Annotated in this window: 53 protein-coding genes (2 of these 53 cut by a window edge); 27 read left to right on the forward strand and 26 right to left on the reverse strand. The window is 53.1% G+C overall.

Annotated elements, in window-relative coordinates:
* From K3T83_RS28215 to K3T83_RS28240, 6 genes are all read right to left on the reverse strand, one after another.
* Positions 1–252 carry the beginning of an NAD-dependent epimerase/dehydratase family protein gene (locus tag K3T83_RS28215; protein WP_220206252.1) on the reverse strand. It extends 612 nt beyond the left edge of the window, so 252 of the gene's 864 nt are visible here — the first part of the coding sequence; the start codon lies at positions 250–252; its stop codon lies beyond the left edge, outside the window.
* A gap of 89 nt (positions 253–341) precedes the next feature.
* Positions 342–1595, reverse strand: a complete 1254-nt coding sequence (locus K3T83_RS28220; protein ID WP_220206253.1) for an adenosylhomocysteinase — start codon at positions 1593–1595, stop codon at positions 342–344.
* 50 nt (positions 1596–1645) lie between these two features.
* A complete protein-coding gene (locus tag K3T83_RS28225) occupies positions 1646–2416 on the reverse strand; it encodes a TrmB family transcriptional regulator (RefSeq protein ID WP_220206254.1) in 771 nt (256 codons plus the stop codon).
* Positions 2417–2557: 141 nt separating this feature from the next.
* Positions 2558–2992, reverse strand: a complete 435-nt coding sequence (locus K3T83_RS28230) for a hypothetical protein (RefSeq protein WP_220206255.1) — start codon at positions 2990–2992, stop codon at positions 2558–2560.
* 25 nt (positions 2993–3017) lie between these two features.
* Positions 3018–3374 carry a Rieske (2Fe-2S) protein gene (locus K3T83_RS28235; protein ID WP_220206256.1) on the reverse strand — a complete coding sequence of 119 codons (357 nt, stop codon included), beginning with the start codon at positions 3372–3374 and terminating at the stop codon, positions 3018–3020.
* The gene (locus K3T83_RS28240) at positions 3371–3973 is read right to left on the reverse strand and encodes an amidohydrolase family protein (RefSeq protein WP_220206257.1); all 603 of its coding nucleotides are present in this window, start codon (positions 3971–3973) and stop codon (positions 3371–3373) included. Before K3T83_RS28240 ends, K3T83_RS28235 begins: the two co-directional genes overlap by 4 nt.
* A 64-nt stretch (positions 3974–4037) precedes the next feature.
* Between K3T83_RS28240 and K3T83_RS28245 the strand changes: the two genes are divergently transcribed.
* Together K3T83_RS28245 and K3T83_RS28250 are read left to right on the forward strand one after the other, a co-directional pair.
* The gene (locus tag K3T83_RS28245) at positions 4038–4982 is read left to right on the forward strand and encodes a nucleotidyltransferase domain-containing protein (protein WP_220206258.1); all 945 of its coding nucleotides are present in this window, start codon (positions 4038–4040) and stop codon (positions 4980–4982) included.
* On the forward strand, positions 4979–5140 hold the full coding sequence (locus tag K3T83_RS28250; protein WP_220206259.1) for a hypothetical protein: 162 nt from the start codon (positions 4979–4981) through the stop codon (positions 5138–5140). Before K3T83_RS28245 ends, K3T83_RS28250 begins: the two co-directional genes overlap by 4 nt.
* Here K3T83_RS28250 and K3T83_RS28255 read toward each other — a convergent pair.
* Positions 5133–6446, reverse strand: a complete 1314-nt coding sequence (locus K3T83_RS28255; RefSeq protein ID WP_220206260.1) for a hemolysin family protein — start codon at positions 6444–6446, stop codon at positions 5133–5135. The genes K3T83_RS28250 and K3T83_RS28255 overlap by 8 nt on opposite strands.
* Positions 6447–6579: 133 nt before the next feature.
* Positions 6580–7083, reverse strand: coding sequence for a MarR family winged helix-turn-helix transcriptional regulator (locus K3T83_RS28260; RefSeq protein WP_220206261.1), 504 nt, complete (start codon positions 7081–7083; stop codon positions 6580–6582).
* Between the two features lie 111 nt (positions 7084–7194).
* Between K3T83_RS28260 and K3T83_RS28265 the strand changes: the two genes are divergently transcribed.
* A complete protein-coding gene (locus K3T83_RS28265; protein WP_220206262.1) occupies positions 7195–7800 on the forward strand; it encodes a class I SAM-dependent methyltransferase in 606 nt (201 codons plus the stop codon).
* A 333-nt stretch (positions 7801–8133) separates the two neighbouring features.
* Here the strand turns inward: K3T83_RS28265 and K3T83_RS28270 are convergent, their stop codons facing one another.
* The 5 genes from K3T83_RS28270 to K3T83_RS28290 form a co-directional block, all read right to left on the reverse strand.
* Positions 8134–8553 (reverse strand): (Fe-S)-binding protein, encoded by a 420-nt coding sequence (locus K3T83_RS28270; RefSeq protein ID WP_220206263.1) that lies wholly within the window; start codon positions 8551–8553, stop codon positions 8134–8136.
* On the reverse strand, positions 8517–10250 hold the full coding sequence (locus tag K3T83_RS28275) for a 4Fe-4S dicluster domain-containing protein (protein WP_220206264.1): 1734 nt from the start codon (positions 10248–10250) through the stop codon (positions 8517–8519). The genes K3T83_RS28270 and K3T83_RS28275 overlap by 37 nt, the downstream gene beginning before the upstream one ends.
* Positions 10251–10420: 170 nt before the next feature.
* Entirely contained in the window at positions 10421–11386 is a 966-nt protein-coding gene (locus K3T83_RS28280; protein ID WP_220206265.1) for an electron transfer flavoprotein subunit alpha/FixB family protein, read from the reverse strand.
* A gap of 17 nt (positions 11387–11403) precedes the next feature.
* On the reverse strand, positions 11404–12189 hold the full coding sequence (locus tag K3T83_RS28285; protein ID WP_220206266.1) for an electron transfer flavoprotein subunit beta/FixA family protein: 786 nt from the start codon (positions 12187–12189) through the stop codon (positions 11404–11406).
* Between the two features lie 210 nt (positions 12190–12399).
* Entirely contained in the window at positions 12400–13590 is a 1191-nt protein-coding gene (locus tag K3T83_RS28290; RefSeq protein WP_220206267.1) for a S53 family peptidase, read from the reverse strand.
* 426 nt (positions 13591–14016) lie between these two features.
* Between K3T83_RS28290 and K3T83_RS28295 the strand changes: the two genes are divergently transcribed.
* A complete protein-coding gene (locus tag K3T83_RS28295; RefSeq protein WP_220206268.1) occupies positions 14017–14973 on the forward strand; it encodes an aldo/keto reductase in 957 nt (318 codons plus the stop codon).
* 46 nt (positions 14974–15019) lie between these two features.
* Here the strand turns inward: K3T83_RS28295 and K3T83_RS28300 are convergent, their stop codons facing one another.
* Positions 15020–15691 (reverse strand): hypothetical protein, encoded by a 672-nt coding sequence (locus K3T83_RS28300; RefSeq protein WP_220206269.1) that lies wholly within the window; start codon positions 15689–15691, stop codon positions 15020–15022.
* Between the two features lie 146 nt (positions 15692–15837).
* Here K3T83_RS28300 and K3T83_RS28305 point away from each other — a divergent pair, with 146 nt between their 5' ends.
* Positions 15838–16257, forward strand: coding sequence for a YidH family protein (locus K3T83_RS28305; protein WP_220206270.1), 420 nt, complete (start codon positions 15838–15840; stop codon positions 16255–16257).
* A gap of 29 nt (positions 16258–16286) precedes the next feature.
* Here K3T83_RS28305 and K3T83_RS28310 read toward each other — a convergent pair whose 3' ends face one another.
* Both K3T83_RS28310 and K3T83_RS28315 read right to left on the reverse strand, forming a co-directional pair.
* Complete coding sequence (locus tag K3T83_RS28310; RefSeq protein ID WP_220206271.1) at positions 16287–16808, reverse strand: PRC-barrel domain-containing protein; 522 nt, start codon at positions 16806–16808, stop codon at positions 16287–16289.
* 88 nt (positions 16809–16896) lie between these two features.
* Positions 16897–17133, reverse strand: coding sequence for a hypothetical protein (locus K3T83_RS28315; protein WP_220206272.1), 237 nt, complete (start codon positions 17131–17133; stop codon positions 16897–16899).
* 230 nt (positions 17134–17363) lie between these two features.
* On the opposite strand from K3T83_RS28315, the gene menA reads away from it, so the two are divergent.
* From menA to K3T83_RS28385, 14 genes are all read left to right on the forward strand, one after another.
* Positions 17364–18284: a 1,4-dihydroxy-2-naphthoate octaprenyltransferase gene (gene menA / locus K3T83_RS28320; RefSeq protein WP_220206273.1), complete on the forward strand. Its 921-nt coding sequence runs from the start codon at positions 17364–17366 to the stop codon at positions 18282–18284.
* Between the two features lie 349 nt (positions 18285–18633).
* A complete protein-coding gene (locus tag K3T83_RS28325; protein ID WP_220206274.1) occupies positions 18634–19713 on the forward strand; it encodes an ABC transporter substrate-binding protein in 1080 nt (359 codons plus the stop codon).
* Between the two features lie 45 nt (positions 19714–19758).
* Positions 19759–20913, forward strand: a complete 1155-nt coding sequence (locus K3T83_RS28330) for an ABC transporter permease (RefSeq protein WP_220206275.1) — start codon at positions 19759–19761, stop codon at positions 20911–20913.
* Between the two features lie 24 nt (positions 20914–20937).
* Complete coding sequence (locus tag K3T83_RS28335) at positions 20938–21690, forward strand: ATP-binding cassette domain-containing protein (protein WP_220206276.1); 753 nt, start codon at positions 20938–20940, stop codon at positions 21688–21690.
* A gap of 203 nt (positions 21691–21893) precedes the next feature.
* A complete protein-coding gene (locus tag K3T83_RS28340; protein WP_220206277.1) occupies positions 21894–23051 on the forward strand; it encodes an aminotransferase class I/II-fold pyridoxal phosphate-dependent enzyme in 1158 nt (385 codons plus the stop codon).
* 153 nt (positions 23052–23204) lie between these two features.
* Positions 23205–24065 (forward strand): ABC transporter substrate-binding protein, encoded by an 861-nt coding sequence (locus K3T83_RS28345; RefSeq protein ID WP_220206278.1) that lies wholly within the window; start codon positions 23205–23207, stop codon positions 24063–24065.
* Positions 24066–24200: 135 nt separating this feature from the next.
* Entirely contained in the window at positions 24201–24884 is a 684-nt protein-coding gene (locus tag K3T83_RS28350) for a helix-turn-helix transcriptional regulator (RefSeq protein ID WP_220206279.1), read from the forward strand.
* A gap of 264 nt (positions 24885–25148) precedes the next feature.
* Positions 25149–26045, forward strand: a complete 897-nt coding sequence (locus K3T83_RS28355) for a hypothetical protein (RefSeq protein ID WP_220206280.1) — start codon at positions 25149–25151, stop codon at positions 26043–26045.
* A gap of 186 nt (positions 26046–26231) precedes the next feature.
* Entirely contained in the window at positions 26232–27041 is an 810-nt protein-coding gene (gene otsB, locus K3T83_RS28360; protein WP_220206281.1) for a trehalose-phosphatase, read from the forward strand.
* Positions 27042–27071: 30 nt separating this feature from the next.
* On the forward strand, positions 27072–28532 hold the full coding sequence (locus K3T83_RS28365; RefSeq protein WP_220206282.1) for an aldehyde dehydrogenase family protein: 1461 nt from the start codon (positions 27072–27074) through the stop codon (positions 28530–28532).
* Between the two features lie 277 nt (positions 28533–28809).
* A complete protein-coding gene (locus K3T83_RS28370) occupies positions 28810–29544 on the forward strand; it encodes a hypothetical protein (protein ID WP_220206283.1) in 735 nt (244 codons plus the stop codon).
* A 59-nt stretch (positions 29545–29603) separates the two neighbouring features.
* Entirely contained in the window at positions 29604–30125 is a 522-nt protein-coding gene (locus tag K3T83_RS28375) for a hypothetical protein (protein WP_220206284.1), read from the forward strand.
* Positions 30126–30290: 165 nt separating this feature from the next.
* Positions 30291–31223: a U32 family peptidase gene (locus K3T83_RS28380; protein ID WP_220206285.1), complete on the forward strand. Its 933-nt coding sequence runs from the start codon at positions 30291–30293 to the stop codon at positions 31221–31223.
* Positions 31224–31247: 24 nt separating this feature from the next.
* Complete coding sequence (locus K3T83_RS28385; RefSeq protein WP_220206286.1) at positions 31248–32417, forward strand: mandelate racemase/muconate lactonizing enzyme family protein; 1170 nt, start codon at positions 31248–31250, stop codon at positions 32415–32417.
* Between the two features lie 114 nt (positions 32418–32531).
* On the opposite strand, the gene K3T83_RS28390 is transcribed toward K3T83_RS28385, so the two are convergent.
* Positions 32532–33392: a helix-turn-helix transcriptional regulator gene (locus K3T83_RS28390; RefSeq protein ID WP_220206287.1), complete on the reverse strand. Its 861-nt coding sequence runs from the start codon at positions 33390–33392 to the stop codon at positions 32532–32534.
* A 142-nt stretch (positions 33393–33534) separates the two neighbouring features.
* Between K3T83_RS28390 and K3T83_RS28395 the strand changes: the two genes are divergently transcribed.
* Positions 33535–34422 carry an oxidoreductase gene (locus K3T83_RS28395; protein ID WP_220206288.1) on the forward strand — a complete coding sequence of 296 codons (888 nt, stop codon included), beginning with the start codon at positions 33535–33537 and terminating at the stop codon, positions 34420–34422.
* Positions 34423–34431: 9 nt separating this feature from the next.
* Here K3T83_RS28395 and K3T83_RS28400 read toward each other — a convergent pair whose 3' ends face one another.
* Positions 34432–35286 carry a helix-turn-helix transcriptional regulator gene (locus tag K3T83_RS28400; RefSeq protein ID WP_220206289.1) on the reverse strand — a complete coding sequence of 285 codons (855 nt, stop codon included), beginning with the start codon at positions 35284–35286 and terminating at the stop codon, positions 34432–34434.
* A gap of 90 nt (positions 35287–35376) precedes the next feature.
* On the opposite strand from K3T83_RS28400, the gene K3T83_RS28405 reads away from it, so the two are divergent.
* Positions 35377–37203 carry a beta-L-arabinofuranosidase domain-containing protein gene (locus tag K3T83_RS28405; RefSeq protein ID WP_220206290.1) on the forward strand — a complete coding sequence of 609 codons (1827 nt, stop codon included), beginning with the start codon at positions 35377–35379 and terminating at the stop codon, positions 37201–37203.
* A 13-nt stretch (positions 37204–37216) separates the two neighbouring features.
* Here the strand turns inward: K3T83_RS28405 and K3T83_RS28410 are convergent, their stop codons facing one another.
* The gene (locus tag K3T83_RS28410; protein WP_220206291.1) at positions 37217–37873 is read right to left on the reverse strand and encodes a class II aldolase/adducin family protein; all 657 of its coding nucleotides are present in this window, start codon (positions 37871–37873) and stop codon (positions 37217–37219) included.
* Between the two features lie 207 nt (positions 37874–38080).
* The gene (gene pdxR / locus K3T83_RS28415) at positions 38081–39493 is read right to left on the reverse strand and encodes a MocR-like pyridoxine biosynthesis transcription factor PdxR (protein WP_220206292.1); all 1413 of its coding nucleotides are present in this window, start codon (positions 39491–39493) and stop codon (positions 38081–38083) included.
* A gap of 106 nt (positions 39494–39599) precedes the next feature.
* Here pdxR and K3T83_RS28420 point away from each other — a divergent pair, with 106 nt between their 5' ends.
* The 3 genes from K3T83_RS28420 to K3T83_RS28430 all read left to right on the forward strand — a co-directional run bounded on the left by K3T83_RS28420 (position 39600) and on the right by K3T83_RS28430 (position 44919).
* Positions 39600–40544: a DMT family transporter gene (locus K3T83_RS28420; protein WP_220206293.1), complete on the forward strand. Its 945-nt coding sequence runs from the start codon at positions 39600–39602 to the stop codon at positions 40542–40544.
* 121 nt (positions 40545–40665) lie between these two features.
* Complete coding sequence (locus tag K3T83_RS28425) at positions 40666–43860, forward strand: winged helix-turn-helix domain-containing protein (RefSeq protein ID WP_220206294.1); 3195 nt, start codon at positions 40666–40668, stop codon at positions 43858–43860.
* A gap of 198 nt (positions 43861–44058) precedes the next feature.
* Positions 44059–44919 carry an oxidoreductase gene (locus K3T83_RS28430; protein WP_220206295.1) on the forward strand — a complete coding sequence of 287 codons (861 nt, stop codon included), beginning with the start codon at positions 44059–44061 and terminating at the stop codon, positions 44917–44919.
* 465 nt (positions 44920–45384) lie between these two features.
* Here K3T83_RS28430 and chrA read toward each other — a convergent pair whose 3' ends face one another.
* Positions 45385–46659: a chromate efflux transporter gene (gene chrA, locus K3T83_RS28435; RefSeq protein WP_220206296.1), complete on the reverse strand. Its 1275-nt coding sequence runs from the start codon at positions 46657–46659 to the stop codon at positions 45385–45387.
* A 193-nt stretch (positions 46660–46852) separates the two neighbouring features.
* Here chrA and K3T83_RS28440 point away from each other — a divergent pair, with 193 nt between their 5' ends.
* Positions 46853–47710 (forward strand): helix-turn-helix domain-containing protein, encoded by an 858-nt coding sequence (locus K3T83_RS28440; protein ID WP_220206297.1) that lies wholly within the window; start codon positions 46853–46855, stop codon positions 47708–47710.
* A 230-nt stretch (positions 47711–47940) separates the two neighbouring features.
* On the opposite strand, the gene K3T83_RS28445 is transcribed toward K3T83_RS28440, so the two are convergent.
* On the reverse strand, positions 47941–48915 hold the full coding sequence (locus K3T83_RS28445; RefSeq protein WP_220206298.1) for an alpha/beta fold hydrolase: 975 nt from the start codon (positions 48913–48915) through the stop codon (positions 47941–47943).
* 390 nt (positions 48916–49305) lie between these two features.
* Between K3T83_RS28445 and K3T83_RS28450 the strand changes: the two genes are divergently transcribed.
* Both K3T83_RS28450 and K3T83_RS28455 read left to right on the forward strand, forming a co-directional pair.
* Positions 49306–50103 carry an arsenate reductase/protein-tyrosine-phosphatase family protein gene (locus K3T83_RS28450; protein ID WP_220206299.1) on the forward strand — a complete coding sequence of 266 codons (798 nt, stop codon included), beginning with the start codon at positions 49306–49308 and terminating at the stop codon, positions 50101–50103.
* 144 nt (positions 50104–50247) lie between these two features.
* Positions 50248–50634, forward strand: a complete 387-nt coding sequence (locus K3T83_RS28455) for a VOC family protein (protein WP_220206300.1) — start codon at positions 50248–50250, stop codon at positions 50632–50634.
* A gap of 97 nt (positions 50635–50731) precedes the next feature.
* On the opposite strand, the gene K3T83_RS28460 is transcribed toward K3T83_RS28455, so the two are convergent.
* The 4 genes from K3T83_RS28460 to K3T83_RS28475 all read right to left on the reverse strand — a co-directional run.
* On the reverse strand, positions 50732–53620 hold the full coding sequence (locus K3T83_RS28460; protein WP_220206301.1) for a glutamine amidotransferase: 2889 nt from the start codon (positions 53618–53620) through the stop codon (positions 50732–50734).
* Entirely contained in the window at positions 53607–55661 is a 2055-nt protein-coding gene (locus K3T83_RS28465) for a vWA domain-containing protein (protein ID WP_220206302.1), read from the reverse strand. The genes K3T83_RS28460 and K3T83_RS28465 overlap by 14 nt, the downstream gene beginning before the upstream one ends.
* 14 nt (positions 55662–55675) lie before the next feature.
* Positions 55676–56575, reverse strand: a complete 900-nt coding sequence (locus tag K3T83_RS28470) for a DUF58 domain-containing protein (protein WP_220206303.1) — start codon at positions 56573–56575, stop codon at positions 55676–55678.
* A 185-nt stretch (positions 56576–56760) separates the two neighbouring features.
* Positions 56761–57671 carry the 3' portion of an AAA family ATPase gene (locus tag K3T83_RS28475; protein WP_373324619.1) on the reverse strand. It continues 64 nt past the right edge of the window, so the window shows 911 of its 975 coding nt (coding positions 65–975); its start codon lies off the right edge, out of view — the gene reads right to left on this strand; it ends in the stop codon at positions 56761–56763.

The raw sequence follows: 57671 nt of genomic DNA on the forward strand, positions 1-57671 counted from the left end.
AGTCACGTTGGTTTCGATGAAGGATTGTTGAGAATGTGTGGCGATATGAGGATGGTGCAGTGAGGCGATATGAATGATGGCGTCCATGCCTTTTGCAAGGTAAAACAACGTTGTTCGATTGCTGATATCGACAATATGCTGCGTCCATTTCCCGGGTATCCTATCGATGCCAACCGGTTCATGCTTGACCGCAAGCTGTTCAGCGATAGTCGCTCCAAGTTGTCCCGAACTACCCGTAATCAGAACTCGCATGATCTCTATCCTTCCTGTGTCGCCGATCGATTTATCGCGCAAAAGCAGAAATGCGCGATAAATCGATCGACGACGATGCGAAAAGCGTGTTATCCTTCCGTTCCATACTGCCAGGAATGTTGATACGCTACCTGTTCCGGGCTAAGCGTATCGAGCTTGATGTCAAGCGCCTGCAATTTCAATTGAGCAACGCGCTCGTCGATATCTGAGGGCACATCATAGACGCCCGGCGCAAGCTGATGTTGTGCGTTCAGCAGGTAGTGCGTACAGAGCGCCTGATCGGCAAAACTGAGATCCATGACGGCGGCTGGGCTGGCTTCGGCTGCGACCTGTCCAACTAAGCGGCCCTGAGCTAGCAGGTAGACCGCGCGACCATTGGGAAGCTGATACTCGCTGAGATGCTCGCGAACCTCCTGCTCTCCGGTGGCAATCTGGCGCAATCCTGCCACGTCAATCTCAACGTCGAAATGGCCGGAGTTGGCAAGCAATGCACCGTCTTTCATTGCCAGGAAATGTTCGGGGCGAATCACGCCAGCCATGCCGGTAGCAGTCACAAAGATATCGCCAAGCGGGGCGGCCTCGGCCATCGATAAGACTTGCAGGCCGTCCATCACCGCTTCAAGCGCCCTGATTGCATTGATCTCACACACAATCACGCGGGCCCCCATGCCACGAGCACGCATAGCGATGCCTCGTCCACACCAGCCATAACCTGCAACGACCAGGGTTGCACCTGCCAGGAAGGTGTTTGTCGCTCGGAGGATGCCATCGATGGTATTCTGCCCGGTCCCGTAGCGATTATCAAAGTAGTGCTTGGTCGGCGTATCGTTCACGGCGATCACGGGGAAGCGCAATAATTTATCGGCCGCGAGCGCTCTGGCGCGTACAACTCCACTGGTTGTCTCCTCGATACCAGCAACCACGCTTCCTCCTGCCGGGCTGTTGTGCAGCGCAATGATAAGATCAGCGCCATCATCCATCACCAGATGCGGATCGATGGCGAGCGCTTGTTTGATGTGGCACTGATAGGTCGGCAGATCCTCGCCATATTGAGCATAGACATGGATGCCATCTTCCACCAGTGCTGCACAGACATCATCTTTTGTGGACAACGGATTAGAAGCACTGAGCGCTATCTCTGCTCCTCCTGCCTGAAGAGCGGAGAGCAGCACGGCTGTCTCGGTGGTGATATGGAGCGAGGCGGCAATGCGCTTGCCGCGAAAAGCCTGCTCGGTGGCAAACTCTTCCTTGAGTTGATTGAGAACTGGCATATGACGAGATGCCCATTGGATGCGCTGATGGCCGCGTTGGGCCAGCGCGAGATCACGAATATCGTAACTCACGAATTATCCCTTTCATTTGCTATTGTCGGGCCACTATTAAGTTTGGAGAGTTAGGCGACGCGATGGCCGCCGTTGGTCTTCCACAGTCGACGCTGTTTGCGCTCCTCCCAGGCCAGCCAATCATCTTGATGTGATGGCATGGCAGAGGGAAGCGCTGGCAACGGCGTAGCAAAACCCATGAGGCGTTGATGCGCGAAATAACCGCCAAACACAGCGAGTAGTGCTGTGTTAGAACTCACCACTGCCTGAGATGATGTCGCCAGCATTCCTGCCAGCGCTTCCTGTTCATCGCGGAGGAGCAGAATCGTCTCCGCTGCCTGCATGCTCTGTTCGACGCGCGTATATTGATGGATGACGCAACCACGCTCCTGCGCTGCAATGAGCAGATGAGCGAGTTCCGCTTGAATATGCGCCGGCGCCGCCAGAGTTATGGAAGTATGAGCCTGCTCGATCATGTTTTGCACCCTTGCCAGCACATGCTGCGGGCCACGCACGACCCAGAACTCGCCACTGCTATCAGTTCTGCTCAGGGCGGCAATTGAGGTGGTGAGCGCGTTGAGCGTTGCCTCCATCGTCGAGCGAACGTGAGAGAGGAATTGTTGTGGCTCCTGTGCGCTATAGCGTGGCGGATCGCCAGGCTGCACAAGCGCCAGTCCCTTCTCCGTCAATCGCTCCATAATTTCGTAGCTGCGCGAGAGAGGCACCTGCGAGTATTTTCCCACTTCATAGCCTGTGAGTGGTCCCCGCGAGAGCAGGGTATAATACGCCTCGGCCTCGTATTTGTTTAATCCGAGTTGTTGTAACAGTTCAACTGTCGTCATTGCTATCTCCAAATTAGTAACCCCTGTGATGGTTACTAGTGTACACGGAAACTCTGGAAATTGCAAGCAAACGGTTGGGGATTGTCAACAGGCGGGAAAAAGTGGATGATTGCTATCAGAGGGCTATGCCCACCGAACATGCTATCTATGAGCGGTGGGCACAGTGTGAGTCAGGTCGGGGCGGAGCACTCCTAACACTTCGCGTTTGAGGGCGAGAAATTCTTCGCTCAACACGAGATGATCCCAGGTGCGCGGTCGGGGCAGCGTAATGGGAAATTCTGCCGCGATTCTGCCAGGGCGAGCGCTCATGACGATAACGCGGTCGGCAAGCAGAATCGCCTCTTCGACATCATGTGTGATGAAAAAGACGGTCGATTGCATCGTTTGCCAGAGATCGAGCAGAAAGCTTTGCATATCGTTGCGCGTCTGAGCATCCAATGCGCCGAACGGTTCGTCCATCAGGAGGATTTTGGGCGAGACAATCAGGGCGCGGGCAATTGCATTAGCGAGTTCATCAGCGCCCGTTTCTGCCGTTTGAGCTGGGTGAGAGTATGTCTCGTTGTCTTGCGTTGTCATGTTTTACCTCGCAAAAAGAAGGGCGCTATACTTCAAGAAAAAGCTCCTGATTATCGACCGTCAAGGCATAGGTTTTGACGCGTAGACGCTCCGGGGCCGCTACGCAGGTGCCATTGGTGACATCGAAGCTAAAGCCATGCCAGGGACAGCGTAGAAGCTCACCCTCTCGTTCATAGTGAAACGCCTCTCCGGGCTGGCTGGCCCTCGTCTCGCCGACCAGTGCACCATCGCCGAGCGCCGCATGCTGGTGGGGGCAACGACCATAGATCGCGTGAAATTCACCTTGCTTGCTATGCACGACCACAATGGGGAGATTTTTGATGGTATAGCTCCGTTTCTCCCCGCGTGGGATATCTTCTATGTGGCAGACGCGATATCTCATAAGTCCGCTCCTAGCTTGCGCGCATAGAGATCTCGGGCGTTTTCGTAGAGGATGCGGCGGCGCAAATCGGCGGGCAATTCTGCCGGGATGGACTCTTCGGGTGCGTCGAAGTCCCAATGGGGATAATCGGTTGAAAAGACAAAGAGCCGGTCCGTGCCGAGCATATCGATCAGCCGCAGCCAGTTAGCGGCGCTAAAATCCTCTGTTGGTTGCGTCGAGAATTTCACGCGCTCAAGGATATGTTTGGAGGGAAGTTGCTTCACCCAGGGAATTTCCAGATGCAGCGATCGATAGTTCTGATCAAAGCGCCAGAGCAGGTGGGGGAGCCAGCTAAAGCCACTTTCGATAATGGCAAATTGTAGCTCCGGGAATTTGTCGAAAACGCCGTTGCAGACAAGGCTCGTCAGCATCGACATGGCTCCCTGTGAAACGTTAACGTGCCATTCGATATAATAGCGACCCTTCCCCAGCGTACTTTTGAGCGGATCTGAATGGTGGAAGGCTACTACCAAGTTGTGACGTTGGGCTGCTTCAAAAATGGGATGGTAAAAGGGATCGCCGTATGCATCGCGACCGATGGGCAAAAGCACCTGTATCACTGTGGAATTGATTGAGAGATTAGCATATTGAGAGCATAGTATAAAAAAGGTTTGAGGAGTAGTTTTGCAAGAAATTGTATTGTTACAATCAACGGAGAATGAGCGAACAAATATCGCCCTCCGAGCCACAATTGGCATTTTCGAGCAGGCCTTTCCGGGGCAGATACGGGCCTGTTATATCGAAGGCAGTTATGCCGATCAGAGCGCCGTCTTCACCAGTGATATTGATCTGGTTATCGTTTTGAAAGGGGAGGCAAGCGGAGGGCAAAAACGAGCCGATGCGCTGGCCCGGCATTGTTGCGCGCTGAGTGCCGTTGAGTTAGATATCGGCGTTGCGGATGAAAACACGTTGGCGGTTGGCGTGCCTCCCTATTTCAAAATGGGGAGCCTGCTCATCTATGGAGAAGACATTCGCGATGAGCTGCCGCTGGTCTCTTTGCCACAATGGACCCGCGATCGCATGCATAGCTCGCTCTGGCGCACCGTCCATCTATTCAATCGTCCGACAGTGATACAGTATCCGCTGGATTATCCTGATCCTCTCGACGAGTTCTACGGCTATGACCGTCGCAAACTCCGCCTGCCTGATGGTAAAGAGGTGAATTGTACCAGAGATCTCATCCGGCTAACAGGTTGGTCAGCGACGGCTCTGTTGGCATATCGAGCCGGGCGGTACGTGACGCGGAAAAGCGAGTGTTACAGGGCATATCAGGAGAGCTTTCAGGACGAGTGGGGGCAACTGTTGGAGGATATCTATATCTATTGTCGGGGTAAATGGCACTATCTCCTCCCAGCGGACCATGCCGAGCGCCGCAAACTGCGCGAGATTTGTGCAAGAACCCTGGCTTTTGAGAATTATTTCTTGCTTGTCTATAAAGAGTTTCTCCTGTCCGAATTACAGGCAGAGGATGTAGAGGGAAGGCGTATGGCGTTGTGGGTGTTAGATCGAATTGCATATCAAGATGAGGAGATAGAGCTTGCTGTGGCGTTGGCGAAAAGCGCTGGATGACCGCAAATATGGGAGAGGCGATGGCTGGTCCTCGCCCGGCTTCCCAGGGACGTGGGGACAGAAAACAGGCGAGGACCAGCCATCGCCTCTCCCATATTCGGGTAGCGCTCGCCGCTCCATTTATTGATGGCATCAATGAGCGAAAATCAGCTAACTAACCGGTTTGTTTTCTCGCACCAGCACCTTGTCGATGCGCCTGCCGTCCATATCGACGATCTCAAAAACGAAATTATCGATCACTACTTTATCGCCAACCACAGGGATCTTGCCGATGTGGGCCAGGATCATACCAGCCAGCGTGTGATAGTTGGGATGTTCATTCGCTGGGAGAGACGGCATGCCCAGCTTTTCACGAACCGTCTCCTGATCTGTCATGGCATCAACCAGCCAGCTACCATCGTCGCGCCGGACAAAGGCGTTGTTTTCAGGTTGATCGTATTCGTCTTGAATCTCTCCCACCAGTTCTTCCAGCACGTCTTCCAACGTGACGAGACCGATTACTTGACTGTATTCATCGATCACAATAGCCAGGTGAATGCCTTTGCGCCGGAAAGTGGTCAGCAGATCGTCTACATGCTGATATTCGGAGACAAAGAACGGGGGGCGAGCCAACTTGCGCAGATCCACGTCGCCGCCTTGCGCGCGGGTTTGCAACAGATCTTTGGCATATAGCACGCCAACGATGTTATCAAGCGAATCTTCGTAGAGGGGGAGGCGGCTATTGCCGGAACTGAGAAAGGTCTCGATCACGGCATCCAGCGGCGTGTCTACCTCAATCGCTGAAATTTCGGTGCGCGGCGTCATGATTGTGTTCACTGGGCGGTCCGTAAAGCGGAAGATGCGCTCAATAAACTCTTCCTCCCCTGCTTCGACGGCACCACTTGAGGTCGCCTCATGAGTAAGATAGACGATATCTTCTTCTGTGACCTCTTGCGAACGTTTGACATTTTGCCCAAGTAGCCGCAAAACCAGATTAGAAGAAAAGGTCAACATTGCTACAACCGGACTGGCAATCTTCGATAGCGTCACCATAAACGGCGCAACCAGCGTGGCGATGCGCTCGGCTGTTTGGAGCGCAAGGCGCTTGGGGACCAGTTCGCCAAGTATCAGCGAGAAATAGGTGATAAGGACAACCACACTGCCCAGCGCCAGTGTGTTTGCGTAAGGGGCAAGCGGCGGAATGGTTGTGAACCATTTTGCGAGGGGGCCGCTGATGCTGGCACCACCGAAAGCGGCGGCCAGCGTGCTGATGAGTGAAATGCCAATCTGGACGGTTGAGAGGAAGCGGTCGGGATTTTCTGCCAGATCAAGCGCCTGTTGTGCGCCTTTCTTGCCCAGATCTGCCTGCTGTTGCAGACGGCCACGACGCGCGGACACAATCGCAATCTCGGAGGCGGCAAAGAAACCATTGGCCAGGATCAGCACAAAGATGATGATGATTTCGACGCCCATAAAATCAGCCATAATGATATGAATATCCTTTGCAAAATGGTATGTGCATGCGAATGAAAGATTTCTTATCGCCGTTATATTCTAACATAGCAAGCGTCCCGCTGAAAAACTGTTCAATCGCGAAAATGTCAATATAAGGCGTATCTTAGAGGCCAGCGTGTCGCCTGCCACGCAAGCGGGCCCGGCTGGTATTTTGCTCCGTTTGTTGGGCCGTTGCGTGATTGGCGATAAGTGCAAGAGTAGCGAGAAAAACCTGCATTTCATCTGAACCCACAAGTTCGGCCCATTCTTTCTGTAATTGAAGGGTAGCTGAGCTTGCTACTTCGTATGTTAACCAGCCGCGCTCACTGAACTGGACAAGTGTGGCCCGACCATCATGAGCGTCGGGAACGCGCTCCACATACCCTCGCTCTTCTAGATAGTCTATCAGATAGATGGCCGAAGCTTTGGCAATGCCTGCACGATCTGCCAGTTCGCTAACATGAAGACCGTGCGGAACAAGGTTTCTAAAGATGGAGAGGTGGGCTGGGCGAATATCTTCAAATCCTGCCTGATGTAGAGAGGAAAGAATGCAATTAAGTATAGCCTGCAAGACGGTATTTATATGTAGCCCCATTAAAGAAACGTCTGGATGTTGATTGGAAGTCATGGTTTTTGTCTCCTGACCCTTGACAAACTAGGTAGATTTTCTTACTATTCTATCATAATAGATTTTGGTAGAAAATCTACCTAGTTTGTCAGGAGAGATAGGAGAAAATTGATGAGTACCGCATCATTTGATCAGACACAATATAAACTTGCGCAACGCCAGAGTTGGGATAGTGTAGCTTCTGGTTGGCTTACCTGGTGGGAGACATTTGAACAGGCAGGGCAGACTGTTAGCGATCATCTGATTGCCCTGGCTCGAATTGCACCCGGCCAGCAAGTGCTTGATATTGCCACTGGCATTGGAGAGCCTGCTATGACTGCTGCTCGTCAGGTCGGCCCGACAGGGGGTGTAACTGCTTTCGACCTATCTCCACAAATGGTGATGATAGCCCGGGAGCGAGCGGCTGCTCTTGACATACAGAATATCGTTTTTCATGCAGGTGATGCTGAACAGCTTGATCTACAGGAGGCCTCTTTTGATGCTATATTGTCTCGTTGGGGAATGATGTTTTTCTCCAATCTTGTCCCCACATTGGATAGTATGCGGCGGAGATTGAAAAGAGGTGGTCGATTGGCTGCGGCCGTCTGGAGTACGGCGGAGAGAGCACAAGTTGCCAGCCTACCTTTGATAGTTATAGGTCGGCATATTCAATTGCAACCACCAGCGCCAGGAACACCTGGTCCTTTTAGCCTGGCTGATATCGGACACATTGACTAATGCTTTTGTACAAGCTGGTTTCGCTGATGTGCAATGTGAACCAATGACCGTTTTATGGGAGTTCACCAGAGCTGAAGACTTTACATGCTTTCATCAGGACATAGCTCCTCCTATTAAAGCTATGATTGCTCATTTGAGTTCTGAACAACAAGCGAATATATGGCGTGAGATTACGGAAGCAGCTCGGCTTTATACCATAGCGGATGGAAGAGTCCGGGTGCCGGGAGAAATCATTTGTGTGGTCGGGCAACGCCAGCAGTAGGATGATCTAGAAGAAGGTATGGCATTATCAAGAGGAGTGATGCCATACCTTCATTTTGCGAAGTGCGTGTACTATTTCTTGTCAATCGCCTGAGCGATAATTTCCGAAATGTCCTCGATCTTGAGCTTTTCTTCCGCCTCTACGCCTTTGACTCCATCCTCAAACATCGTGATGCAGAAGGGACAGGCGGCAGCCAGCACTTCGGCATTGGTTGCTAGCGCCTCGTTCACGCGGGTCTGGTTGATGCGCTTGCCGATCTTCTCCTCCATCCAGGCACGACCGCCACCACCGCCACAACAGAAGCTCTTGTTACGGTTTCTGCCCATCTCTGTAACGCCGTTGCTATTAAGAACGGTCAGCACCCGGCGCGGCTCGTCGTAGACATCGTTGTAGCGTCCGATGTAGCAGGGATCGTGATACGTGAGCTTGCGTTTATCGAAGCCTTCGGGTAGGTTCAGCTTGCCATCGGAGAGCAGCTTATCAATAAACACAGTATGGTGTACAACATCATAGTTGCCGCCAAGCTGCGGATACTCATTTTTGATGGTATTGAAGCAATGGGGCAGGCCGTGATGATCGTGCGATGCTTCTCGACATGATCTTCAGTCTGTCCATTCTGCTCGTGACTGTCGGCAGCCGTGTTAAAGCCATAACCGTTGAGCGTCTCGATATTCATCTGTGCCTGCATCTGCCACAGATATTCGTTGCCGATGCGCCGCGCAGGATCGCCCGTGCAGGATTCCTCTGGACCCAGGATGGCGAAGTTCACGTTGGCGGCTTTCAGAACTTTGGCAACCGAGGTTGCAACCTGTTTGTTACGCTGATCGAACGATCCCATGCAACCGACCCAGTAGAGCACGTCGGCGTCGGGATTCTCACCCATCAGCGGAATATCCAGGCTGGCTGCCCAATCAGCGCGCGTATCGTTGCTGATCTCCCAGGGGTTGCCGTTGCGCTCAATGTTGTTAAACAGCGACGTAACCTCAGATGGAAAATCGCTCTCCTCCATCACCAGCGAGCGGCGCATATCGATGATCTTTGGCACATGCTCGATGGAGACGGGGCAGATCTCCATGCAGGCCATACAACTGGTGCAGGCCCACAGCGCATCTTTGGAGATGATCCCGCCAATCATTGGTTCGTGATGCGCTTCCTGCTCTTCCGCTGTTTTGTCGGCTTTGATGCCTGCAATTCCCAGCTTGCTATAGAGCGTATGCTCGCCGAGAATTGCATCGCTTTGCACAAAGAGCGCCTCTTTGACACCCAGAATGATCTCTTTCGGAAAGAGCGGCTTGCCCGTATTAGTGGCGGGGCAAACCGTGTTGCAGCGCCCGCACTCGGTACAGGCATAGCCATCGAGCAGTTGCTTCCAGGTGAATTGCTCGGCTTTGGAGACCCCGTAGTCCTCGCGCTCTTCGAGATCCTCCAATAGCGGCAACGCGCCCTTTGGCTGGTAGCTGCGGAAAAAGACGTTGAACGGAGTTGCCAGCAGATGCAGGTGCTTGGAGCGTGGCAGGTAGATCAGGAAGCCCAGCACCGTCAGCATATGCAGCCACCAGAAGCTACGATAGGCGATGGCACTCGTTTCTGTGCCGGCGTTTCTAATGACGGGAGAAAAAAACGCGCCCATTGGCGTCCAGGCCGCGCCATTGCTGGCGACGTACTCGAAGCTCTCGACAAGGGCCAGCGTCGCAATCACCAGAAAGATCAGGCCCAGGATGATATAGCCGTCCCAGGGACCGTGCAGGAAGCTCTTGAGCTGGGCCGGGTGAAACACCGCCCGGCGAATGGCGAAAAGGATCAGTGCGATCAGGACGAGGACGATAAAGGCATCCAGCAGGGCCGCGAAGACATGGTTGTCGCCCAGCAGCGGCAGGGAGCTATTGAATGCTCCCAGGATCAGATTGAGCAGACCGAACTGGATAATGATAAAGCCCCAGAAGGTGAAAAAGTGGGCAATACCAGGAAGAGGATCGCGGAGCACACCTCTCTGGCCCAGCACCATCAGGAAGAAATCACCGATACGCTCATCGATGTGGTCGTTGCGCTTCTCCTTTCGGGCCTTTGCCAGCAATGTGACCAGCTCACCAACGCGAAGGCCGAAGAGGATGAGCGCGGCCAGGAAGATGATGATAAAGATCGTTGTGCCGATCCATCCTCCGGTCGGCGAGATTGCAGGGGGCGTCATAATGCGAAACCTCCGTCTAGAAGCTGGACGGCGCGGTTGTTGTCGTGGCAGGCGATCATGCTTGTCTCTTCTTCATCATCGCCTGCACTGGATAACCGCTCACCTTTGAGCGAGGGCACCTAAAACAGGCACCCTGATAATTATATGCCTGACGCAAAAGCATTATAACACTATGCTTTGCGTTTCTTGATCTCCTCTATCAGAGTGGGCAGGATCGTCAACGCGTCGCCGACCACACCAAGATCCGCGATTTGTAGAATTGGCGCGTGTTCATCTTTATTGATGGCGACGATGTATTTAGAACCCTTCATGCCGGCGAGGTGCTGAATCGCGCCGCTGATGCCACAGGCAATATAGAGCGTGGGCTTGACGGTTTTGCCGGTTTGTCCGACCTGATAGCTATAGGGAAGCCAGCCAGCATCCACAATCGCACGTGTGGCACCCGGAGCGCCACCTAATGCGCTGGCAAGTTCTTCAACCAGACGATAATTTTCCGCTTTGCCCAATCCGCGTCCACCGCTAACAACGACGTTGGCATCTTCCAGAGCCGGGCCTTCGCTGGCAACCTCAACGGTATCAAGAACTTTGATGGCCTGTGCCTGAGTGCTGAAAGAGACGTTGAGCGTTTCGATTTCGGCCTGCCGACCTTCATAGCGTTCCAGCGAGAACGCTTTGGGGCGCACCAGAACAATACCAGTACCACCATGAGGATGCGTGGCCGTCACGACGTTTTCGCCACCCCAGGGAACCGTCACCTGCACGCTCTCGCCATCAAACGTCAGGTCCGTTGCATCGGTAATCAGGCCGAGGTTGTTGCGCACCATCAAGCGAGCCGCGATATCGCGCAATTCATACGTGGTAGCAAGCAGGAGCAGTGCGGGTTGATGTTGCTGTAGCAAGTTGCTCAGGGCTTCAACGGCAGGTAGCGTCAGATAGTTATCGTAGGTAGCTTCGGCGTGTACATATACCTTTTCAGCGCCATACTCGCCCAGCGTTGGCGCAACCTCAGTTGCAGCTGCACCCAGTACAATCGCCTCGGCGCGTCCAAGCTTTGCCGCCTTCCCCAATACTTCCAGTGATGAGCGCACCGGTTGACCGTTTTCTAGCTCTATCAACACCCAGATCATCTTTGACATGTTGTGCTTCTCCTCACTTAAAGTAACTGATAACGCTGTAAGAAATCGCCGATTTTCTGTGCCGCACTGCCATCGTCCTTAATGATCTGACCGGCTGCGCGTGCTTCCGCTTTCCCAACGGTCAGGATGCGCTCGCGGGCACCAGCATCGCCAACCTGCGAGGCGTCGATGCCCAGATCGGCAATCTTTAACTGGCTGAATGGCTTCTTTCTGGCTCCCATGATGCCTTTCATTGTGGGGTAAATAGCGTCAAACGAGCCGCTGGCAATCGTGACGAGCGCGGGCAATGTGGTCTCGACGGTTTTATAGCCGGTGGGGATGACGCGTTTGATCACCGCTTTTGTGCCCTCCACCTTGATTTCGCGGGCAAAGGTTAGCTGTGGGATGCCCAGAAACTCGGCGATGCCGCCGGGAACCATGCCGGTATAGCCATCGGTACTCTCGGTCGAGCAGAAGATCAGGTCTGCTCCTTCCTTTTTAATCACGCTTGCCAGTACGCGTGCAGTTGCCAAGGCATCGGAGCCAGCCAGCGCGGAATCAGTCACTAGAATAGCACGGTCGGCCCCCATCGCCAGGGCGCGGCGCATCCCCTCTTGAGCGCTGGTTGGACCCATGCTCAGGGCGATCAGTTCGCTATTGCCAAGTGTATCACGGAGCTTGATTGCGGCGGAGATCGTGCTTTCGTCTCCCGGATCAAGGATGAGCGAGACACCGGTGCGCACGAGATGTTTTGTATCTAGATCGAGCTTACTGACAGTGGTGTTCGGGTCAGGTACTTGTTTTATGCAGACAATAATCTTCATTGGTAATGTACCTCGTCTTTTGATGTTGTAGGACGTAGGAAGGCAGGAAACAACAGTGTTTCCCATTGTTTCCTTATTGTACCTGCCGCAAAAAGAGGGTGTCAATGTAACCAGCTAACAGCCAGCTGCCTTTCAGTTTACGCGAAATAGAAAGAAGAGAAGATCTTGCCATCTCGCACGCAAGATCCTCTCTCGTGACGGACGCCTTATCTAGAAGGCAGCGGTGCCGTTGGGTGTGCCAAGTCCGGTCGGACCATCGTAACCGGATTTGGCGGTACAGAGATAGGAGCCGCCGCAACTGCCATTGCTCCCGCTCGTCACGTCGTATAGATTGCCAGTGTGGCTATAGAGCGACGAGGCTGCATTGACGCTGCTGGCGTTTCCTGCCAGGGCATAGACGCTGGCAATGATGGGAGAGGAGACGCTGGTGCCGCCAAAGACCAGCCAGCCACCAACGCCGCCGTACGTATCGTAGACCGAAACGCCGGTGTTCGGATCGGCAATAGCTGATACGTCGGCCACTGTACGTCGGGTACAACCTGTGTCGGTTTGCCAGGTTGGTTTCGTGATATAGGCGCTACAGCCGCTACCAGCGCCACTCCAGGCCGTCTCGGTCCAGCCGCGTGTGGTGCTGCTCTTGCTCAGCGAGGTGCCGCCAACAGCTACGACCGTTTTGTACGCTGCCGGGACTTCGACGCCGTACCCGTCATCGCCGGAGCTGGCTGTAATAACAACTCCTGCGTGGTTGTAGTAGGATGAGTAACTGTTCTCGCTGCTGGACTCGCTCCCACCGTAGCTGTTGCTCACCGTGTTTGCTCCCAGCGATACAGCGGTGTTGACCGCCGTTCCCAGGCTGGTAAACGACGCTGAGGACGATTCGACTAATAAGATATGGCAATTGGGGCAGATGGCGCTTACCATATCCAGATCAAGCGAGATCTCTTCCGCCCAACCGGTGTTGCTGCTGGGATAGCTGGTGCCGCCGTTCTGATTGACCTTTTTGAAGCAGCCATTGGCCGCTGTACAGGCTGGCAGGCCAAATTGTGCGCGGTAAACGGCCAGGTCCGTTTCCGCATTAGGATCGTTGTATGCATCCACAATCGCGACCGTTTGCCCGTTCCCGCCAGTCGAGGTGGGCAGATTGTAAGCGGATTGCAGATCAGATGGATTTAAGCCGCCAGGAGCGCTTGCATTGGGCGTCACTTCCTGATTAGTGGCGTTGGTCATACTGTCGAGCTGAATTGCGAAACACTGTGCAAAATTGAGAACGGTGGCGCTACAAACACGATGAGAACGGAATACAGGCGTATGCTGCTGTGCTAACACCGGTGCGGAGGCGCTTAGCAGGCCAAAAGATATAAGGAATGCTAAGCAAAAAGCTGTGGAGAAAAAACGTCTCAAGTGTGTTTTCCCTTTCTTTTAAATCAACATGACAACTGCTCATACCTTCGACCTTAGGAGGCGGAATAATCTCATATGAGCTTGTTGTACTGCAAAAAAGAATACAAGGAAAGTGAGAAAACAGGCATAGAGGCGTATAGGAATGCGAGATGACATCCATGCCCAAAGAGTAATACATCCCTGTCAGCATAATCTAGAGCAAACACTGCATTGTCCCTGAGTCGTTATTCATCGTTTAAATCCGACTCTACAATATAGTGTGGCACCTTGCTCCTAAGAAGAATTATAAGCATAAACGCGTAAATGTCAATACTTACAGGTAAATTCGGTCAAGAGCAAAAGAATACGTTTGCTATCTACTTGAATCCTGAGATAAGATGAAAGAGACGAAAAAATCTTGTTCTGTTCAAGGAAGGAATAGTAGTCATGGAAACACGGCAGTTAGGCAATAGTGATTTGCAGATTACCCCGCTCGGTTTTGGGACGTTTGCACTGGGTGGCGTGGGCTGGGCAGCTTCCTGGGGACCACAGGATGACGATGCATCGGTTGCCAGCATTCAGCGCGCGCTTGATTTAGGCATGAACTGGATCGATACAGCGGCTATTTACGGCGTGGGCCATGCTGAAGAAGTGGTGGCGCGTGCTGTGAAGGGGCGTGCATCGCGGCCTTATATATTTACTAAATGCTCTCGTATCCCCAATCCTGATGGAACGATTCGCGGCGTCTTGAAGGCAGATTCGATCAGACGCGAGTTGGAAGATAGCTTGCGTCGCTTGCAGGTGGATGTGATCGATCTGTATCAAATTCACTGGCCCAATCCTGACGAGGATATTGAAGAGGGATGGACCACGCTGGCTCAGTTGAAGGCAGAGGGGAAGGTGCGTCATATTGGTGTCTCGAACTTCAATGCCGATCAGTTGCGGCGCGCACAGGCGATTGCTCCCATTACATCCTTGCAGCCACCCTATTCGCTGAATCGACGTGAGATTGAGAAGGATGTGCTGGATTTCTGCCTGAAGAACAATATTGGCGTCATTGTCTATTCTCCAATGGCTTCGGGCTTGCTCACTGGCAAGTGGACGACCGAGCGCGTGAAAAGCCTGCCCTCATCGGATTGGCGCTCCCGTAGCCCGGAGTTTCAGGAGCCGCGTTTCTCGCGCAACCTTGAACTGGCGAAGCTGTTGCAGAACATCGGTGAGCGGCACAATCAAAACGCTGGCGCAGTCGCGATTGCCTGGACGCTCCGCCATCCCGCTGTCACTGGCGCTATCGTTGGTGGCCGCCATCCTGAGCAGGTCGATGAGATCATCGGGGCCGGTGATTTCAGGCTCAATCAGGAGGAACTGGCAGAGATCGAGCGCTTTGTACAGGAGCATCCATAGGCCTATATTGAGAAGGGGAGAGCGTTCGCGAGGGCGTTCTCTCTTTCTATTGTTTGTCCTGCCGTGCCCGTTGCCGTCCAGTCCTGATTGCAAAGAAGACGGCCAGCAGACCGGCAAAACACAATGGGAGGCCCATAGCAGAACTACCTGTCCTCATCCACAGAATGGCACCTACCATTTCGAGGATAAGGCCACCCACAAACAGGACCGTAATGCCCAGCGGCGACGTTTCAAATTGGTTGTGCACTTCCTGCCGTTCATACACCAGTGCAGGGCTGCTCACCTGCTCTTCTGATGTGGCTTCCAGGGTCGGAGAGGGCACCTGTTCTTCTGATGTGGTCTCGATGGCCGAATGTAAGGCGCTATATAGCTCCTCGATCTTCTGGCGAGAGGCGCGAACATAGACTTTTCGCCGCCCCGAGTTGATCTGTAGCTCGCGAAACAATGGTTCAAAGCTTTTTTTGCGTAGGGAGACACCCGTAATAGAGGAGAGGGGAAGGGCATCGAGGAAGAGACGTTCGCGGGGAAAGCTCACGAAATAGTAGCCAAAGAGCCGTTGATTAGTCAGTACGATATCGCAGGCCGTACTCGCGTTCCCCTGTCCAGCATCCCATATGCCCGGAATCGTGGCGAGCGGCTGTTCATCCTCCTGTAAATGTTTGCGCAATCCTTTTAGATTCGCCAGTATTTTTTCGGCTACAGTGGCCTTGCCAGGCATAATATGATCTCCTCTCTTTGTCTGGAGGCATTATAGCACAGAGTCTCTCCAGAGAGCAGACGAATGGCGGCAGAAATTGGTAGAATGAAGGGGAAAGGATTTCGCCCGATGAGCTACGAGAAAACCTATGGAGATATGGAGTTAAGATGACACAACAACCAGAGAGCAGTGCCGATGTTGCAGCACAGAAGCGAAAAGGCTTGATCAGTAAGAGAGTTACTGATCATCTGGCGAATGAGCGCACGTTCCTGGCCTGGATGCGTACGGGATTGGCGACGATCACGTTTGGCTTTGTCGTTGAACGCTTTGGCCTGCTGCTACGCGAATTGGGCCTGAAGAATGCGCCGGTTCCTCTGACTACCGTTCATTATTCTTCCGTGCTTGGAATCGCTCTCACGATTCTTGGTGTGATTTTAATTGTGGTGGCGCTTGTTAACTTTTTGCATATTCGCAGCTCCATCGATAAGGAAGATTTTCATCCGCAAGTCGCGTTTGCCGTCCTGTTAACCATTCTGGCAAGCCTGATCGGGATCACGCTTGCCTTTTATCTGTTGACGACGGCATAGGTGCCAAGTGCAATGAGCAAGATTGCTGCTCATTGTTGCTCTTCTAGCGATCGGGCTACCGTATCAGAAATGACCACTACATCATGCCCATACTGTACGATCTTATCGGCTGCGAGTGTGGGATAGTGGCCGGTGAGACGTTCGCGCAGGTTACCCGTTAGCTCCAGGGCAGCGATCTGTATATTGCCCGGGGAACTGATCTCGATGAGGATGTTTCTGATGGTGCCAACCAGTGTCCCTCCCTGGCTCAGTACCCGGTAGTTCTGTATCTCCTTGCCAAATGGGAAGGTGGCCAATCCTTTATCGCTTTCCTTTAACAGCGCATCTTCATTTAAGAAGGTGACTGCATGCTCTCCCAACCCATTGACAGTACTTGTCGGAAGGAGATGATGACCAAAGAGACCAGTTTTTACCTGAAATGCATGTATGATGCCACTTTGAGGATCGAAAAGAAAATCGTCAACGGTGCCGACCTTTTTTCCTGTATCGATGGCGACGGCGGCCAGACCTGCAATGTCGCTCCATTTGTGGATAGTTGGACTGCTCTCCATATGCATGCTCCCTGCCCGGTGTATTCTTCGTTGAGGGCAGGCCCGTTGCTTGCTCTAGAACGGACCTGCTATGTGTTACACGCTATTACTAACGTGAGGGCTTCAATAGTTTATGATAGAGTCCCAAAAGCAGAAAAGTGGGAGGCCACTGCCCGACAAAGATGCTCCAGTCTTTCCTATCTGACAGGAACAGGATAGCAGATGTGATAATGGAGCCAAGCGCAGCCCAGTACCACACCTGTGCAGGAATCTGGTCGGTGAGAGTGAAGTACTGTTCCTGAGCGTCGGTTGCTCCTGTCGATGGAGGAATGTCAATTTTTGCCATGTCGTATTTTCCTTTCGTACTATTATTCGCATTCTTTTACCGAAAACACATATTTCTGGCGTCTCATAACCTACCCAACACACGTTTTTGCTAATAACAAGGATACAATCTTTAACCTTGAACAACCTGTGCCTTTGACTTTCTGCGAGAGACGTTTTACTATCTTTAGCGAAGATATATCATCTCTCACTTATCTCTGTTGGCGCTTGGAAGCCAGGAAAGAAGATCAAATGAAAGACGCTGCATCTCAGCCTGCATGGAAGGTGTGGGTGAAAACGAGCCGCCCCTTTACCTTGACGGCCTCGCTTAGCCCGGTGCTGGTGGGGACCGCTATTGCAGGGTATGAAGGAACATTTCACATCGTCACGTTTCTGGTGACGCTGTTGTCGTGCCTGTGTTTGCAAATTGGCACCAATTACTTTAATGAATACTTCGATTATCGCTATGGCCTAGATCACGAGGGATCATTGGGTGCATCGACCGTGATCTTTCGTCAGGAGATGACGGCGGCTCAGGTGCTTGGTGGCGGAATCGCATGCTTTGCCGTTGCAACCTTGTTGGGGATCGTCCTCATTTTTCTCGTGGGTCCGGCAATCATCCTTTTCGGCCTGGGTGGTATGCTGATTGCGTACTTCTATAGCGCCCGACCCTTCAAATTCGCCAGTCGCGGACTTGGCGATATTCTGGTCTATATCGCGATGGGCTTTTTGATGACCTGGGGATCGTACTATGTGCAGATTCATCAATGGTCTTGGAGAGCGTTTGCCGCTAGCGTGCCCGTTGGCCTGCTGATTACGGCTATTTTGAATATGAATAATGTGCGTGACTACCAGGATGATCGGGCCGTCAACAAGAAAACGCTGCCTGTGCGCTTCGGCCTGAGATTTGGGCAGCGCTACCATGCCGTCCTGTTGATCGGTAGCTATGTAGCCGCCACCATCTTTGCTCTGACCGGCATTCTCCCCCTCTATGCGTTAGCTGTCTGGCTGACCTTTCCATTGGCGTTTACCAACGTACGTTCTGTGCTGACTGCAACGGATCGCAGCGCTTTTATCATCGGCATCAAGCGCACATCTATGCTGCAATTCCAGTTTAGCATTGTCCTCTCGCTTGCCATCGTTGTTGCCACTGTGCTTTCAGCCAGAGTTTGATAACGACCCATATATCGTAGTCGAGATTTATCACAGAGCGCTTGTCATGTGGTCTCCCCCGCGATAAATCGCTCGACTACAACATAGAATATCCCCTTCTCAGCGCTGAGAAGGGGATATTCTATGTCAACCGTGACAACGTTTGGCCTGATGTGATAAGTTAGTAGGTTAGGAAGCTGAAATGCGAGTGCCGTAAGATGTCAGGGCATCTCAAGCCAGTTTGCGAGAAAGGAGAGACTTTACCGGTAAACGCTACGACGGAACTGTACAATGAAGTAATAGTAGTGTCGATATGAATGAGCATAGAGGTATCAGTGGCGTACTGAAGAACGAGGAAGCGAGAACGATCATGAATAGTATCAGGCGCAACATTGTTATCGATACCGGTACAGAGAGGCCGTTGAGTCGTCGCGAGTTTCTTGTAGCGACTGCGGCAACGACAGGGACGTTTATGCTGGCTGCTTGTGGTAATTCAGGCACAACTCCTGGCACATCTCAGACAGGAGGCTCATCGTCGGCCACCAAGAAATATACGCTGGCGCTGATTGTGGGGGTCAAAGGCGATCCTTTTTATGTGACGATGCAGAAGGGGGCGCAGGCACAGGCCGATAAACTGGGGGTTACGCTGGTTGTGGATGGACCGACACAATTTAAGGATACCTTGCAAGTGCCCATTGTGGATGCGCTGACTGCTAAAAAGGTGGATGTGATCATCATTGCAGCCTGCGATAAACAATCTCTGATTGCTCCATTGCAGCGGGCAAACGATCAGGGTATCAAGGTTATTTCAGTGGATACCTTTATCGGTGATGGCGATTACACCAACGGTCCGATCAAATTTCCTCTCTCCTATATTGGTTCCGATAATGTTCAGGGCGGGAATATTGCGGGTCAGGCCTTGATTAAAGCCATTGGCGGGAAAGGGAGCATCTATATCCAGAACGTCACGCCAGGCATCAGTACCACCGATCAACGCGAGCAGGGCTGCAAGGAAGCTATTACCGCGACCAACGGAGCCATAAAGCTGGTAGGCGTAGACTATAACAACGATAGCGCCGCCAAAGCGACCCAACAAACTGCCGCGATGCTGCAAAGAATCTCCAATCTCTCCGGCATTTTTGGTACGAACCTCTTCAGTGCTGAAGGTGCCGCGCAAGCCGTCAAAAATGCCAATAAGCAGGGTCAGATCAAGATTGCCAATTTCGATGCGCCGGAGCAGGCGATTGCCGATTTGCGCAGCGGGGTTGTTGACCTCGTGATTGCCCAGAAACCAGCCGATATGGGCAGTACAGCTGTTCAATATGCCTTTGATGCGCTTAATGGCAATATGAGCAACATCAAGAAGCGCGTACCGACTGGTTATGTGGTCATCGACAAAACCAATGTTGATACGCCTGATGCTCAAAGTGCAATCTATAAGAGCAGCTAGTTTCTGGAGCAACCCTCCTCATCGTCGTGCATGCAGTGCGGAGCGATGGGTTGGTGGTTTGTGATGATCGCTTGTTCTCTCCCGCATCGCTTCGCCTGCTTTATTTGGGAAGAAGTGACAAAGATGCAACTGGCAAAAACGTTCTCGCAATCGACGCGACGCCCACTGGAGTTGATAAGTAAACTGTGGTCCTGGCTGTTCTTGTTCTGCCTGATCGTCTTTTTCTCGCTGGCCGGACCAGGGTTTTTTGATCTCTTCAATTTTCAGAGCATCGGCGCAAATATGGCGATTGCTCTGATTATGGCGTTGGGGCAAACATTTGTTATCATTGCGGGCGGTATAGATCTTTCTACTGGCTTTGTCATGGGCCTGTCATCGGTCGTGGCTGCTTTGACCATTACGCGCCTCAATCCGGCTACCCCCTTGCCTTTGTTGGTACTAGGTGGCATTGGAGCCGGTCTCGCGGCTGGTCTGATACCTGGTCTGATTAATGGCTGGCTTATCGCTCGTTTGCGCGTCCCACCGTTTATCGTGACGCTGGGCATGCTTGGCATTGCCGAAGGGATCGGTTTCATTTTTTCTGGCGGTGGGCAACCTGTGAGCGTACAGGTGAACGGCATTGGGCAATTGGGCAATGGCTATCTTGCCTACTACGTGCCAAACGCCGGCCTGAGCTTCTTTCATCTGCCAACTCCGCTCCCTCCTGGTGTTCGGCCTCGCGATATTGTGAATATTTTGCCCTATCCACTGGTCGCGCTCGTGGTGCTGGTTATCATCTGTCACTGGTTGTTGAGCAGCACGCGCTTTGGACGCCATACTTATGCGGTGGGAGGCAGTTCCCAGGCCGCATTACGTGCAGGAATCCCTGTGGTACGTCATACAATTATGATTTACCTGCTCTCATCACTGCTGGCCGCTATTGCAGGTATCCTATATGTTTTTCGCTATACCAATGGTGAGGCCAGTTCGGGTGATCCGCTCTTGCTCGAATCGATTGCAGCGGTGGTCATTGGTGGAGCGTCACTCTATGGAGGCGAAGGCACGATCATTGGCACGTTGATTGGAGCGCTGATTATCGCTATCATTCAAAATGGGTTGGTGATCATTGCTGTTGATCCATACTGGCAGTATGTCGCAGTTGGCGCTGTGATTATTCTGGCGGTGCTGGTCGATCAGGCCAGACGGCGCGTTGAAGCATAGGACGAAGAGCAGGAGGTGGCAGCTATGGCGAAGCCTGTTTTGCAGGTGAGAAATCTCTACAAGCATTTCGGTGGTCTGGTAGCGGTGGATCAGGTGAGCATGGAGGTCTATCCAGGCGAGGTAGTAGGTCTGTTGGGAGATAATGGAGCGGGCAAATCAACTTTGATTAAGCTTATTTCTGGGGTGCATCGGCCTGATGGTGGGCAGGTGATCTTCGATCAGCGAGAAGTCACGCTTGCATCGCCGTTGGAGGCACGCAAGCTAGGTATAGAGACGATTTACCAGGATCTTGCGCTCTGTGAGAATCTGGATGCCAGCGCGAATATTTTCCTGGGCCGCGAGCCGCTGCGCCGTCACCTGGGGCTTTTCAAAGAGCTAGATTCGGCGTATATGCTCAGGGAATCGCATAAGATTCTGGAGCAGCTTGATATCCAGATCCCCGACTTGCGCCGCCCAATTCGTCAGCTATCGGGAGGACAGCGGCAGGCTGTCTCGATTGCCCGCGCGGTCTACTGGAATGCTCGCTTAATGATTATGGATGAACCAACCGCCGCTCTCGGGGTGCCGGAGCAACTCAAAGTGTTGCAGCTTATCCGTACGTTGCGAGAACAAGGCGTGCCTGTCATCGTAATTAGCCATAATTTGCAGGATGTATTTGCGACCGCTGATCGCATCGTGGTGATGCGGCGTGGCAAAAAAGTTGGAGAACGTGCGATTGCAGAGACGAATAACAACGAAATCGTCGGTTTAATGGTTGGTTCAGACGTGCAACTATAACTCATCTTTGCTTGACATTCCAGCAAAAGCTATGTATCCTTGTATCTAGATTTAGATGATCTGTCCAGATTTAGAAATATGGAAATAGTGTCGTAGTCGAGCAATGTATCGCGGGGGGCAACGCCACAGACGCTTCAAACCTCCGCGATACATTGCTCGACTACGACATAAGGTTTATTTAAAGAACAAGGAGGGGAGAGCGGGTGAAGATCGAACCGTTTGCGCTTGAACGCTGGATGTCTGGCTATGAAATGCTGGTGGAGTGCGACTTGAGCGTTGGTGGGATTACGTCATTGACCATGAATGATCTGCTGGCACTGGAACCGGCCGCGCAGCGTGAACAGATACTTGATGGTCTGTTGGGAGCACGTCTGGGCTATAGCGAGGCGCGGGGTTCGCTGGAATTGCGCTCGGCTATTGCAGCCACCTATCGCAACTGTGGCCCGGAAAATATCCTTGTTACGACGGGGGCCATTGAAGCTAACTTTCTTCTCCTCAACGTCCTGCTAAACGCCGGCGATAGTGTTGTCGCGCCCGACCCCGCCTATCAGCAGCTTGCCAGCGTGCCACGCGCGATTGGTTGTGACGTTGCCCTCTGGAAGACTCGCCCTGAGAACGGTTTCCGTTACGATCTGCGCGAACTTGAACAACTGGTAACGCCACGAACGCGTCTGATCGTCGTCAACATTCCCCACAATCCGACTGGTGCTATTCTGCTCGAAGAAGAATTGAGGCATGTTTATGCTCTTGCCGAGTCGGTGGGGGCGCTCGTTCTCTGCGATGAGACCTATCGCTGGCTTGCTCTTGAAGGGAGCGATCCCTGCGCACCTCCCGTGTTCGATCTTGGTCCAGCTGGTATCAGCGTTGGTACACTCTCCAAGACGTTTGGCCTGCCCGGACTACGCATAGGTTGGATCGTCGCTCCTGAGCCGATTGTGCAAGCATGCTGGGCGATGCGCGATTATATTTCGCTCTGCCCCGGCACATTGAGCGATGCGCTGGCCTGTATCGCGTTTCGCCACCGTGAGCGCATTATGGCGCGCAATCAGGCGATCATTCAACAGAATCTTCAGATTGTGCAGGACTGGCTACAACAACAGCGTGGCGTCTTCTCCTGGCAACCGCCGCGTGGTGGGTTGCTCTCGATGATCCACTGCAACCTCGCTATGCCGTCGCTTGAGTTTGCAAACAGGCTGGCCGAGGAGTATAAAGTAATGTTTGTGCCGGGGATCAAATTTGGCTTTGAACATTATTTCCGCCTGGGACTCGGGCAACGTTCTGCGGTCTTCACCGAAGGACTGCAACGCACGAGTGCTTTTGTTGCTCAGTTACAGGCATCTGGCGTATCATCCATCGCGTGATGCAACATTTATTGCGAAATTAGATGATTTATCGGTAAAAATAAGGTCGGCGTCATTGGACCTGTTGTACGTAATGTTGCGTAGCTGTCGTTGCTCTTACTCTACATTTTTAAGGTTCTACCACATTCTATTTTTCAAAGGAGGCAACCTGTTATGCACTTATCTTCCTTCTTTTCTCGTAAGCGATCATACGTGATGCTGGCGAGCATGCTTCTTATGCTGCTCCTGACGGCCTGTGGCAATACGAATACTCAGCCCGCATCGCCTCCAAAGACCAGCGTTGCACCTCCGAGCAACCTGATGGTTCCGGGAACATTGAGCGTAGGCAGCGAGTTGACCTATCCGCCAAAGGAGTTTGTGGATACCGCGACCGGCAAACCGACTGGTTTTGATATCGACCTGATTACGGCAATGGCGGACCGTATGGGCCTCAAGACCAATATCGTCTCGACTCGTTTCGATACCATCATCGATGATCTCAACAACAAGCGTTTTGATGTGATCATTTCTGGTATGCATGTTACCCCGGCGCGCGAGCAGAAAGTGGATTTCATCAAGTATGTGCGCTCTGGTGAGTCCTTACTGGTATCAAAGGGAAATCCTGAGAATATCAAGTCATATACCGATCTGTGCGGGAAGAGAGTTGGTGTGCAGGGCGGCACAATTCAGCAAGATCATTTGAATGCGACCAGCACGCAATGCACGAAGAGCGGAAAGGCTCCCCTTGAAATCACCGTGTTGACTAGCCAGAACGAGGTGATCAATCTGCTGGTGAACAAACGTGTGGATGCGACACTCCAGGTCGATGCTGTCTCCTCCTACTACTTGAAGCAAAATTCTGGCACGCTCGAAGTCGCTGGCGAGATCGTCAATGCCGATCCTGAAGGCATTGCGGTACGAAAGGGCGATACATCGATGAATATAGCCATGCAGAAGGCGTTGGATGCCGTGAAAGCCGATGGCACATATAAAAAGCTGCTCGATAAGTGGGGATTGTCGAACGAGGCGATCTGATCGTTGTTTCGTCGAATGATGCGCTTCTGAAGGGATAATCGGGAGCGCATCATCTTTGTGTGTTGTAACAAATGCGGTGAGGGAGCGTAAAGAAATAGAGTAAAGCAGTGAAGCTATCTGTATTGGGAGTTGCCGATGTTTGAAGAGCAGCAGTTGCCGCAGGTGTATGCGTTGCTGGCCCGTATTGCCAGAGCTATCGTTGCGACGGTGGGGTCGCAATGCGAGGTGGTTGTGCATGATTTACGTACCCCTGAGCAGAGCGTCGTGGCAATGAGTGGCAATTTGACCGGGCGAGCTGTTGGTGCCCCAGTCCCGGACCCTGAAATGCTCCCCGGCAATCTCGGCATGTTTCAGGACGATATTCTCCGCGAGCATACCCGTACCTCCTCTGGTAGGCAACTAGTTTCCTCCACCGTCTGGGTGCGCAACGCAAAGGGGCAGATCGTGGGGGCCATCTGCATCAATATGGACTTTAGCGATTTGCGGCGGGCGCGCGACCTGCTGAATCAGGTGCTAGCTGAGCAAACGACGGAAACAACGACGAATGCAAGTTTTGAAACATTTGCAACCTCGCCCCAAGAGTTTGTGGCGATTGCCCTGCGCGGTGCTGTACAAAAGGTTGGAAAGGCCGTTCATCATCTGAATCGGCAGGACAAAATCGAGATTATTCGCGAACTGGAACTGGCTGGCGTCTTCCGTTTTCAGCATGCAATGGATATCGTTATGCAGGAACTCGGGGTGTCGCGGGCGAGTATTTACGCGTATTTGAAAGATATCAGGCAAGAAGAGGGAGAATCATATAACGAGAAACAAGCTTGAAAGCTTAATAATAAATGTATCATATGTAATTATGCTCAGAAATACGCTGATATAGAGAACGGCATAACCTGTGCAAAAACACGTTTTCTGCTAGGATTATTTTCTCCACTGTTCGGTGCTGCTACTCTGCTATGTTATACTGGCTCCACTGCGTACAGGCGCTTTACTGGCGGGAGGAGTCCTGCCGCCGAGAGAGGAACCATTGCGCCTGTGCTATTTTTGTTCCTCTCTTGCAACATATCTCCGTTGAGAAAGGAATTCTCAGTGAGTACGGTACCGCAAAACAATAACGATAGTATTTTGCTTCGGTTGTGGCCCTGGGTGGCGACGTTTTGTTTGCTTGTAACGCTGGTGAGCGCCGTTGCTACTGCGATCATGTATATTACCCACGCATCCAGTAGCCAGACCACAACGAAGCAGGTAACGTATGGATCACCAATCACTATTACGAAAGGGGGAACATATAGCGGGAACTGGCAGAGTACGAAGCCAGATATGCCCGCTGTCAAAATCGCGACCGGCGAACCAGTTCTTATCATCAATTCGCATATAAAGGGACCGGGCGATCTTATCCAGGCACTTGATACGACAGGCTCTAACATCACAGTGCGTAACAGTGTTGGCCTCGGCATCAATCCAGGAGTGGTAGGGAAAACGAAGGGTGTATTCTTGCATGTAAATGCTGTGGCAAAAATTGTGGTGGAAAATTGTGACATGCAGGAGATCAGTGGTGGAATTATGCTGGATAGCTCTGCTGGCAATAAGACCAGCGATCAAACAGTGGTTATTCGCTACAATCGCAGCCTGAATCTGGATGCGCGGCGTAGCGATGGTAAGGGCGGATATCTGCCATACCAGCAAGGACAGCCCGGAGCATATTTTCTTCAGATACAGCATCTCGATGCTGTGCCCGGCGTCAATATTGGCTGGAACGAAATGATCAACGGACCATCCAACGGGACTGTCGAAAGCGCGATCACGCTCAATCAGAGTAGTGGCACGGCGGATAGCCCGTTGCTGATCCACGACAATTACGTTCAGGGGTTTGTATTAATTTCGCCGCAATCCGACGACCATGTACAAATTGCTGATACGGTGACTCAACGTTCTGCGTGGCAGCAGAAGATTGCCAAAGCCAGAGTGATTATTGGTTCGCACTGATTTATCTACAGCGTGTACTTTATTGTATTTGCGCGATTTATCGCGCAAATACGAATTTGTGTAGGAACCTATCAGGAGGCCTCTCTTGATAGGTTCCTTTTTTCGTTGGGAAGAGAGCCGGCGCGTCAGACTATAATGTAGGAGACAATGAATAGTTCTTGTTTGTTTGAAGGAGCATAATCGTTCATGCACACCTTAGAAGCGCAAGTGCAAAGCCTCTGCAAACGCAGTCCGCTCGGATTGCTTTTTGATATTGATGGTGTCCTTAGCCCGATAGCACCAACCCCGGCTGAGGCGTATCTGCATCCAGCGGTGCGCCCTTTGTTGGAGGAGGCGAGAAAGTGGGCGCATATCGCCATTGTGACCGGGCGAGCCATCGAAAGTGGTGCAGCGATGGTCAATGTGGAAGGTTTGACGTATATAGGCGCGCATGGTTTAGAATGGAGTGATGGCCTGCCAACGCAGCATACCGTTCAAGTGGTGTCGGAGGCACTGCCGTTTGTTGAGCCGGGTAATCGCTTGATGGAGAGGGCAGAGTCGGCTCTGGCAGATCAGCCCGGCATCCTGTTTGAGCGCAAACGTATTGGCGGCGCGATCCACTATCGGCTTAGCCCCGATCCTGAGCAGGCAAGAGAGCGCATCCTGTCAGCCTTGAAGGATCTGGTCGAGGAGAGTGGCCTGCGTTTAAGTGAGGGCAAGCGTATGTTTGAGATCAGGCCAGCGCTTGCCATTAATAAAGGCAAAGCGCTCACCTGGTTTGTGGAGCGTTTTGCCGTTCAGGGCGCTCTGTTTGCTGGCGATGATCGAACCGATATTGATGCGATGCTGGCACTCAAGCCATTACGTACGCAGGGTATTGAGACGTTGGCCGTTGCTGTACAGCATCATGATACGCTCCCTGAGCTTCTGGAACAGGCCGATATCGTTGTTCAGGAAGTCGATGGGATGGCGGAATTGCTGCGTACCATCGTGGAGCTTTTGAGCAGGCAAGCGTGAATTGTATAGACACGAGGAAGGGATGATATTGTGAGTACTACGACGTTAGCGCATTATGTAGCAGGTGAGTGGATCACTCCCAAAGACGAGGAATGGGGAATAGACGTTAATCCATCAGATGCAACACAAGTATTGGCGCAGATTCCGCGTGGGAGTGCGGGAGTGATTGACCATGCTGTGCAGGCGGCGCAGAGCGCTTTTCGCGGCTGGAAGGCAAAGACGGGAACGGAGAAAGCCGAAATTTTGCATCGCGCGGCGAATCTTTTAGCGGAACGGCGGCAGGAATTGGGCACGCTGGTTGCTCTGGAAGTGGGTAAGCCGGTTGGTGAGGCGGTGGCAGAGGTGGATCGTGGGGTGATGATTTTTCGCTATTTTGCAGCTGAGGCCGTGCATCCCATCGGCCAGGTGATCCCCGCGCAAAAATCTGGCAGCCTGCAATTCTCGCTGCGCCAACCAATCGGGCCAATCGCGGTGATTTCGCCCTGGAACTTCCCGGTGGCGATCCCGCTCTGGAAGATTGCTCCTGCGCTTGCCTATGGCAACACGATTGTCTGGAAGCCCGCTGAGGTCGCGTCATTTACCGCGAGTAAGCTGGCAGAGGTATTGGCTGAAGCTGGCTTGCCTGCCGGAGTGCTGAATCTGGTGTTGGGCAAGGGTTCGGCCATTGGCAACCAGTTAATCAGTCATGAAGGCATTCGCGCCGTGACCTTTACCGGGTCCGATACGGTCGGGATGGGTATCTCTGAGATTGCAGCGCGGCGAAATATCAAATTCCAGCTTGAGATGGGCGGCAAGAACGCTGCAATCGTGCTGGACGATGCCGATATGGATCAGGCGGCCAAACTGATTGCAGCCGGTGCCATGCGCTTTGCTGGTCAGAAGTGTACTGCCACCAGCCGCGCCGTTGTCCTCTCTTCTGCCGCCGACCGCTTCGTCGATATCCTCAATAAAGAGATTCAGGCGCTCCCACTGGCTCCGGCCAACGATCCCAAAAGCGCGGTTGGTCCACTGGTGACGAAGGATGCGATGGAAAAGGTGGCTCTCTATGCTGATCTTGGCACAAAGGCCGGACGCGTTGTGCTGGGTGGCAAGCGGCCCGACGATAACATCTACAAAAACGGCTTTTTCTTTGAGCCAACTGTGATTGTAGACGTCAAGCCTGATGATCGTATTGCGCAGGAAGAGATTTTCGGGCCGGTGCTGGTTGTGCATCAGGCAAAGAGCGTTGAGGAGGCTATTGCCATCGCCAATTCTTCGCGCTATGGCCTGAGCGTCTCGCTCTTCACACGCGATATCAATGCTGCATTGCAGTATATTCACGAAATTGATTGCGGCATGGTGCGCGTCAATGGCGATACAACCGGCGTCGATCCGCATGCACCATTTGGCGGCATGAAGTTCTCCAGTTCCCACTCGCGCGAGCAGGGGCCAGCTGCTATTGAGTTCTTCACGGAAACCAAAACTGTTCAAATTAACGCAGCCGGTGCATAACCCTCTCTAAGTGCCATAGGAGCTTGTTCGGCCTGCATTGTATGCAATCCTCCGAACGAGCTTCTACGCTCCTCATTCCTGCTCTATTATGAACTGTCCCTCAAGTAAATAGAGATATGTTTTTTTTGTAATGAAATATATATTTGGTGAAAATCAGGTGTTTTGTGGTATAGTATATAAGGAGAACTAGCCCTTTGCTTTAGTCCGTGCTTGTATAATGTTAGAGGAAGTCGGGTTTATGAATAAGGAGTTATTATGCAAGCAACGACACTTTTAGATGAACTTTCAGGTGGGATTGGAGGAAGAAATGACGATGATAGCCAGTTTCCCCAGCATTTTTAAAGATATAGACTCGTTGCCAACAAAAACGATTATCCACAGTCTTGCACGTTATGCAGTTGCTCATGATAAAGTGCTTGAGACAGCTGATGTTTCCTTTCGCGTTGATGGTCGGGGGAACGTGCTGATGGTTGAACCCAAAAGACGGGCAACGCGTCATCAGAAAGCGTCCTCTCATCAAGAGAAATGTATCATCGTGCCTCGTCAGGAAGCCTATGAGCGTATCATGTACGCTACACGCAAAAAAATGGAGCAAATGAGATCTCTGTACGAAGGCGTACAAAAACGCTCTAGAGGCTGGACAAAGATCAGTTTGTTCGTGGTATTGATCGCTATGTTGTGTATCCTTCTATCCGCTATAGCTGCTGTTGTTTTCAATATACTACAAGAACAAAGTTTCTGGTTTTTGCTGTTACTATTCATAAACCTAAGCAACCTGATTATTATGGGATACCTGTTGTGGCAGGCGCGGAGGTACAGTGGGCAGGCAAATAGTTATCTCAATAGTTTGCTGCAAATAGAAAATTTCTACGAGACGGTCAATACTGCATCGGAGTTGTTGCTTGATGATACAGCGCGGGAGCTGTTTCAGGAGGTTATTATTGCGCAATCTTTGGGGGTGCAGGGCGAAGATGTAGAAATACGCGATGAGGGGTCCGTGCTGTTCTTCTAGTTGCCGAAAAGGTAACAATCATTTGTGTGCCGGGGGAAGTGTGGAGAGGAGGAAGTGGTATGCCATTTTTTAAGGGGCACAATACTATGGGCCGTGGAAGCCGTAGATCTGTTTCCCCTCCTGCTCAGGTTGATTATAAGCCGCTGGAAAAGACATACGAGCAATGCTACGACGAGGCCCGCAGTTGGTTCTATGTCAGTATTATTGCGGCCATCGTCGCGACTGTCACTACGATTGCTATCGTGATTGTGATTGTCAATTTTATTTTTCTCAAGGGTCTTAACTCGACAACATTTATGGCTACCCTCGCCAGCGTCGTTTCCAGTATGATTAATGGTGTGATTACCTATTTAGTGTTTTCTCAAAAGCGTTATGCAAACGAGCGTATGGACAATTACGCTGATAAAATCAGTAAAAAAATGAATGAAGAACACAATGGCGAGAAAATCAGAAGATTGATCGAGATTGTGCTAGAGTCGCATTTGAGCAAAGAGGATCAAAGCAATCTGATCAAAGAAATCATTGCGAGAAAGGTGCTGGTCCCGATCCCTGAGATGAAACAGAGTAAGGGTAATGTATAGAGACGCTGGATATGCGGATAGACAGGTTTTACCTGTTTGTCCGCATTTTTTTTTGTGTGGTGCGGTATAGTGACCCACTTTATGGAGAGGTGCTCGGAAAATTTTTTGTATAATTCAAAGGAGGGCATGGATGAGTCGCACAGCAACGAAAGGAAATGAAATCTGATGGAAGCAACGCGTCGCTTTCTCGCCAGTATGGGATTACCTGCTGGTGATGCTCATGAATTGCCAAGCAGCACGAAGCGCTTTCCCGATGGTGCGCAATATCGCATAGAGATACCGAGTACCGAGGGGCCGGTAGCGCTGGCCGCCATCCTTGAGGAGGCCGATAAGCTGGGCGTAACCATTCATCGCGTTTCGCAGGGGAGCGGCGTTATGCTGCTGACCGACGATGAGATTCGCGAGATGGGACACCTGGCGCAACAGCGTGGAATGGAGGTTAGCCTCTTTGCGCGTCCGAACGCTGCCTGGGATACTGGCGCAATGGCCCTATCCAGCGGGGGCAAGACGGTTGCTCCCCGCTTGCGTGGACAGGAGCAGTTGATCTATTGTCTGGAGGATGTTCGGCGGGCAGCGGCGCTCGGTATTCGCAGCGTTTTGCTGGCTGATGAGGGCGCTTTGTGGGTAGCGGGAGAGATGCGACAACAGGGTGAGTTGCCGAAAGAGATGCAGTTTAAGATCAGCGTCATGATGGCTTCGGCCAATCCCGCAGCAATCCGCTTGATGGAGAAGCTGGGCGCTGATACCTTCAATATTCCAACAGACCTCTCATTAGCACAGATCGCGGCCATACGACAGGCCATCGATATTCCACTGGATATTTATGTCGAGGTTCCCGACGATCTGGGAGGGTTTGTCCGTCTGTATGAGATCCCGGAGATAGTGCGTGTGGCGGCTCCAGTCTATATCAAATTTGGTCTACGCAATGCTCCCAATATTTATCCTTCTGGTGCCCATATCGAGTCGCTCTCGATTGCGCTCTCTCGCGAACGGGTGCGACGGGCAAAGATCGGCGTAGATCTATTGAAGCGCTATTATCCAGATGCGGTTACGTCCTCGCTAGGCGCGGCTGGCCTGGCGCTTCCTGTTGTCGAGTAGTTGTAGAGGAGAAAGGGCAAAACAATGAAGATTACTGATGTGAAAGTCCACGTGATCGGCACTGCCTGGCGCAATATTTCGATTGTCCAGGTCTTCACGGATGAAGGGCTGGAAGGCGTTGGCGAGGTTCGCATGTTGAACCATACGGACGCCTTGCAGGGCTATCTGGCGGAGGCTTTGCCAAATCATGTGCTGGGCCACGATCCGATGGATATCGAGTCGCTGGTGCAGAATATGTTCCGCAACGACTTTGCGCGTGCCGGCGAGATCGCCATGTCTGCAATTGCGACCCTCGAAATGGCCTGCTGGGATATCACCGGCAAAGCGCTGGGCCAGCCCGTGTATAAGCTGCTTGGTGGTGCGGTTCGTGATCGTATCAAGGCCTATGCCAATGGCTGGTATACCGTCGAGCGCACGCCAGAGGAATTTCACGCCGCCGCCAAAGGGGTTATTGCAAAAGGCTATCGTGCGCTGAAATTTGATCCCTTTGGAGCAGGCTTCTACGAACTCGATCTGGCAGAGAAGGCACGCGCCATTGAACTGGTCGAGGCGGTGCGCGATGCGGTCGGTCCAGACGTTGAGATCCTGATTGAGATGCACGGGCGCTTTAATCCGGTGACGGCGGTAGAGATGGCGCGCGAACTGGAGCGCTTCAAGCCGTCCTGGGTAGAGGAGCCGGTCCCGCCTGAAAATATCGCGGCCCTGAAGAAAGCGGCAGAAAAGATCAACATTCCCGTCGCGACTGGTGAACGCATGCATACGCGCTACGAGTTCCGCGAATTGCTGGAGTCGCAGGCGGCAGACTATCTCCAGCCTGATATTACTCACTTTGGCGGCATATTGGAGACAAAGAAGCTGGCGGCGTGGGCTGAGAACTATTATGTGCTGATGGCACCGCACAATGTCGGTGGCGCGGTCTCCACCGCTGCCGCTCTGCATTTTGCCGCCTCTACACCGAACTTCAAGATTCAGGAGCATTTCAACGACTTCGCCGACGAGTGGGTCAAGTCGGTCGCACCCGGCAACCCGGAGGTTGTTGATGGCTATTTTGCGCTGCCGCAAGGACCAGGGCTGGGCGTGACGCTTGATCTGGAAGTAGCCAAAGCACACCCCCGCCAGCAGGTCTTCTTCAACCTCTTTGCCGAGAACTGGCATCGTCGGCAGGCATTGCGACCATCTGAAGGCGACAAATAGACGATAGGTGGTGCGTCGGCGTATCTAATATGTCGTAGTCGAGCGATTTATCGCGGAGAGCTTACCCATGCGATCCCCCCGCGATAAATCGCTCGACTACGACATCCCAAGTATCTATGTTGCCAGCGCGAAGTTGTCCATCTGTGCTAACTGAGCTAGCTTGTTCGCCGCTTCTTGGGTATGTGGCGTGAAAATCGTCATCTGGTACGTTGGCGCTTCGGGCGTTACTAACGTCGTGCTATAGAGCGAGAGGTAGCCTACCTGGGAATGATTCAACGCTTTCTCGTGGGGATCGCACGACCAGGTGATATCGTGGCGGGGCCACCAGAGACGAAAGTCGGGGCTGGCCTCCATAAGATCTTCAAAGAGTTGCTCAAACCATGCGTCCCCGGCATGCTGATCGTAGATCGTGCGGAATGCTGCTACTGCCTGCTGTGCCGCCTCATCCCAATCCACAAATAGTTCTCGCGACTCAAGATGGGTGAGAGTATACCAGATAGCATTGCGGTCTCGCCCCGTGAGGCGCGCAAAATCCCTCAAGACTCTACAGGCAATCGTATTCCAGGCTACCACATTAAAGCGCTGATCGAGCAGATAAGCCGGACTTGTTCCCAAAGCATCAAGGACTGCTTGATAGCCAGACGGGAATGGATCACTTGCCGCCGGTTCGTTTGCAGAGACTGGGATCATACCGCGCGTTAGTAGAAAGAGGTGGCGGCGCTCCTTTTCGTCGAGTTGTAGGATGCGGGCGAGACTGTCGAGAACTTGATCGGAGACGATGATATCGCGTCCCTGTTCGAGCCAGGTATACCAGGAGACGCTCAGACCAGCCATCTGTGCAACCTCGTCGCGTCTGAGTCCTGGCGTGCGCCTGCGCCCGTAGGTCGGCAGCCCGAACTGTTCCGGTTGTAGACGTGCTCTACGCGTTTTCAGAAAATCGGCAAGTTCTGCTCGTCGTTTTGTATCATCTTTCATATGCTCTCTTCCTCTTTCTCCGCTTTTACCGCTTTGACCCTGTTATTTCCACACCTATGATAACTGCTTTCCTGGTTCCGATTATTTCCTGACTTTATAATTTTGACACATCGAGTGAATATCAGGAAAGGAAACGATACATATGTCATCACAGAAAAAAGTCTGGTTAATTACTGGTAGTTCGCGCGGTTTTGGCCGCAGTCTCGCCGAAGCAGTGCTGGCTCATGGCGATCAACTAGTTGCCACCGCTCGCAATCCTCAACAACTGTATGATCTGGTAGAGCGCTACGGGGAGAATGTGCGCACTGTTGAGCTTGACGTAACGAAACCAGAACAGGCGCGCGCTGCTGTAGCAGTGGCAGTTGATACCTTTGGGCGGCTCGACGTGGTGGTGAACAACGCAGGCTATGCCAACGTCGCGGCCATTGAGGACGCTACTGAGGAAGATATGCGCGCACAGATCGAGACCGACCTGTGGGGCGTGATCCATGTTACTCGTGCCGCTTTGCCTGTCTTGCGCAAACAGCGCTCCGGGCATTTTGTGCAATTCTCCTCTGTTGGGGGCCGCGTTGGAACGCCAGGACTCGCGGCCTACCAGACGGCGAAATTCGGTGTTGAGGGCTTCTCCGAGGTGCTTGCACGCGAGGTTGAGCCGCTTGGTATCAAAGTGACGATTATTGAGCCGGGAGGGTTTGCGACTGATTGGGCTGGTTCCTCAATGCACACTATGGAGCCGAGCGAGGACTATCAAGACACCGTTGGGCGTTTGCATAACAGGTTCCGTCAGCAGGGTGGAGTCTCAGCTGGCGATCCGGCGAAGGCAGCTCAGGCGATTATTACCATTGTCAATGAGGAGCAACCGCCGTTGCGACTGCTGTTGGGAAGCGATGCCCTCTTAGTCGTTCGTCATGCGGACCAGGTCAAACTTGCTGAAATTGACCGCTGGGAGCATCTCAGTCGCTCGACCAACGTAGATGGCCTCGATGTGGTTGAGCATGAGAAACAGCTCCGGCAAGCGCTAAACATCTGATCTATGTACTTATTCCGGCGTCCTACTCCTGTCATTTTGCAAAGCGCCCGCGCTGCGTTGTAAGATGCCAGGGGAGACGCCGCGTATCTTTTTGAAAACCTTGAGAAAATAATGGTAGTCGTGAAAGCCGACCTGTGCCGCCACTGTTTTGATCGATCTTCCCATCAATAGTTGTTCGGCAGCTGTGTCGATACGAAGCTGCAAGAGCTTCTGGTGGATGCTTGTGTCGAAGTGCTGGCGAAACACGCGATCCAAATGCCCATAGCTATAGCCTAACTCCTCCGTCAGTTGTTCGCTGCTGCTCTCACGTTCGATATGTTCACGTATATAGTCCATGATGCGGTACGCCAGCCGTTTTGACCCCTCATGTTCGCCCGTCTCATAGCTTTGCATCACGCTCAGTTGTGTGAGAATCGCCGCTACCTGAAGATTGACCTGTGCAGGCGAGAGCAACGCAAAGTCAACCGCTCGCTTGATGAAGCGATATAGATTGAGATAGGGCAGTTCCGGTGGGATATGCCCGAAGATGGGTAAGCGAATGGCCTGTGTAGAGCAACAGGCTGTGCTTGTGACAAAATGGAAAAATATCACATCAAAAGCGCTATCGCCTTTTCTACCAAAATGATGGATATATGGTGGCAAAAGGTAATAGGTGCCAGCTTTTAATAGCGCTCGCTCCTCGCCTATTTGTAAATCCATAACGCCTCTTGTTACCAGCCCCAGAACCCAGAAATCCAACACGCGGTCGGGATGCTCCACGTCGTTTTGCGCAAAACCCATCCCCGTCACGTTCAAACCGTCCCCAAGCAGTTGGAACGAACTGACGATGTGAGAATTTTCCATCTTTGTGTTGAGAATCTGCATTGTTTCCTCAATGATTGTCATCTATGCTATCACTACATCTATATCGTTACATTGTGGGGCTAGATCAGCCACCAGGGAGGATTTGTATCGATGGCAAAGACGCACCAGCCGATGGAGTGGAGCAGCGTTACATTGCAAGAGCCGTTGTCCGGCGGTTTGCAATCCGTGTCGCTTACCCAACGAATAGCACTTAATCGTAATTATATGCTCAAGCTCAAGACGGCGAATCTCTTGCAGAATCATTATCAACAGGCAGGGCTGTGGAACCCTTCGCACCAGCCGCAGGATTGCCACTGGGGATGGGAATCGCCGACCAGTCAGGTACGCGGTCAATTTCTTGGTCACTGGCTGTCTGCTGCCGCGCGTACCTTTGCGACGACAGACGATGCCGAACTCAAAGGCAAGGCCGATTTCATCATTTCTGAGTTGGGCCGTTGTCAGCGTGAGAATGGCGGCGAGTGGGTCGGCTCGGTGCCAGCGGAGTATCTGGAGTGGATTGTGCGTGGCAAAAGAGTATGGGCCACCCATTATGTCCTCCACAAAACCCTGATGGGCCTTTATGAAATGTTTGAGATCGGCCAGAACGAGCAGGCGCTGGAGATCCTTGAGCGCTGGGCAAAATGGTTTCATCGCTGGACCGCTCGGTTCTCGCGGGAACAGATGGACGATATCCTGGACGTTGAGACCGGTGGGATGCTGGAAGTCTGGGCCAACCTCTATGGCGTCACGGGCAAGCAGGAGCATCTGGATCTTATTGAGCGCTATACTCGTCCGCGCCTCTTTGATCGTTTGCTTGCCGGTGAAGACGTACTCACCAACAGGCACGCCAACACGACGATCCCCGAGATTCACGGTGCCGCGCGTGCCTGGGAAGTGACGGGCGAGCAGCGCTGGCGCGATATCGTCGAGGCGTACTGGCGTTGCGCCGTGACCGAGCGCGGCTATTTTTGTACCGGCGGCCAGACCAATAACGAGATGTGGTGTCCACCGCAAGAACTGGCCGGACAGCTCGGGCCGCTCAATCAGGAGTTCTGTACCGTCTACAATATGATGCGTCTGGCCCATTATCTCTTTTCCTGGACTGGAGACGCAAGTTATGCCGACTATTACGAGCGTAACCTCTACAATGGAATCCTGGCACAGCAGAATAGCGGAACGGGGATGGTCACATATTACCTGCCACTAGAAGCTGGTGGTAAGAAGACGTGGGGATCGGAGACAAATCACTTCTGGTGTTGTCACGGAACGCTCGTGCAGGCATATTCCAGTCATGGACGCGACATCTATTTTGCCACTGACGACGGGCTGGTTGTCAGTCAGTACATCCCCTCGCGCCTGGATTGGCACTATCACGATGTCGCTGTGACGGCGCAACTGGATAGCAAGACGCCGAGCCTGGGAGCATTGAGTCCGCAGCAGGGAAAGTGGCGTGATCGCAAGCAGCTTGCGTTTACATTGGATATCGATTGTGCGCAGCCGGTAGAGTTTGAGCTGAAAATCCGTCTGCCCTGGTGGTTGGCAGGCGAGCCTGTCATTGAGATCAACGGCGAACGCCAGCATGTTCCCTATGCTCCCTCAAGCTTTTATGCTGTGCGGCGAACGTGGCAGCACGATCATGTGAGGATTATTTTCCCGAAGGAGCTGACCAGCGTTGCCCTGCCAGATGCGCCTGATACGGTGGCCTTTATGGATGGGCCAATTGTTCTGGCCGGTCTGTGCGATCATCCGCATACGCTTTATGGCAGCAAAGATCAACCAGAGACGATCTTTACATCGCACAACGAGCGCCGCTGGGATCAGCAGTGGAGGACTGGCTATCAGACGCAGCGGCAAGAGCAGAGCATCCGTTTCTTGCCGCTGTGCGATGTGGTCGATGAACGCTATACGCTCTATTTCCCTGTACAGGAGCGAGCATAAATAACTTGTAATCTTACCGGGCAGCTGTCTTGCTGTACGTGTCGAGCCAGAGCTCGTGAAGCTGCGCGCTTTCTTCGGTCGGTAAGGTCACGGGCTGCCCGATTTGTTTGGCGATGGCATAAATTTTGGCGCTGTCTTCCAGGGCGTGAGCGATAGAATATGTGCGGGCCACCGTATCGCCGACGACCATTGCGCCATGATTACCCCAGATCACCGCCTGACCATTGCTGAGAACATCGGAGACCAGTTCGGCAAACTCGATGGTGCCAGATTTACGATAGGGAGCTATCGGCACCTCAGCACCCAGGCAGGCGGCGGATTCTGCAAGGACGACGGGGATCGGTTGGTAGATAACGCCAAAAGCGCTGGCATAGAACGAATGGGTATGCATCACGCAATTGATGTCGGGGCGACGGCGCAACACCAGCGTATGGAGTGGCGTCTCAGTAGAGGGACGCCACTTCCCTTCCACGACTTCACCGTCACTATTGACCACCGTAATATCTTCAGCCGTGAGCAATTCATAATCTACCGCGCTTGGTGTGATGCAGATCAATCCGCTTTCGGGGTCGCGAGCGCTCAGATTGCCTTGCGTGGCTCGTACAAGCTGGCTGGTGTGCATTTTCTGGGCATAGCGAGCTACTTCAGCGCGTAATTCTGGTAAAAGCATAGAGAGAACTCCTTTGGTCAAAGCCTGCGTTGGATGGGGCAGAGGAATATACTCGCCTTGAGGATTGTGCAAATCCTTCCATTATTTTCTCTTATTCTATTCATAGCATACCATATTTCGCTTGATTGACGGGCTTTTTCAATCACTTTTTCATATAGACTTATGTAAAACGGGAGAAGCGAAAAGAGCAGTACAACATTGTTGTGTTTATACCTCAGCCTGTAGCGCGTGTGCGATTCTTTTTACCCCTTCGATGATCTCTTCTTCCGTCAAATTCCCATAGCCCAGTACAATTTGATGACTATGGTATCCCGTGTGGACTGCATGTATCTCTACCGGGTAGACCTGAACGCCAGTTTGCTCCAACGCCTGCATTATCGCGGTATCGGTGAAATTGATCCCTGGAAATGCTGCAACGAGGTGTAGCCCGGTCGATTCGCCCTCGATCTGGACTAGCTTGCCGAAAGTATGGTTCAAGCTGCTGATAAGGGTATCGCGGCGCTTGTGATAGAGCCGTTTCATTTTCATGATGTGGCGTTCGAGATGTCCCTCCTCGATAAAGCGGGCCAGCACCAGTTGATCAAGCGTGGGCGAGTGAAGATCGCTAAGGCGCTTGGTCTGGCGGCTCGATGTGATCAGCGAAGATGGGAGAATCATATAGCCGATCCGTAGTGCCGGGGAGAGGATTTTGCTAAATGTGCCAATATAGATGACACGTTCGGGGTCCAGTCCTTGCAGCGAGCTAACGGGAGGGCCGCTATAGCGAAATTCGCTATCGTAATCGTCCTCCACAAGATAGCAATCGGTGGCGCGTGCAAAGTTGATGAGGGCGATGCGCCGCTGAATCGGCAAGATGCTGCCGAGAGGGTACTGGTGAGAAGGTGTGACGACGGCAAATGCGGCTCGCTCGTCTGCTGGCAACAGGTCGGTTTGTATGCCGTGCATATCTACCGGAACTGGAACGAGTGTGGCCCCTGAGCGTGTGTAGATCGTTTGTACTTCGTTGGTGATGGGATCTTCGACGATCACCCGGCTATCTGGCGTAAGCAACAGGTTTGTCAACAGCGAAAATGCCTGGGCCGCGCCGGTTGTGATTAGGAGCTGGTCTAATGAGCAGCGCACGCCACGCGTCCGCAATAGATAGCGCGAGAGTGCCTGGCGCAGTTCGAGGCGACCTTCCGGGCTATCATAGCCAAAGAGGGACGCGTCGGCCTGCTGATAGATCTGTTGTGTAAGATGGCTCCAAAGCTTGCGCGGGAAATGATCGAGGGCAGGCAGCCCCGAACGAAAATTGATGATATCGCTGTTTTTCTGAGCTGATGAGGCAAAAGAAGCAGCGGCTGGTTGTGGAATGTCTGCTTCGGCAAATGCGAACGACGCTCCCTCTGCCACATATGTACCGGAGCCGCGCCGACTCTCGATATAGCCCTCGGCCAGCAATTGATCGTACGCTTCTAGAATCACGTTGCGCGAAACGTGAATATCCTCAGCCAGTTCACGTGTAGAGGGAAGCCTGTCGCCTGCGTGTAGCTCTCCATGTAAAATCTGCTGGCGTATTTGATCATACACCTGACGAATCAAGGGTTTTTCTGCCGTCCTGTCAACTGGTATCCAGAGCATTGCCTCTCCCTCAAACTGGTACTCTCAAAAGTGATAAAAAGTGGTTCTACATTCTACCACTTCCTCATGCTATCTTATCTATGTGTTTAATGAGAAGGGAGAAGTTATGAAGAAAAATATGATTGCGTATATCCAGTTGACCGGTGCTATGGTCATCGTTGGTAGCAATATCGCTCTGAGCAAGATGATTACAGTTGGCTTTCCGGTGTTTCTGGCGGCAGCGCTCCGTTTTGGGCTGGCCTCGCTGGTCTTACTGGTGCTGCTATTGAAAAGTGTAAATGGATTTCCTCGTATCGAGAAGCGAGACCTGCTGATCCTGTTTTTCCAATCGCTGACGGGCAATTTTCTCTATACGATCTTTCTGCTCTATGGCTTGAAGCTGACCAGCGCGGCGGAGAGCGGGATTATCTCAGGAACGGTCCCGGCTGTTATTGGTCTGATCTCATTCCTGTTTTTGCGCGAACACTTATCGTGGAGCAAATGGTTTGGTATAGGGCTGGTCGTGGTTGGCATGATGATTATGAATGGTCAGACCGGAGGAGATCAGCAGGCGGGAAATCTGCTCGGAAACCTGCTAATTGTTGGTTCTGTAATAGGTGAATCGCTCTGGTCGGCCCTGAGCAAGACGACAGCAGGGAGAGTTTCGCCGCTGGCCCTTGCCTGTGTGACAAGCTGCTTTGGCTTTCTACTCTTTTTGCCTGTAGCCATATATCAATCGCTCAATTTTGACTTTGCAGCGGTCCCGCTGATGGGTTGGGGAGAGATTACCTATTACGGGCTAATTGGGACGGTCGGAGCATACTTGCTCTGGTATCAGGCGGTGGTGAAGGTTTCTGCGACCACTGCTGGCGTATTTACAGGTATTGCGCCGGTCAGTGCTGTAGTGCTGTCGTATGTCGTGTTGGGCGAGCCGTTTGCATGGTCTCATGTTGTAGGAGGCGTGTGCGTATTGTTGGCAATCATCCTGATCGCGCGTGTACAGCAACAACCTGAGCCTGAGATACACGAGGCTATCTATACTGCGGCCCAGGTGTCCGAACAACCAAGATAGAGGTTTCAGGGAAACAACTTTTCTGTTGGGGGTAAGTCTGCTATACTCAGCGATGTTGGGTGATCGTTTGTTGGGTGATTGAGGGCGATTTCCACGTAAGCAACAGAAGAGTAAAGGATGTATGCCGAAGCCGTCTTTATACGCGCTCGTCTGGTCAGAAGCGCAACAGCAGTATGAACTTACAAAGGAGGGACGCAACCTGCGCGCTTTTCGGCAGGAAGATGAGCCGGAATGGTTCGCCTGGGTGGAGGGGCAGGCTGCGTTTGCTTTTGAGGGACGGGCTGGACATCTCAGTGTCGTCAAAGAGGCGCGATCACGGGGGGACGGCTACTGGTACGCATATAGCAGGCAATCCGGGCGTACACGTAAGCGCTATCTTGGTCGGAACGCCGCGCTTTCTCTACTCCATCTGGAAGAGACAGCCCTTGCCTTGCTATCGCAACGCTCAGAGCCTCCATCGGCTGTAAAATCAGGGCAATCGGTGAAAGCAAAGCAGCAGATACACAAGCAACCTGTGCATTCAAATGTGGAAGCACACACGCCGTTGCTTGCCTCCAAGCTCTCGCCTCCACGCTTGCCTCATCTACTGGTGGAACGCTCACGCCTACTGGCTCGTCTAGATACCATGATTCTCCCCACCGCTCCAGGGCTGGCGCTCCTTCAAGCGCCGGCAGGCTTCGGGAAAACAACGCTGGTCAATCAATGGATTGCCTCGCGTGTCACCCAACAGGATTTTCCTCTGGTGGCGTGGATCTCGTTGGAGGCTGGTGATAACGAGTTGTTCCGCTTCTGGCGCTATGTGATTGCGGCCTGTCAGCCATTGCATGGAGGGGATAGTCAGGCGACGCTGGCATATCTCTCCTCTATTGTGCCGCTCCCCTTCGCCTTTACCGAAATGGAGAAAGTGCTGACACACTTGCTCAACGATCTTGTGCGATGTGTTGTGCAGGGCGGTCTGCTGGTGCTGGATGATTACCATGTCATCACAGACCAGCATATCCATGAGGCGCTGGCCTTTTTTATCGATCATCTGCCAAAGACAGTACATGTGTTGCTCCTCTCGCGCTCGGAGCCGCCTCTCTCACTAGTGCGTCGCCGGGCCAGAGGAGAGATCTACGAACTGCATCTCACCGATCTGCGCTTCTCTTCTGAAGAGACGATCGCGTTTCTCTATCAAGCCTTACCAATCACACTCTCGGCTGCGTCCCTACTGCAACTGGATGTCGTGCTGGAGGGCTGGGCTGCGGGACTACGTTTATTGGCTCTGACCTTGCAAGGAAAAGGCGAAGCCGCCGTCGAGCAGGCGCTTCTCTCACTGAGCGAGCACTCCGATTCCTCTTCCTTCCAACATCGCGCCTTGCTTGATTATTTTGTGACCGAGATTCTCGATACACAGCCAGCGCCGATGCAACTTTTTCTCTTACAAACCAGCATCCCTCGCCGTTTGAATGGCTCACTGTGTGACGCTATGACCGGGGGAGAAGATAGCGAAGCGCAGTTGGCAATGGTCGAGCAGGCGGGGATATTTCTGGAAGCGCTGGATGGATCATGGTATCGCTATCATCTCCTCTTTGCTGAAGCTATGCGGCGCGAGGCCAGCCGTCGTCTTGGGTCAGAGACGTTTGCCCTGTTATCGCTGCGTGCGAGCGATTGGTATGAGCAACAGGACATGCTCCCCGATGCCGTCGAAGCGGCTCTGCTTGCCCATGATAGAGAGCGGGTTGCGCGGTTAATTGAACTGGTGGCGGCACAGGAACCCGTCTACGACCCGGAGACGCTGTTGCGCTGGCTAGCATCGATCCCTGAAGCAAAGCTGCGAGAGCGTCCGATGCTCTGTTTCATCTATGGCATTGCATATCAGGCTTCTCAAGAAGCTAGCTCAACCTCCGAAGCGCTTGCATTGCCCGAAAACGTTGGTGAGCGTGTTGAGCTATTGCTTCAGATGGCTGAGGAGGGCTGGCGCTCTCAGGAAAATTGGTCCTGGCTTGGTGCAATCCCTGCGCTCCGGGCACTTAGTGTGTTGGAGCATGGGGCCTTTTCTCAGGCGGTAGCGTATGCGCGCGAGGCATTGGCCCTGCTTCCAGAAGAAGATCTGGATGTCCGCATTCAATTGTGGCATAGTACCTGCCTGTTGCTCGTTGGCATGGAGAGGCTCCTTGCCGGATTCCCGGGGGATGCGCAACGCTTCATACTTGATGCGCAAGCACGCAGTCAGGCTTTGCGCTATGGCTATCTCACCCGTCAGATCAGTTTGTCGTTGGGTCGAAGCTATCTGCTTCGAGGCGAATTTCGGCATGCTCAAGAGGTGTATCGCCAGGTGCTTATCGATGCGCGGGAGCAGGGAGATCATGAATTGATCGCCGATTCGTTGCTTGGCCTGGCCTCGTTGGCGTTTGAATGGAATGAGCTTGCCACTGTAGAGCAACAGGTACAGGAAGCTGCCGAGCACATCCATTTTGCTCTGCATCAGAAACAGGAATTGCAGGAGCGCATCACTTTCCAACTGGCACTGATCGAGTATGCACAGGGGCAGGCCTCCGAAGCCCTTGGACAACTCACAGCACAGCTTGCACGCTTTCAGCAAAGCTCAACGGTTGGCGTGCTGGAAATATTGCCATTTGCTCTTGGCTGGTGGGGGCGTCTCTTGCTTGCAACAGGCGATCTGGAGGCCGTTCAGCACTATCTGGAGGTTCAACTGCTCGATCAAGAGAAGCTTCCTTTCATCCATACCCTGGAGACGAGTATCCTGAAGGTTCGCCTGTCGCTTGCTCAAGAGAAAGCGCAGGAGGCGCTACCTCTGCTTGAGCGCCTGCTTTCCGATGCGATGGTACAGGAGCATCGCTACTACGCCCTAGAAATACAATTACTGATGGTGCTGGCTTATGCTGCTTGCAAACAAAGTCAACCTGCTCAACGGCTACTCCGTAAAATTCTTATAGTCGCGAAGGCTGAAGGCTTTCTACGTCTCTTTGTGAATGAAGGTGAGCCGCTGGTCCGTCTTCTGCGCTCTCTACTTTCCAGCATCGAGGATAACTCTTTGCGCTCTTATCTCCAAACCGTCCTGCGTGCATTTGCGCTATCCCCAGGCTCCCCTGCATCTTCTGCTGATGACGGGCTACTGTTTGAGCCGCTCTCATCTCAGGAACGGCGCGTGCTGCGGCTGCTGGCGGCCGGGTGCAGCAATCAAGAGATAGCAGATGAATTGATTGTATCTGTCAATACCGTCAAGGATCACGTGAAGCATCTCTATCGCAAGCTTGGCGTCAACAATCGTCTGCAAGCGAGCAGTATAGCGCGACTTATGAAACTTGATTAGTTCTCTTTCCGCGCTATTCAGACCTTCCTCACAACCACCCGTAGAACCACCCGCAGGGAGGGTTTGCGCTCATCTCTGCTCGGCTATACTTTCCACAGACGCAAGAGAGAAAGCATACAGAGTGTCTTGATAGAACAAACTGAAAGCTTGCCAGGCCAGATGATGTTCTGGCGAGGTTGTGAAATAGGAAGGGAAAAAATGTCTCAAATAAATGATGCCGCTCGTGTCTGGTTTATTACTGGAAGTTCAGCCGGATTTGGTCGGGCGCTGGCCGAAGCAGTGTTAGCGCATGGAGAGCATCTGGTGGCAACCGCCCGTCACCTGGAACAATTGCAGGATTTGAGTGCCCGCTATCTCGATCATCTGTTGACACTACCCCTGGATGTGACCAATGAGCAGGAAATTCGTGCGGCGGTTGCTCAGGCGGTGGAGCGCTTTGGACGAATCGACGTGCTGGTTAATAACGCTGGCTATGGCCTGTTCGGAGCCGTCGAGGAGGCTGACGATGCAGAAGCGCGCCAGATCTTCGATACAAACGTCTTTGGTGTACTGAATGTGACACGTGCTGTTCTTCCTATCATGCGCAAGCAGCGTCATGGGCACATTCTGATGCTCTCGTCGCTCAGTGGTGTTGTGGGTACTATGGGTATGGGTATGTATGACGCCACCAAGTTTGCTGTTGAGGGGCTGTCCGAAGCGCTGGCCCAGGAGGTTGCGCCGCTGGGCATCCATATCACCCTCATTGAGCCGGGCCTGTTCCGCACCAGCTTCACCGGACGTTCGTTAAAGGTCGCGCAGAAACAGATTGAGGACTATGCGCAAACAAGCGGAATGGTGGTTGGTTGGACGAAGCAGCATATCGACGGACAGCAACCGGGCGATCCCGCGCTTGCTGCCCAGGCAATGATCAAGATCACCGAAGTTGCCCAGCCTCCCTTGCGTCTGGTTCTTGGCGCGGACGCGTTGGACATGATACGGAAAAAGCTTGCCGGAATGATGCAAGAACTGGATGCATGGGAAGCAACAACTATCGCTACTGCGTTTCCCGCTGTGGAATAAATACAATTTTAGATTTGTATAACAAATATTGTAGTTGCGCAACAATGAATTTTGACAAACGAACCCAGTGATCTCCCCCTTTCGTAGTCGAGCGATACATCGCTCGACTACGAAAGGGGGAGATCCCCAATTCTGGGGGAGGGATGGCATCGTAGCCCACGATATTATTCTCGGGTATCAGGCAGGGTCCAGGGATTACATGCGTTCCACTACTAATTGAGAAAGAGAACGCTATCAACAAAAATATCAGTGACCCTTTAAGCATAAATATTCCTCTTGATGGTGCCCTACAGTAAAAGATTTGCTTTCACAGGCTCTACACACTTTTAGACTGTTATCTTCTAATATAGAACAGGAGCTAGGCGGTAGCAACTGACCTAACCTTTCTACCCTTCTTGCTGGTACACGGCCATTTGAAATCGGTATAAGATCACCATCGCCAGCCACAAAGTAGGAACCACCTTGTTACAGCAAGCTTACGCCAGCACCCAGCAGAGCGGAAAGGACCACCACTATCCAGGGTGGCACTTTCCAGATCACCAGCAGCCCAAACGCCAGGAGGCCCAGGGCAAAATCCACTGGAGCGTGAATCGCACTCGTCCAAATAGGTTGATAGAGGGCAGCCAGCAGAATACCAACCACAGCGGCATTAATACCACGCAACGTTGATTGAAAGGATTTGATGGAGCGAAGATGATTCCAGAATGGCAATATACCAATCACGAAGAAGAACGAAGGGAGAAACATCGCGACGAGGGCAATCAACGCCCCAAACCATCCGTTGGGGGCAGGTGAGCTTACCGCTCCCAGGTAGGCTGAGAAGGTGAAAAGGGGGCCAGGAACCGCCTGCGCCGCTCCATAGCCTGCCAAAAACTGGTCGTTATTCACCCAGCCAGCCGGCACCACCTCCCGCTGCAAGAGCGGCAACACCACATGTCCGCCACCAAAGACGAGGGAACCGACCCGAAAAAAAGTGTCAAAGAGGGCGAGTCCCTGCACGTGGATCACCAGACGAAGCACTGGTAGCCCGACCAGGAGGACAACAAAGAGTCCCCAGCAGCACACCGCCAATCGTCGTGATACCTTGAGTGGGAGCATAGCCGGTTTCGTGCTCTCTGTTGTCCGAAGAAACCGCCATCCGATGAGTCCTCCCACAGCAAGGATCATGATTTGTCCAATGGCAACAGGCCACAGGAGGATGGCGATGGCAGCTAAAATTGCTATCGTTGCTCGTGGACGATCAGGGCAGAGTGTCTTTGCCATACCCCAAACAGCTTGCGCTACCACCGCGACAGCAACCACCAACAACCCATGGAGCCATCCCTCCTGAGTGATTCCATGGATACCTCTGGTGATATAGGCAAAGATGGTGAGTGCGATGGCGGAAGGGAGAGTAAAGCCGAGCCAGGCCGCGAGTCCTCCCCATACACCTGCACGCGTCATCCCTAACGCAATACCCATCTGGCTACTAGAAGGGCCAGGCAAGAACTGACACAAGGCAAGCAGGTCCGCAAAATTCTGCTCGTCCACCCACTTGCGGCGGACCACAATCTCCTCTCGGAAATAGCCCAGATGAGCGATAGGACCACCAAAGGAGGTCAGGCCCAACCTCGTAAAGACGAGCAGCACTTCCCAAAAAGATCCAGGTGGTCCAGGGCGTACGGCATCTTTATTGTGCTCCACTTTGTCGAAAGAAGGGTTTTCCTCTGGGAGAGACCCCTGTTCAGATGTATCGTTCATTATTCCAATCTCATTTGAAGCAAATGTATTTAATAAAAATATAACATGTCTCCTCAAAGAAGGCAAGGTCAGACTCTCTTGACTTTTTAATTACACTCAGATATAGTCCTTTAACAAGAGCGCCGGGAGACTGTTGCAAGGAGCTGAGCATGAGCATGCTTGTTCAGAAGCTTGAGAAAGGAGCAATGTGTCGATGAGACTTCTCAAAGCGAGAGCAGGGCGTGAGGCGGTCAAAGGTAGCATCACGGTGTGGCGACCATGGCAGCTCAAACAGCTCGAACTTTTCCAGGGTGTTGCCGTCTCCACTCCCTCTCACCAGTGTTTGACTCAGGAGTACCTGATTGTCTGCGGGCAGTCAGGGGCAATAGACTTCCAATATCGAGATACTCGTCTCAGTGGCCGGGCCGTCGATGGAACGCTCTCTGTAATAGAGCCAGGAGAAATCTGGACCAGCCAGACCAAAGACGTCACCTACCATCATCTTTTTATTGATCCGGCCTGGCTACAACAGTTCGTCACTGAGATGCTACACTGGGAGAAGGGCTTGCCCCATTTTCCCAGTCATCCCCTTTTTGATCCGTCTTTGAGTCGGGCCTTGCGTGACCTGGCTGTCAGGTCGCAGGCTCCGGCTTCTCGCCTCCAACAGGAGGAGGCGCTGTTGTCCCTGTTTGCTCCGTTGCTGCGTGTGCATGCCAAAGACGCTGGAGCGCTTCCTCGGTTAGGTCGGGAGCACTCAGCCGTCAAGCGCACGAAGGACTATCTGCAAGCGCACTACGCCGAGGAGGTGGCATTGCAAGAGCTGGCTGCGGAGGTGAAATTGAGTCCCTTTCATCTCGCCCATATCTTCCGCCAGACGGTTGGCCTGCCTCCCCATGCCTATCAGATTCGGTTGCGCCTGGCACGCGCCAGGACATTACTGGCGCAGGGGTACGATATAGGCTATGTGGCCAGTGAAACCGGCTTTTTTGATCAATCACATTTCACCCAGCAGTTTAAGCACCACTACATGATGACACCGGCAAACTACCGCAAAGCCGCAAGATTTTCCTAGTCAGCCTGTAAGAAACTCACTAAAATAGAAACAGATGAGGATAGGATTACTCTGAGGAAAATTAACGGGATGCGGATCGTTGGCATGGCTGTGTGATTCGACTGTTAAGTTCAAGCAGGAACAGATTGGGCGTATGAACGAGAACTCGGTAGGAACCAATTGATCATGTCCATGAGTCCACCCAACAAGCTGACGACAAGCATGATCAATCGGCCCTTGCAGGGGATTGATTATTTCTCAGGAAGAGCTTCCAGGAATTCAATGAGCGCTGCATTTACCTCTGTAGGGCGCTCTTGCTGCGTCCAATGGCCGCAGCCTGGTAGCAACAATACCTCTTTGAGATTGGGAACGAAGGCTTGCATGTTAGCTATCAATTCTCGACTGCCCGGAAGGTCGATTGCCACGTCCCGCTCTCCAGCAATAAAAAGAGCAGGTGAGAGGACTGGAACACCTGTCCATGCTGCCATCAGCTCCCAGCTCTTGTCGATAGTACGGAACCAATTGAGTGCTCCAGCGAAGCCCGTTCGCTCAAATTCGCCAGTATAGTGATCAAGATCCTGTTCAGTTAACCACGAAGGTAAAGTTTTGGGAGCTTGCACGAGATTCGGAAGTCCTCCTACTTGTGCCACCACTGGCTGTGCCGTATTGCCTTCGGCAAGGGCATCGCCTGATAGCGAGAAGAAAGTGCTGCGGATGCTGGTGCGGACATCACGTTCTAGTTCTACTTCAGCTTTGCCAGGCTGTTGGAAGCGGACCATGTAGAAGTCCTCGCCTAGCGTTGAGCGCATGGCAGTAAGCATACTCACCGGACCGCGCGGAGCATAAGGAATGCTCAATGAAACTACTCCTCGGACCCTGTCGGGTCGTAGCAGGGCAAGGTCCCAGGCGGTGAAGGCTCCACAGTCGTGTCCTACCACGACGGTTTGCTGTTCCCCAAGTGCGTCGAGCAGGCCAACGATATCACCGGTGAGGTGCAGTTGCGTATATTGCTCGATCTGGGAAGGACGGTCCGTCTGTCCATAGCCGCGCTGGTCAGGAGCGACAACGTGATAGCCTGCCTGGGCCAGAGCCGTTAACTGATGACGCCAGGCGTACCAGGATTCGGGGAAGCCGTGTAGAAGCAGAACGAGCGGCCCTTCTCCTGCTTCTGCTATATGTATACGAATGCCGTTGGTCTCAATGAAGCGATGGGTAACGGTTGTCATCTTTTTCATTTTCCTTCTTGAGTCTTCTTCATGTATGGTTGAAAAATGAGGTTCCTCTGCTCCTTTGCGATTGCTTACGAAAGCTGAAATACTGTCTGCTTTGACGTAGTCCTAGAATACCCTACTTGTTACGGACGAGCTAGGAAATTCTTGCGATTTCAGGCAACTTGCACACTCGTTTTTGTTCGATGGAGCTGCCGAAGGATCATCCAACAGGATTTTCTTATTTCTACAGCCCTATTTGAAGCAAATGCATTTGATAAAGCTATAGCATGTTCCCTCAAAAAGGCAAGGTCAGAGACAAAACCCTTCTCTCTTGACTTGTTAATCACTCTCGGGTATAGTTTTATTAAATTGAATTGCTTCAAATAGGATTGGAGGAAAATGAAAATGCAGACGATGGAACAACCAGCGCCATCGGTTCTCAAGCTGCTGGCACATGATCTGCGGTGGAGTTTACTCCAACGGCTTACGCAGAGTGATTATCGTGTGGCTGAACTCGTCGCGCAGGTGAAGCAGCCACTCAATCTGGTGTCCTACCACTTACGTCAGCTCCGTCAGGCGGGTCTCGTTCATGAACGACGCAGCACTGCTGATGAGCGCTCATTTTACTATAGCCTGGACCTGCAACGCTTGCACATGCTCTACCTGGAAGCATCGTCGAGCCTCCATCCGAGCCTTGGAGAAGCAATCCCTCCAGAGAGCCGCACGCAATGGCACTTTGATGGTCCCCCACCACGCCTCCTGTTTCTCTGTACGAGCAACAGCGCCCGCTCTCAGATGGCTGAGGCGCTGGTGGGGCACTTGAGCCAGGGACAGGTTCAGGCATCCAGTGCCGGGAGTCATCCTGGCCCAGTTGTTCATCCGTTGGCGATCGGCGCACTTGCCCGATGGGGTATCCAGATGAGCCAGTCTGTGCCCAAATCTCTGGAGGTGTTTAGGGGGCAGCCATTTGATCGTGTGATCACGCTCTGTGATCGGGTGCGTGAGCGGTGTCCCACCTGGTCAGACTCTTCGCTGAGTCATTGGAGCTTGCCTGATCCTAATAAGGCAGAAGGATCGGAAGCGGAGCGTCAACAGGTCTTTGAGCAGGTGGCTAGCCAGTTGGACGTGCGCATTCGGTTGCTGCTCACCTTGCTGGAGCAAGAGCGCCGGGAGACTGTCTCGGGACAGAAGGCCGTCAGCTAAGCTTCTTTCAACCCCGCTGCGGGCTGGAGACGAGAAGAGCTGATGGCGAGCAGGACAAGTAGGACCGCAACCTCGTCAAACCGGGGGAGAGGTTCTTGTCGGACCCATCGAAGGAGTATGTTTTTTGAAGGAAAGGAAAAAGATATGGCACGCATTCGCTATATGATTAAGGATGTCGATCAAGCAATTGACTTCTACACGCGCCATTTGGGATTTACCCTGGAACACAACGCGAGTCCGGCGATGGCCCTGGTAGCACGAGGAGATCTCCATCTCCTGCTCAGCGGCCCACAAAGCTCTGGTGCGCGCCCTCTACCTGACGGACAGCACCCTTCCCCTGGTGGCTGGAATCGCGTGGTCATTGATGTGGAGGATCTACCAGCCATGATGGAGACGCTCAAACAGGCAGGAGTGCCCTTCCGTCGAGATGGCATTGTCAGAGGGCCAGGAGGCCAGCAAATCTGGATTGAAGATCCCTCAGGCAACCTCATTGAACTGTTTGAGCCAGCGGGATTCCTACCTCGCCCCTAACGACCTGCTGGCTCGGAAAGATCCGATGGCTTTGCTCGATTACCAGAGGGCATCATGAATCTCATGATGCCCTCGAAATTTCTTCAATCGCATGAGATTACGACGATGATTTTTTTGAGCCTCGCTTGCGTTTGGCCTCTAGCAGCTGTTCGGCAACAGAAACATCTGACTTTGTCTCGGTTGCCGTTGATGTAGCGACAGGCGTGGCTGGTGGCGTTTCTCTGGTTTCTTTAACCGAGGACGTGCCAGTGCGCGGTGGCTCTTTGCTTACCTGTCTCATCTGGCGCAAAGCCTCTCCGCGCCTGGCTTTGCGTTGTGTGCGCAGAGTACCAAGCGACGTGCCAAGAGCGCCTTCCGTCAGTTGTCCGGCAGAGGTAGCAATGGTTTTGGCCGCTGGATTGAGCAGACCCATGAGCCAGCGATAACCTAGCGTCAGGAACTCTAGATTGGAGAGTCGTCGCGTGGCGATGTCGATAGGCAAGAGCAGGGCCGCCAATGCCAGCAACAGGAAGGTAATCGGAAGCGCGGCTGTTACTGGCATGAGGTTTTGACTGAAAGCCGCCGCTATATCGTTGGGATTGAGCAGCGAGCCGCCGCCAGCTTGAGCCAGTCGCTTGAGGAATTGTGTGTCTGTACCGACCGTCTTAAATTCGGGCGAGTATGGCACGATCATGCCGGTTGTGGCCTGAAGTTGTCCGGACCCTTTTTGATCTTTCCATGTCACCTGGATGAGATAGGCTCCCGGCTGAGGAACCGGAAAATCACCTTCCCAGCGCTGAGGTGCGGTTGGTTGCAGGTTCACCGTCTGGTTCGAGGCACCTGGATTGTCGAGATAGTTAGGCGGGACAATACGTGCCTGAACCTGCTGTTTGTTTCCGGCATTTGCCGCCGTGTTTGCAGGCAGATCGACGGTCAGATGCCCCCTGCCGTTGATGACTTTGCTATTAATGTTGAGCGCGCTATCGGGCGACGGGAGCGTCCAGGTGACGAGATTTGCCCACCAGTGCGCATCCTCCTTCCATTGGAGCCAGTGGCCCGTCCAGAGACCCAGCGCATCACTCGTCCAGGCCACGACTCGTCCCAGGCCATATTGCCAGACCGCCAGCACCGGATCGTCGCGATGGCTCACCAGGACCATCTGTGCATTCGGCTTGGGTGTCGTTGCCACATAACCGTTGAGATCGGGCAGAGTGTTCAGGCCGGTCAGAACGGGGTGTTGTGTCACGACTGCCGGGACAAACGACTCGTTGATGACAGTGCGCCGTGCTGCTCGCTCGGTCTCTTTGAGCAACACCTGGGGAATGCTGCTGGGATCGTCGGCACGATAGAAGCGGCCCCGTCCCCAGTTGGCGATATTAATCATGGTGTTCAATTCATCGACGCTGGCCGCATTGGTTTCGACCGTTGAAACCGTGATATTCTCCTTCGCCATCTTCATCACCTGGGGCGCGTAATTGTCGAAGGCGTCACCGTCACCAAGCAGAATAACATGTTTGATCTTGGCATTGGTGTGGAGCAAGACCTGTTCCGCATTGCTCAGATCCGGGTTATAACTGCCCGGATCGTCCGGGTTCATCGAATCAATCTGCTTATCAATCGATGCCTTATCCTTCACGTATTGCATCGGGATCGTCAGGCTGCCATATGCTGAAGAGATGCCCACCTGATCGCGTGGTGTCAGCAAATTGACAACACCTTTGGCCGCCTCTTTGGAGATATTGACGGTGATATCGCTTTCCAGGCTCTCGACGATCAACACGACGGCGATGCTCGGCGTATCCTTATGCTGTGGAACATCCATGCTGACCGGCAGCGTTTGTTCGAGCGGCGTGTTGGTGTAGCCGCCCAGACTATAGCTGTTCTCACCTCCGCTGACCACCAAGCCGCGCCCAAGATCGCGCACATAGGCTTGTAGCGTTGCCATGCGGGTGTTGCCGAGCGCGAGAGCAGGAACATCGGCCAGAATGACGGCGCTATAGGGGGCGAGTCCGTCGAGCGTGGTAGGAACGTCGTTGGGCGTGCCAACAGTTACATCGATCTTTGTCGCTTTGAGAGCAGCGATGATATTCTGCCCGCTGCCCGGTTTGCCCTCAACGACCAGCACGCGGGGCGGTCCCTGTACGTTGACATAAGTTGCGGCCTCGTTATTCTGTGCGATAGTATCGGCTCCGGCTTCCAGCGTCACGCGATATGTATGGAAGCCGGGCGGAGGCGCGAGCAGGTTGATGCTGACCTCCTGCTCCCCAACGGCGAGCGTGACTTTTTGTTGTGAGATGAGCTTCTGATCGAGATAGACGCGCAACGTTGAGGTCTGGGCGACGTTGGTATAGAGCTTGACGTGCAGGACAAAGCGCTCGTTTGTCCGCACCTCTGTTGGCGCGCTGATATCGTTGATCCGGGCTTCAACGTTTTTTGCGGCTGGCAACGGCACTATGTCGAGACGGATACCCTGCTGCTGCAATAGTTGTGCCTCCTGCATGGCATCTTCCAGGTTTTGCTGTCCATCGGTGAGCAGCACTACGTGGCGCATACTATCCGATGGCATGATCGCCGAGGCCAGGCGCAATCCAGCAGCGAGATCGGTATAGTTGGTATCAGGGGTTGATTCAAAATGCGAGAAGTCTACATGCGATTGGACCGATTGCTCAACCAGGGCATTGCTACCGGTAGCAATGATACCTACCTGATCGTCGGGCCGCTTATGTTGGATGGCCGAGTTGATCCACTGCTCGATAAACGTGCGCTGTCCTGCTGTGCTGGAGGAGATATCGCCAACGAAGATGGTCGTCTGTCGCGAGATTGGTTGTGACCAGGAAGCGCCTGCCAGTGCTGCAATGACCAGCGTAAAGAGCGCCAGACGGCAGGCAAGAATAAGACGGCGTTGAGGCGCGGAAAATGGCAGCGACATGCGCCTCCAGGTGAGATATACCAGCGCGCCGACCGGGAGTAGCAGCAAAAGTAAGAATGGTTGCTCAAATGTTAACACGCTTTTCCTCCTTCGCTGAGCGCCTCTTCAGTTTGCTTCTGGTCCGCTTCGTCGCTTTTACCACCCGCTTCCTTGTTTCCTTATATTGCGCTTGTAATTGATCCTGCCACTGAGTCAGCAACGAGTTTTTCTTAGATGTTGATACGCGGACAGTGCCGAGCGATCTGCGCTGTTCTGTACTCTGTGTCGTCCTGGCCTGATAGCTGCGGCTGAAGAGCCACCATTCAAAGCACAGCACAAGTAGCAGGAAGGCGGCGATCCAGGGCCAGATTTCGCGCAACTGGTGCGATACGCCGTTGCCGTTGTCGGTAAAGGTTGTGCTATTGACCACTGGCAGGCTGCTGGCCGGGGCCAACCGCGATTGCTCGGGATTAAAGAGGTTGACGACAAATGCTCCCTGAAGATCCTGACCTCGCACCCGCTGCGTTACTTGATAGATGCCAATCTGATCGGTGGAAGCGAAGGGAGCAACAGGAAATGGTGGTCCTACCGTTGTTGCCCGTTGATCCGGGCCTGTAATGGTGATATGATTAGCACCGGGCCAGGTCTGTACGGTTACCAGGGAGCCAGCAGATTCCTGGCCGTTTCCTGGCACTGGAGCCGGGAGGAACCAGTTCGTCATATTGCGTATCAGGATTGGGAATGCCGGTTGCAGCGGCAGATCACTATTGTGTAGGTCAAAGCTCAATACGGCGATGCGCTGGTTGTTGTTTTCCCCGGCTAGCAGCAGCGGCGTTTGTGGCGTCTGAATAACTGGTTGCAGCCACGAGGTCGCAGTCAACTGATGGCTGGCCCGCAGCACATGAATACTGCTCAGATCAACATCGGTCAGTAGATTATGCGCATCCTGGCCCGAACTGATATGATTGACACCAATCTCCTGCCCCGACTGACCAAAGAGATACTTGCCCTGTGGAGGATTGACGAACAGGATATTTCCCGGCGGCAGAACTGGCGGCACGTACCCATCAAAGATCGTCAGGTCGTATGTGCCGAGATTCGCATAATGATCTGGGGTGATCTCCGAAAGATTGACGTTTGCCTGTCGCACAAAAGCAACCTCAAGGAAACGATTGCCTTTCGTGACGAGCAAGACGCGGCCCCGCATTGATCCGCCCACAATGGCCCAGGCTTCATGATCGGCAGAGAGCGCATCCTGCGTGACGAGCCGGGCATGGAGAAAGCGTGTATTGGAGGCCAGTGGCCCCCACTGCACAGTTCCGCGCTCATCGGGGCCGAGCGTAATGGTTTGTACGCTAACGAGGTGGCTATCGGCGTAAAGCTCGATCGGTATCGCGCGCTGCTGACGGCTATAGTTCGCGACCTGGGCAAAAGCAATCAGCTTGCCTTGAAGCGGGCGCGAATCGAAGGCCAGAATCGCCGTGTTGGGCGCATCGGTGCCGATGGGCAGATAACGCACAGGAACCGGAAGCGTGATCTTCTGATCGGCGTTTGTCACGTGTCCGTCGCCGACCACGAGAATTTGTGCATGAGCATGTCCCTGAGCCAGCGAGAGGGCCAGGGAGAGTGCCTGCGTCAGATCGGCATCCTGATTCGTGACCTGAGCGCGATGCAGCGCATTGGTCAGCTGGCCCTTATCCTGAGCCTCCGCGATCAGAACTCGCGGCGTGAGCGCCATTGTGATGAGCGAAAGACGGTCATTGGGGCCGAGATCACTGATGAAGTTGGCAATGTTATTTTTCGCGGCCTCAAAGCGATTGGGAGCGACATCGGTAGCCTGCATGCTGGCCGAAGCCTGGAGAATAACGATGGTATCGCCGCTTACAGGGCTATTAGAGAAGATGGCTGGACGCGTCAGAACCAGGACGATCACGATGGCCGCGATGAGTTGGAGTAGCAACAGTGGTGTCAGGCGCAGGCGTTGCCAGGGACGGCTCGCCTGGAGTTCCTGCATCGCTTGTTGCCAGAGCAAGGTACTACCGATCACGCGTTCCTGCCGTTTTGGTCGCATGAAATAGAAGAGCAGTATGATAGGAATAATCAAACCAAAGGCGAGAGCCGCTGGAACAAGGAGATTCATCCTGCCCGTCCTATCTATTTGACCAGAGTTACCTGGCGTAATACTCGTTGAACCACATCAATAATCTGGGTATCGCTCGGTATGAGCGCGTAGGTTGCCATATTTGCGTGAGCAAAAGCTGTCAGTTCTTCGGTAAAGGCGGCGAGGCGCTCATGATATGCCTGCAATACGGCTGATGAGGCGCTCACCTCAACCTGAGCGCCGCCCTCGCTGTCTCGAAGTTGCCACTCCCCTTGCAGGTCAGGATCTATCTCATCGGGCGAAAGGATCTGAAGCAGTGCAACCTCCTGACGCAACTGGCGAACGGAGCGCACTCCCACTTGATAGCCGCCTGTTGCCAGAAAGTCCGAAATGATAATGGTCAGTCCCGGACCGCTCAGGACGCGCCCAAGATCGTAGAGCGCTTTGTTCAGATCGGTTTTGCCTGAGCGTGGCAGGCGTGTCAAAAATTCTCCCACGTTCCAGACCGCGCTCTTGCCGCTCCCTGCGCGACGATGGGCTGTGAGACGATCCGTGAGCGCACCAACAGTCACGTTATCTTCGCACTTTAAGGCGACGTAGGCCAGGGCAGCGGCCAGTTGAATCGCGAGATCCGACTTGGCCGGTGTACCTTCGTACATAGAATTGGAGCAATCTATCAAGATGGTAACGGTGATATTCTCTTCTGCCTCGAAGACGCGTAAAAAGAGGCGTTCCAGGCGCGCATAAGCTCGCCAGTCGATGCGGCGGAAATCGTCTCCGGGCGCGTAACGCCGATAATCCGCAAATTCCATCGAGGTGCCAGCCAGCGGGGAGCGGCGGCGTCCTGGCCGCCCGGTCGCCATTGAGCGACGAGTGAGCAGCGCGAGATTGTCCAGACGTTGCAAGATGCTGGCATCCAGTGGAAAGCGCGTGGTTCCGGCATCATCGGCCATCGAGTTCAGCTCCTATCCGTTGTTGTATCTTATATAATAAATCTCGTTATTGGCGCATCCAGCCAATGGACCGTAAATCTCTCGACGTGTATGGTAGGAGCGAGGCTTGTCCTCGCCCGAGGTACACAACACGCGTAATAGGGACACGGGCGAGGACAAGCCTCGCTCCTACCATACACGACAGGTTATTCTTCTTCTGCCTCTACTTCCTCGATAATTGTTGTGATCAGCTCCTCCGAGGTGATGCCATCGGCCAACCCATCGAAATTGAGAACGAGGCGATGTCGCAGTGCCGGGAATGCCACCGCATGCAGATCCTCAACAGCAACATTGTAGCGTCCTTCCAGCAGGGCGCGCACCTTCGCCGTCATTATCAGGGCTTGCAATCCGCGTGGGCTGGCACCATAGCGAACGTATTTGCGTACTTTTTCTGGCGCGTCCTCCTGGTCTGGATGCGTGGCAAGCAGGAGGCGTACAGCATACTCTTTGATATGCGTGGCAACTGGCACTGCTCGTACAATATTCGTCAGGCGTAATAACTGATCGCCTGATGCTACAGAATTCGCGCGTAGGGTTTGTGTGCCGACTGTGTTGTCGATGATGCGCATGAGATCGACCGCTTTAGGGAAGTTGACCATGATTTTGAGCAGGAAGCGGTCAAGCTGGGCCTCCGGGAGCGTGTATGTGCCTTCCATTTCGAGAGGGTTCTGTGTTGCCAGCACAAAGAACGGTGTGGGTAGAGGGCGCGTTCTGTCGCCAACGCTCACTGTTCGTTCCTGCATGCCCTCAAGCAGGGCCGATTGTGTTTTAGGTGTGGCCCGGTTGATCTCGTCAGCAAGCACGATATTGGCGAAAATCGGGCCGGGATGGAAGCTGAAGACGCGCCGACTGCCGCCGCTATTGGCATCGGTCTGTTCGGTAACAATTGTGGTGCCAACGATATCGGCTGGCATCAGGTCGGGAGTGAACTGGATGCGCGTAAATGTTAGTGTCAGCGCGTCGGCCAGTGTGCGTACAAGTAAGGTTTTGCCCAACCCGGGAACGCCTTCGAGCAGCACGTGTCCACCCGCAAGCAGTGCAAGCAACAGTTCACGGA

Source organism: Reticulibacter mediterranei (assembly GCF_016587455.1).

Bases quoted from the DNA above. Each gene is read 5' to 3' on its own strand.
- K3T83_RS28230 (WP_220206255.1), bottom strand. From the start codon at position 2,992: ATGACAACGCAAGACAACGAGACATACTCTCACCCAGCTCAAACGGCA.
- K3T83_RS28425 (WP_220206294.1), top strand. From the start codon at position 40,666: ATGCCGAAGCCGTCTTTATACGCGCTCGTCTGGTCAGAAGCGCAACAG.
- K3T83_RS28350 (WP_220206279.1), top strand. From the start codon at position 24,201: ATGTTTGAAGAGCAGCAGTTGCCGCAGGTGTATGCGTTGCTGGCCCGT.
- K3T83_RS28250 (WP_220206259.1), top strand. From the start codon at position 4,979: ATGACCGCAAATATGGGAGAGGCGATGGCTGGTCCTCGCCCGGCTTCC.
- K3T83_RS28325 (WP_220206274.1), top strand. From the start codon at position 18,634: ATGAATAGTATCAGGCGCAACATTGTTATCGATACCGGTACAGAGAGG.
- K3T83_RS28310 (WP_220206271.1), bottom strand. From the start codon at position 16,808: ATGGAGAGCAGTCCAACTATCCACAAATGGAGCGACATTGCAGGTCTG.
- otsB (WP_220206281.1), top strand. From the start codon at position 26,232: ATGCACACCTTAGAAGCGCAAGTGCAAAGCCTCTGCAAACGCAGTCCG.
- K3T83_RS28385 (WP_220206286.1), top strand. From the start codon at position 31,248: ATGAAGATTACTGATGTGAAAGTCCACGTGATCGGCACTGCCTGGCGC.
- K3T83_RS28280 (WP_220206265.1), bottom strand. From the start codon at position 11,386: ATGTCAAAGATGATCTGGGTGTTGATAGAGCTAGAAAACGGTCAACCG.
- K3T83_RS28400 (WP_220206289.1), bottom strand. From the start codon at position 35,286: ATGCAGATTCTCAACACAAAGATGGAAAATTCTCACATCGTCAGTTCG.
- menA (WP_220206273.1), top strand. From the start codon at position 17,364: ATGAAAGACGCTGCATCTCAGCCTGCATGGAAGGTGTGGGTGAAAACG.
- K3T83_RS28420 (WP_220206293.1), top strand. From the start codon at position 39,600: ATGAAGAAAAATATGATTGCGTATATCCAGTTGACCGGTGCTATGGTC.
- K3T83_RS28260 (WP_220206261.1), bottom strand. From the start codon at position 7,083: ATGACTTCCAATCAACATCCAGACGTTTCTTTAATGGGGCTACATATA.
- K3T83_RS28265 (WP_220206262.1), top strand. From the start codon at position 7,195: ATGAGTACCGCATCATTTGATCAGACACAATATAAACTTGCGCAACGC.
- K3T83_RS28255 (WP_220206260.1), bottom strand. From the start codon at position 6,446: ATGGCTGATTTTATGGGCGTCGAAATCATCATCATCTTTGTGCTGATC.
- K3T83_RS28465 (WP_220206302.1), bottom strand. From the start codon at position 55,661: ATGAATCTCCTTGTTCCAGCGGCTCTCGCCTTTGGTTTGATTATTCCT.
- K3T83_RS28450 (WP_220206299.1), top strand. From the start codon at position 49,306: ATGCAGACGATGGAACAACCAGCGCCATCGGTTCTCAAGCTGCTGGCA.
- K3T83_RS28455 (WP_220206300.1), top strand. From the start codon at position 50,248: ATGGCACGCATTCGCTATATGATTAAGGATGTCGATCAAGCAATTGAC.
- K3T83_RS28440 (WP_220206297.1), top strand. From the start codon at position 46,853: ATGAGACTTCTCAAAGCGAGAGCAGGGCGTGAGGCGGTCAAAGGTAGC.
- K3T83_RS28445 (WP_220206298.1), bottom strand. From the start codon at position 48,915: ATGACAACCGTTACCCATCGCTTCATTGAGACCAACGGCATTCGTATA.
- K3T83_RS28395 (WP_220206288.1), top strand. From the start codon at position 33,535: ATGTCATCACAGAAAAAAGTCTGGTTAATTACTGGTAGTTCGCGCGGT.
- K3T83_RS28370 (WP_220206283.1), top strand. From the start codon at position 28,810: ATGAACTTTCAGGTGGGATTGGAGGAAGAAATGACGATGATAGCCAGT.
- K3T83_RS28305 (WP_220206270.1), top strand. From the start codon at position 15,838: ATGACACAACAACCAGAGAGCAGTGCCGATGTTGCAGCACAGAAGCGA.
- K3T83_RS28390 (WP_220206287.1), bottom strand. From the start codon at position 33,392: ATGAAAGATGATACAAAACGACGAGCAGAACTTGCCGATTTTCTGAAA.
- K3T83_RS28225 (WP_220206254.1), bottom strand. From the start codon at position 2,416: ATGACGACAGTTGAACTGTTACAACAACTCGGATTAAACAAATACGAG.
- K3T83_RS28405 (WP_220206290.1), top strand. From the start codon at position 35,377: ATGGCAAAGACGCACCAGCCGATGGAGTGGAGCAGCGTTACATTGCAA.
- K3T83_RS28275 (WP_220206264.1), bottom strand. From the start codon at position 10,250: ATGACGCCCCCTGCAATCTCGCCGACCGGAGGATGGATCGGCACAACG.
- K3T83_RS28410 (WP_220206291.1), bottom strand. From the start codon at position 37,873: ATGCTTTTACCAGAATTACGCGCTGAAGTAGCTCGCTATGCCCAGAAA.
- K3T83_RS28335 (WP_220206276.1), top strand. From the start codon at position 20,938: ATGGCGAAGCCTGTTTTGCAGGTGAGAAATCTCTACAAGCATTTCGGT.
- K3T83_RS28345 (WP_220206278.1), top strand. From the start codon at position 23,205: ATGCACTTATCTTCCTTCTTTTCTCGTAAGCGATCATACGTGATGCTG.
- K3T83_RS28330 (WP_220206275.1), top strand. From the start codon at position 19,759: ATGGGTTGGTGGTTTGTGATGATCGCTTGTTCTCTCCCGCATCGCTTC.
- K3T83_RS28430 (WP_220206295.1), top strand. From the start codon at position 44,059: ATGTCTCAAATAAATGATGCCGCTCGTGTCTGGTTTATTACTGGAAGT.
- K3T83_RS28470 (WP_220206303.1), bottom strand. From the start codon at position 56,575: ATGGCCGATGATGCCGGAACCACGCGCTTTCCACTGGATGCCAGCATC.
- K3T83_RS28235 (WP_220206256.1), bottom strand. From the start codon at position 3,374: ATGAGATATCGCGTCTGCCACATAGAAGATATCCCACGCGGGGAGAAA.
- K3T83_RS28285 (WP_220206266.1), bottom strand. From the start codon at position 12,189: ATGAAGATTATTGTCTGCATAAAACAAGTACCTGACCCGAACACCACT.
- K3T83_RS28375 (WP_220206284.1), top strand. From the start codon at position 29,604: ATGCCATTTTTTAAGGGGCACAATACTATGGGCCGTGGAAGCCGTAGA.
- K3T83_RS28300 (WP_220206269.1), bottom strand. From the start codon at position 15,691: ATGCCTGGCAAGGCCACTGTAGCCGAAAAAATACTGGCGAATCTAAAA.
- chrA (WP_220206296.1), bottom strand. From the start codon at position 46,659: ATGAACGATACATCTGAACAGGGGTCTCTCCCAGAGGAAAACCCTTCT.
- K3T83_RS28295 (WP_220206268.1), top strand. From the start codon at position 14,017: ATGGAAACACGGCAGTTAGGCAATAGTGATTTGCAGATTACCCCGCTC.
- K3T83_RS28380 (WP_220206285.1), top strand. From the start codon at position 30,291: ATGGAAGCAACGCGTCGCTTTCTCGCCAGTATGGGATTACCTGCTGGT.
- pdxR (WP_220206292.1), bottom strand. From the start codon at position 39,493: ATGCTCTGGATACCAGTTGACAGGACGGCAGAAAAACCCTTGATTCGT.
- K3T83_RS28315 (WP_220206272.1), bottom strand. From the start codon at position 17,133: ATGGCAAAAATTGACATTCCTCCATCGACAGGAGCAACCGACGCTCAG.